Source organism: Labrys methylaminiphilus subsp. lupini (genome assembly GCF_051161885.1).
Lineage (GTDB): Bacteria > Pseudomonadota > Alphaproteobacteria > Rhizobiales > Labraceae > Labrys.
On the sequence record NZ_JBMDIH010000001.1, the window covers coordinates 1297873 to 1355543 of the forward strand.

Annotated in this window: 38 protein-coding genes (2 of these 38 only partly in view); 23 read left to right on the forward strand and 15 right to left on the reverse strand. The window is 61.1% G+C overall.

The window, feature by feature from the left end:
- From ACN6KF_RS06045 to ACN6KF_RS06060, 4 genes are all read left to right on the forward strand, one after another.
- Positions 1-1782, forward strand: partial view of an FUSC family protein gene (locus ACN6KF_RS06045; protein ID WP_434955971.1) — the 3' portion only. It extends 327 nt beyond the left edge of the window; only the last 1782 of its 2109 coding nucleotides appear in the window; its start codon lies beyond the left edge, outside the window; the stop codon is at positions 1780-1782.
- Entirely contained in the window at positions 1779-1988 is a 210-nt protein-coding gene (locus ACN6KF_RS06050; protein ID WP_149251222.1) for a DUF1656 domain-containing protein, read from the forward strand. The genes ACN6KF_RS06045 and ACN6KF_RS06050 overlap by 4 nt, the downstream gene beginning before the upstream one ends.
- Positions 1985-2899 (forward strand): efflux RND transporter periplasmic adaptor subunit, encoded by a 915-nt coding sequence (locus ACN6KF_RS06055; protein WP_434955972.1) that lies wholly within the window; start codon positions 1985-1987, stop codon positions 2897-2899. Before ACN6KF_RS06050 ends, ACN6KF_RS06055 begins: the two co-directional genes overlap by 4 nt.
- A gap of 144 nt (positions 2900-3043) precedes the next feature.
- The gene (locus ACN6KF_RS06060; protein WP_434955973.1) at positions 3044-3637 is read left to right on the forward strand and encodes a hypothetical protein; all 594 of its coding nucleotides are present in this window, start codon (positions 3044-3046) and stop codon (positions 3635-3637) included.
- A 64-nt stretch (positions 3638-3701) separates the two neighbouring features.
- Here the strand turns inward: ACN6KF_RS06060 and ACN6KF_RS06065 are convergent, their stop codons facing one another.
- From ACN6KF_RS06065 to ACN6KF_RS06075, 3 genes are all read right to left on the reverse strand, one after another.
- Positions 3702-4610 (reverse strand): homocysteine S-methyltransferase family protein, encoded by a 909-nt coding sequence (locus ACN6KF_RS06065; protein ID WP_434959623.1) that lies wholly within the window; start codon positions 4608-4610, stop codon positions 3702-3704.
- Between the two features lie 176 nt (positions 4611-4786).
- Entirely contained in the window at positions 4787-5461 is a 675-nt protein-coding gene (locus ACN6KF_RS06070; protein ID WP_434955974.1) for a LuxR C-terminal-related transcriptional regulator, read from the reverse strand.
- A gap of 876 nt (positions 5462-6337) precedes the next feature.
- Positions 6338-6505 (reverse strand): hypothetical protein, encoded by a 168-nt coding sequence (locus ACN6KF_RS06075; protein WP_434955975.1) that lies wholly within the window; start codon positions 6503-6505, stop codon positions 6338-6340.
- A gap of 346 nt (positions 6506-6851) precedes the next feature.
- Here ACN6KF_RS06075 and ACN6KF_RS06080 point away from each other — a divergent pair, with 346 nt between their 5' ends.
- Together ACN6KF_RS06080 and ACN6KF_RS06085 are read left to right on the forward strand one after the other, a co-directional pair.
- Positions 6852-7586 (forward strand): LuxR family transcriptional regulator, encoded by a 735-nt coding sequence (locus ACN6KF_RS06080; protein WP_434955976.1) that lies wholly within the window; start codon positions 6852-6854, stop codon positions 7584-7586.
- Between the two features lie 76 nt (positions 7587-7662).
- Entirely contained in the window at positions 7663-8301 is a 639-nt protein-coding gene (locus tag ACN6KF_RS06085) for an acyl-homoserine-lactone synthase (RefSeq protein WP_434955977.1), read from the forward strand.
- Between the two features lie 241 nt (positions 8302-8542).
- Here the strand turns inward: ACN6KF_RS06085 and ACN6KF_RS06090 are convergent, their stop codons facing one another.
- Positions 8543-9253 (reverse strand): 4'-phosphopantetheinyl transferase family protein, encoded by a 711-nt coding sequence (locus tag ACN6KF_RS06090; RefSeq protein WP_434955978.1) that lies wholly within the window; start codon positions 9251-9253, stop codon positions 8543-8545.
- An 808-nt stretch (positions 9254-10061) separates the two neighbouring features.
- Between ACN6KF_RS06090 and ACN6KF_RS06095 the strand changes: the two genes are divergently transcribed.
- The 5 genes from ACN6KF_RS06095 (at position 10062) to ACN6KF_RS06115 (ending at position 25167) form a co-directional block, all read left to right on the forward strand.
- Complete coding sequence (locus ACN6KF_RS06095) at positions 10062-11960, forward strand: amino acid adenylation domain-containing protein (protein ID WP_434955979.1); 1899 nt, start codon at positions 10062-10064, stop codon at positions 11958-11960.
- A complete protein-coding gene (locus ACN6KF_RS06100) occupies positions 11957-20017 on the forward strand; it encodes an amino acid adenylation domain-containing protein (protein WP_434955980.1) in 8061 nt (2686 codons plus the stop codon). Before ACN6KF_RS06095 ends, ACN6KF_RS06100 begins: the two co-directional genes overlap by 4 nt.
- A 5-nt stretch (positions 20018-20022) precedes the next feature.
- Positions 20023-22479, forward strand: coding sequence for a condensation domain-containing protein (locus ACN6KF_RS06105; protein ID WP_434955981.1), 2457 nt, complete (start codon positions 20023-20025; stop codon positions 22477-22479).
- A gap of 62 nt (positions 22480-22541) precedes the next feature.
- A complete protein-coding gene (locus ACN6KF_RS06110; protein ID WP_434955982.1) occupies positions 22542-23588 on the forward strand; it encodes an alpha/beta hydrolase in 1047 nt (348 codons plus the stop codon).
- 874 nt (positions 23589-24462) lie between these two features.
- Positions 24463-25167 (forward strand): LuxR C-terminal-related transcriptional regulator, encoded by a 705-nt coding sequence (locus ACN6KF_RS06115; protein ID WP_434955983.1) that lies wholly within the window; start codon positions 24463-24465, stop codon positions 25165-25167.
- Positions 25168-25542: 375 nt separating this feature from the next.
- On the opposite strand, the gene ACN6KF_RS06120 is transcribed toward ACN6KF_RS06115, so the two are convergent.
- On the reverse strand, positions 25543-27768 hold the full coding sequence (locus tag ACN6KF_RS06120) for an EAL domain-containing protein (RefSeq protein WP_434955984.1): 2226 nt from the start codon (positions 27766-27768) through the stop codon (positions 25543-25545).
- A gap of 229 nt (positions 27769-27997) precedes the next feature.
- Positions 27998-28789, reverse strand: a complete 792-nt coding sequence (locus tag ACN6KF_RS06125; protein ID WP_434955985.1) for a LuxR C-terminal-related transcriptional regulator — start codon at positions 28787-28789, stop codon at positions 27998-28000.
- A gap of 596 nt (positions 28790-29385) precedes the next feature.
- Here ACN6KF_RS06125 and ACN6KF_RS06130 point away from each other — a divergent pair.
- A complete protein-coding gene (locus ACN6KF_RS06130; protein WP_434955986.1) occupies positions 29386-30543 on the forward strand; it encodes a helix-turn-helix domain-containing protein in 1158 nt (385 codons plus the stop codon).
- 168 nt (positions 30544-30711) lie between these two features.
- Here ACN6KF_RS06130 and ACN6KF_RS06135 read toward each other — a convergent pair whose 3' ends face one another.
- Positions 30712-31389: a hypothetical protein gene (locus ACN6KF_RS06135; protein WP_434955987.1), complete on the reverse strand. Its 678-nt coding sequence runs from the start codon at positions 31387-31389 to the stop codon at positions 30712-30714.
- On the opposite strand from ACN6KF_RS06135, the gene ACN6KF_RS06140 reads away from it, so the two are divergent.
- Positions 31333-35898: a PAS domain S-box protein gene (locus tag ACN6KF_RS06140; protein ID WP_434955988.1), complete on the forward strand. Its 4566-nt coding sequence runs from the start codon at positions 31333-31335 to the stop codon at positions 35896-35898. The genes ACN6KF_RS06135 and ACN6KF_RS06140 overlap by 57 nt on opposite strands.
- Positions 35895-36869, forward strand: a complete 975-nt coding sequence (locus ACN6KF_RS06145; protein ID WP_434955989.1) for a diguanylate cyclase domain-containing protein — start codon at positions 35895-35897, stop codon at positions 36867-36869. Before ACN6KF_RS06140 ends, ACN6KF_RS06145 begins: the two co-directional genes overlap by 4 nt.
- Positions 36870-36937: 68 nt before the next feature.
- Here the strand turns inward: ACN6KF_RS06145 and ACN6KF_RS06150 are convergent, their stop codons facing one another.
- The 4 genes from ACN6KF_RS06150 to ACN6KF_RS06165 form a co-directional block, all read right to left on the reverse strand.
- Positions 36938-37735, reverse strand: coding sequence for a LuxR C-terminal-related transcriptional regulator (locus ACN6KF_RS06150; protein ID WP_434955990.1), 798 nt, complete (start codon positions 37733-37735; stop codon positions 36938-36940).
- Positions 37736-38336: 601 nt separating this feature from the next.
- On the reverse strand, positions 38337-40031 hold the full coding sequence (locus ACN6KF_RS06155) for a CpsD/CapB family tyrosine-protein kinase (RefSeq protein ID WP_434955991.1): 1695 nt from the start codon (positions 40029-40031) through the stop codon (positions 38337-38339).
- A 276-nt stretch (positions 40032-40307) separates the two neighbouring features.
- Positions 40308-41465, reverse strand: a complete 1158-nt coding sequence (locus ACN6KF_RS06160) for a glycosyltransferase family 4 protein (protein ID WP_434955992.1) — start codon at positions 41463-41465, stop codon at positions 40308-40310.
- A 163-nt stretch (positions 41466-41628) separates the two neighbouring features.
- The gene (locus tag ACN6KF_RS06165; RefSeq protein WP_434955993.1) at positions 41629-42342 is read right to left on the reverse strand and encodes a sugar transferase; all 714 of its coding nucleotides are present in this window, start codon (positions 42340-42342) and stop codon (positions 41629-41631) included.
- A gap of 842 nt (positions 42343-43184) precedes the next feature.
- Here ACN6KF_RS06165 and ACN6KF_RS06170 point away from each other — a divergent pair.
- Together ACN6KF_RS06170 and ACN6KF_RS06175 are read left to right on the forward strand one after the other, a co-directional pair.
- Entirely contained in the window at positions 43185-44288 is a 1104-nt protein-coding gene (locus ACN6KF_RS06170; RefSeq protein ID WP_434959624.1) for a glycosyltransferase, read from the forward strand.
- A gap of 167 nt (positions 44289-44455) precedes the next feature.
- Positions 44456-45724: a polysaccharide biosynthesis/export family protein gene (locus ACN6KF_RS06175; protein WP_434955994.1), complete on the forward strand. Its 1269-nt coding sequence runs from the start codon at positions 44456-44458 to the stop codon at positions 45722-45724.
- Positions 45725-45770: 46 nt separating this feature from the next.
- On the opposite strand, the gene ACN6KF_RS06180 is transcribed toward ACN6KF_RS06175, so the two are convergent.
- Both ACN6KF_RS06180 and ACN6KF_RS06185 read right to left on the reverse strand, forming a co-directional pair.
- Complete coding sequence (locus ACN6KF_RS06180) at positions 45771-46526, reverse strand: 2OG-Fe(II) oxygenase (protein ID WP_434955995.1); 756 nt, start codon at positions 46524-46526, stop codon at positions 45771-45773.
- Positions 46527-46700: 174 nt separating this feature from the next.
- Positions 46701-47207, reverse strand: coding sequence for a hypothetical protein (locus ACN6KF_RS06185; RefSeq protein WP_434955996.1), 507 nt, complete (start codon positions 47205-47207; stop codon positions 46701-46703).
- Between the two features lie 318 nt (positions 47208-47525).
- Between ACN6KF_RS06185 and ACN6KF_RS06190 the strand changes: the two genes are divergently transcribed.
- On the forward strand, positions 47526-48362 hold the full coding sequence (locus tag ACN6KF_RS06190) for an aldo/keto reductase (protein WP_434955997.1): 837 nt from the start codon (positions 47526-47528) through the stop codon (positions 48360-48362).
- Between the two features lie 78 nt (positions 48363-48440).
- On the opposite strand, the gene ACN6KF_RS06195 is transcribed toward ACN6KF_RS06190, so the two are convergent.
- Together ACN6KF_RS06195 and ACN6KF_RS06200 are read right to left on the reverse strand one after the other, a co-directional pair.
- Complete coding sequence (locus ACN6KF_RS06195; protein ID WP_434955998.1) at positions 48441-49358, reverse strand: carbon-nitrogen hydrolase family protein; 918 nt, start codon at positions 49356-49358, stop codon at positions 48441-48443.
- Between the two features lie 21 nt (positions 49359-49379).
- Complete coding sequence (locus ACN6KF_RS06200) at positions 49380-49937, reverse strand: Lrp/AsnC family transcriptional regulator (protein ID WP_434955999.1); 558 nt, start codon at positions 49935-49937, stop codon at positions 49380-49382.
- Positions 49938-50198: 261 nt separating this feature from the next.
- On the opposite strand from ACN6KF_RS06200, the gene ACN6KF_RS06205 reads away from it, so the two are divergent.
- From ACN6KF_RS06205 to ACN6KF_RS06230, 6 genes are all read left to right on the forward strand, one after another.
- Positions 50199-51695 (forward strand): APC family permease, encoded by a 1497-nt coding sequence (locus ACN6KF_RS06205; protein WP_434956000.1) that lies wholly within the window; start codon positions 50199-50201, stop codon positions 51693-51695.
- Positions 51692-52573 carry a universal stress protein gene (locus tag ACN6KF_RS06210; RefSeq protein WP_434956001.1) on the forward strand — a complete coding sequence of 294 codons (882 nt, stop codon included), beginning with the start codon at positions 51692-51694 and terminating at the stop codon, positions 52571-52573. Before ACN6KF_RS06205 ends, ACN6KF_RS06210 begins: the two co-directional genes overlap by 4 nt.
- Before the next feature lie 105 nt (positions 52574-52678).
- Positions 52679-53632 (forward strand): agmatinase, encoded by a 954-nt coding sequence (gene speB / locus ACN6KF_RS06215; RefSeq protein ID WP_434956002.1) that lies wholly within the window; start codon positions 52679-52681, stop codon positions 53630-53632.
- 21 nt (positions 53633-53653) lie between these two features.
- A complete protein-coding gene (locus ACN6KF_RS06220; protein ID WP_434956003.1) occupies positions 53654-55276 on the forward strand; it encodes a 5-guanidino-2-oxopentanoate decarboxylase in 1623 nt (540 codons plus the stop codon).
- 8 nt (positions 55277-55284) lie between these two features.
- On the forward strand, positions 55285-56730 hold the full coding sequence (locus ACN6KF_RS06225) for an aldehyde dehydrogenase family protein (RefSeq protein WP_434956004.1): 1446 nt from the start codon (positions 55285-55287) through the stop codon (positions 56728-56730).
- A gap of 193 nt (positions 56731-56923) precedes the next feature.
- Positions 56924-57671, forward strand: partial view of a biotin carboxylase gene (locus ACN6KF_RS06230; RefSeq protein WP_434956005.1) — the 5' portion only. It continues 707 nt past the right edge of the window; the window shows 748 of its 1455 coding nt (coding positions 1-748); it begins with the start codon at positions 56924-56926; the stop codon falls past the right edge of the window.

A 57671-nucleotide genomic window follows, 5' to 3' on the forward strand; every position in this document is an offset into this window, starting at 1 on the left:
CGCAGCTATGTCTTCATGCTGGCGGGCTACACGCTCCCCCTTATTGCATTGCCCACCGTCAATGCGCCGGACACGATCTTTGACGTCGCCATTTCGCGCGCCGAAGAGATCACGCTCGGCATCGTCTGCGCCGCCTTGGTGAACTCCCTGTTCTTTCCGGCCCGGATCGGCCCCGTGCTTGCGCAGCAGATCAAGGGCTGGCTGCGTGATGCGGGAGCCTGGGCGAGCGCCGTGCTCACGGATGGTGCCGGAACAGGCGCCACACCCGAACGCCAGCGCCTGGCCAGCGACATCCGGGCGATGGACATGTTGATCAGCCAGCTCAGCTACGACACGGCGAACCAGGCGACCGTGCGCGTCGCCAACGAGCTGAGAGGGCGCATGGCCTTGCTCCTGCCGCTGCTGTCGTCCCTGGACGACCGTCTCGCCGCCTTGCATGAGACGAGCGGGGAGGTCGCCGGAATAGAAGCCCTGCGTGCGCGCCTGCTTGATTGGATGCGCTCGGGAGAGGGCAATGAGCGCGGCGCGGCCGACCGGCTGCTTGCCGATATTTCCGCGTTGGAGCCCAAAAGCGATCCAGGCAGCGACCAGCAGGCGCAATGGCCTGCCTTGGTACTTTCGAGCACCTTGGAACGCATGAAGGAACTGGTCGATCTGTGGGAGGATTGCCGCCAACTGCAGCGGCAGATCGAACTCGGCGACCGCATCAGCCGCTGGCGACCGACCTTCCGCATGCGCCGGACCGTCGGCAAGGTTAGCCACTACGACTATGCGCTTCTGACCTTCCAGGTCGGCTCGGTAGTGCTCGCCACCATCCTGTCCGGCCTGATGTGGATATGGACCGGCTGGAGCGAGGGATCGGGCTGTGTGATCATGACGGCGGTCGGCTGCTCCTTCTTTGCCGCCATCGACAACCCGGTCAACCAGATCCGCAGCTTCACGATGTGGATGACCATCAGCGTCGGCTTGTCGGCGGTGTATCTCTTCGCCCTTCTGCCGCTTGCCCATGACTATGTCGGGCTGGTGGTGATGTTCGCCGTACCGTTCATTCTCGTCGGGACGCTGGTGTCGCGCCCGCAGTTCAACATGATCGCCATGCTGCTGGCGGTGAACACGGCGTCCTTCGTCGGGTTGCAGGCCAATTACAGCGCCGAATTCGCGGCCTTCATGAACTCGTCAGTTGCCTCGATCCTCGGCGGTGGCTTTGCCCTGGTCTGGACCCTGGCCACCAGGCCCTTCGGTGCAGCCTTGGTCGCCAAGCGCCTGGTCAGGGCCGGCTGGGCGGATATTGCCGCAACCTCTCGCGGCGGGCGCAACGCAGACGCCAATGCTTTCGCCGGTCGTGTCTTCGATCGGCTCGGCCAGTTGGTGCCGCGGCTGGCCCAAGGCGTCAGCGAGGATGTGGCAGCGGCCGATCTCCTGGTGGAACTGCGGGTCGGCATCAACGTGCTCGATCTGCAGAGGCTGCGAAGCAAGTTGTCGTCCACACAGCGCCGGCGCTTGCAGCATTTGCTCGATGCCATCGCCCGATTCTACGGCACGCGGGCGGCGACGGGCAGGGCGGTCGATCCTCCGGCTTCGCTGCTGGGCGCCATCGATGAGGCTCTGTCGGATTTTGCGCAAGGCGTGGAGCCGAGCGTGCGCCGGAATGCCGTACAGGCGCTCGTCGGCTTGCGGCGCGCCCTCTTTCCCGCTTCGCCGGCACCCGTGAGCCTGGCCACACCCGCAGCCATGCCCGCCCTTGCCGAAATGGGGCTCGCCAAAATGGAGCTGGCATCGTGAACGCCGACATCGATATCTTTGGCGTCTATGTGCCGAGCCTGATGATCCTCGCGCTCGTCGCCATCATCGCCAATCTCCTGATCCGCTCTGTATTGGCCAGGGCTGGCGTCTATCGCCTGGTCTGGCATCGCTCCCTGTTCGATCTCGCATTGTTCGTCATCGTGCTGAGCGGCTTGTTTTCCATCTTTCAACGGTTCGTATCGTGAAACGCTTTTTTGCCTCGCTGGGGCGAGTCCTCATTACCCTCATCGTCGTCGTCATCGCTGCCGGTTTCGGCTGGCGGCTGTGGGACTATTATATGAACGACCCATGGACCCGGGATGGCCATGTTCGGGCCGATATCGTCGGCATCACGCCGGACGTGTCCGGGCTGGTCAGCGAGGTGCTGGTCCGCGACAACCAGGAAGTCCATCGCGGCGACGTTCTCATCCGCATCGATCCCAAGCGCTTCGAGCTCGCCTTGCAGCAGTCCGATGCGGCCGTCTCCGGCACCAAGGCCACGCTCGAGCAGGCGCGGCGCGACTATGTGCGCTACAGCGAACTGGGCAAGGACGTGGCATCCGCCCAGAAGATCGAGCAATCCTTGGCAAGCCAGGACGTTGCGAGCGCCAATTACCAGCAGGCCCTCGCCAACCAGGCGGTGGCCAGGCTCAATCTCGAACGCTCCGAGATCAAGGCGCCGGTCAATGGGGTGATCACCAACTTCCACCTCAATCCCGGCGACTATGTCGCGGCGGGCAAGGCGGTGACCGCGCTCATCGATACCGACTCCCTGCGCGTCGAGGGCTATTTCGAGGAAACCAAGCTGCCTCGGATCGCGGTGGGAGACCCCGTCGACATCCATCTGATGGGTCAGCCGGCCGTCATCAGCGGCCATGTCGAAAGCATCGCCGGTGGCATCGAGGATCGCGAGCGCAGCGACGGCTCGAATCTCCTGGCCAACATCAACCCGACCTTCTCCTGGGTGCGTCTGGCCCAGCGCGTGCCGATCCGCGTGGCGCTCGACAAGCTGCCGGAGGGCTTCCGCCTGGTGGCGGGCCAGACGGCGACAGTCACCGTCAAGTCGAAGCCGCCACAGGTCGGCACCGGTGGTTCGGGGGGGACGAGTAAATCCTGAGAAGAATATCGAGGCGCGTCTGCGGGCGTGCGGTGTCGCCTCGATCTTTCGAGCTCCCAAAGTTGGAGCAGATGAGCGTTCAATCGTGAACGCGCTTGGCTCCCGGTCTATAGAGTAGCGTTCCTTTGCCGCTGAGGACTCTTCATGACCGCGCTGATGACCGCCGAACTTGCCTGGTACGCCACCGGACGCTTCTACCGTGCCAATGACGGCTCGTTGGCGGATTACGGCTACTTCCTGCATTTGCCGTTCCCGGACGCGCTGCTGTTCGACGGCACTCCTGCCGAAACCAGCGCTCACTTCACCTTTGCCGCCACGCCGTTCAAGGCGGATGGGATCGACAATGGCGCATTGTCGCTTGGGCTCGACCCGGTCGGTGAATTCTCCCTGTATCTGCAGCGGCGGCCAGGGGCGACCTTTGCCGATCCGGCCTCCTTTGCACAGGGCGAATGTATCGCCACCTTTCGCCGCACCAGCCTGGTGGTCGGCACCACGGTTGCAGCTTCGCTCACTGCGGCGAGCGTGGCCATCGTGGGTACCAATGTGTTCTCGGCCCGTCTGACCGCGAGTAATCCGTTCGACTTCGGTGGAAGGCGCTACGATTTCGCACAGGCCGTCGGGGCGGGTATCACTCAATTTGGTACCGCGGCAACCACGCCGATCGCGCCGCCGCCGACAGGTTACGATCTCGTCTTGCCTTTCACCGGATCGGCCATTGCCCTGGGCAGAGCCGGCTAGGGCGATTATGGCGCCGGAGACTCTCTACCTGGGGTGGGCGTGCGGCGCCGATCCGAGGCAGTCTTCAGCGCCTCAAGGCCGTCGCGAGATCATGAATGTGCCGGGCACCGATGCCGCAGCATCCGCCGATCAGGGTGGCGCCCGCAACGGCCCATTCGCAGGCAAAGCGCGAATAGGTGGTAGCCGTCAGGTCCTCGCGCGTGCCATGCAGGGTCTCGTTGGCGGCGCCATCTCCTTCCTGTTCTTCGAAGGCATTGGCATAGACACCGATTTCGAGGTCGGATCGCCGTTCGTCCAGTAAATGGCGGGCCACGCGTACGGCCTTGCCCATCACCTCGGGGCGGCTGCAATTGAAGAGCAGCGCTCCAGCCCCCGACCCGGCCGCCCAGGCGGCGGCATCGGCCACGCTTTCGCCGGAGCGCAGCCGTGGCTTGTCGTCCTCGGCCCCCATCTCGTCGGCCAGGGTGAAGGAGACCCAGAAGGGCTTGCCGGTGGCGGCGACGGCCTGACGCACGGCCTCGCCCTCGGCAATCAGGCTGAGGGTTTCACCAAGCCAGACATCGACATGAGGCGCGAGGCCGGCGACCAGAACGCTGAGATATTCCTGGGCACGGGAGGGATCGAAGCGCTGCGGTTCATAGGAGCCGAAGATCGGCGGCAGCGATCCCGCGACTAATACCTTGCGGCCGGAACTGTTGTCGGCGGCCTGCCTTGCGAGCCGGCCGGCGAGATCGATCAGGGCAGGCCCTTGCTCGCGGAAGCGCTGCTCACCGATGTGGAAGGGGACCAGGGCATAGCTGTTGGTGGTGATCACCTCGGCGCCGGCTTCGATAAACTCGGCATGAACTCGGCGGACGGTATCGGGGGTTTCCATCAAGGCGAGGGCCGACCATTCGGGCTGGCGCAATTCTGCTCCGAGGCGAAGCAGTTCCCGGCTCATGCCGCCATCGAGAATCCGGATCGTTCCAGGCATGTAGCGCACCCCATTCATGATGCAAAAGCCACTAGCTGTCCTCACGTCGGAGAACAAGGTGTTGCTGGAGGAGGCAAGGGCAGAAGAGGTGCGCTCGCGATGCCGGGTGGCGGGCATGACCGCGAACCGGCCTCCGCCATATAGTCCATTGTACATCGTCGATGAGGGCGCGCGCCTCAGTCGTTCGAGGTTTCGCTGGGAAGTAGCAGCTCATTGGTCAGGAACGCAACCTCGGTGCGGTTCTTGGCCTTGATCTTGCGCATGATGTTGCGAATGTGAACCTTGACCGTGCTTTCGGTCATATTGAGCTTATGGGCGATGATCTTGTTCGGTTCGCCCTTGCGGACGCAGGCGATGATCGCCAATTGGCGCTCGGTGAAATGGGGGCGCCCTTCAATGGCCGGCAACTGGCCGTTGGTCGGTGCCGCGAAGCCCTGGCGTGCGGACAACAGGCCGCTGGCCGGAACGAAGGTACCGCCGACATTCACGATACGGATTGCTTCGATGGCCACTTCCAGGCTCAGGCTCATGGTCACGAAGCCGCGTGCTCCACGCTCCAAGGAGGAGACCATCGTAGACGGATTGTCGATATCGGATAGGATGACCACGCGTGCGCCCGGTACGCTGGAGAGGATACGATCCAGCCCGGACTGAATGGCGCGGGCCGTACCTTCCTCACCGGTGGCACATAGCAGGATGATCGATGAAGGGGCGTGCGTGGAGGCTGTCAGCCAATCGTCGATGGTGTCATAGCCGACGGCAGCAAGATTTGCAGAAGAGGCCGTCAAGCACATCGTCAGACAATCGCGCCAGAAGGCACGCTTGTCGATTACACAAACGGGGATCTTCAAGTAACGCTCTCCCTCGTGTGTGAGGCCACTCTCACCGATCGATCTCACCTGCTTCCCCTCCCTCAGTTGCGAAATAGGCAAGGACTTTCAGCGAAATGTCAAACTTCCATGTTATCGCAATCCAGGAAGAAAATAGTTTCCTTTTTGGGGAAATATTGAACGTGCGGTGACCGTGGGCCGAGAACTTGGCCCAGCGTAGCCTGGATTCGACGTCTTCCTTGATAACGCCTGTGGATGCCACCCTTGAGGTGAGAAACACCATGGCGCGGGACTGCGATGTGCGATTTTGCACAACGCGGTCTGGCCGTGCCGGCCAAGTGACGATCGGCAAGACGGCACCAGTCAAGGAGGGAAGCGGCGGGCATCTCCGAGAGCCAGGCCATTTCTTAGGCAGTGCGAGCATGCTGCTGCCATATCGCAATGCGGATGCCATGAGGCTTTATCACCTCTGCTCACAGAACCGTGCCCCGCGCAAATATGTGACAATGGCGGGGCGGGCACGATCGGAGAGGCGCGGATCTGGACTCAGTGCCCGGTTCCAAGATGGGATAGGACACAGCGCAAAGGCGATATGATCGGATAGCGGCCATTGATATGTCGCCGCGGGGTGGTGGCAGCTTTCACGCGCCCGCGCAGGTGATCTTGCCATATGATCTGGCCATGTGATGTGGCTTGGGGCTGAAGAAGATGGAGCGCACGGAGCGTGCGTCATCGCGGCGGCTGGAAAATGGCCATGCAAATGAGGCCCGTGGCGGCATAACCACCCGGGCTTCATGTCATTCAGCGGATCTGGATCCGCCCGAGAACCAAGTGTCCGGCAACGATCGTCCAGTCCAGCGATCGTCAGCTCCCTTGAATGTCAGGCTCGCTTCTGTGTCAGGCCCGCTTGGGGAACTCGTTGCCGAAACTCGTCCAGTGAGCCGTATTCAAGATACTACGACCCTCGACTTCGATATCGCCATCGGCCGTCATCACGATTCGCACCGGTCCATAAGCCACCAGATCGATGGTGATCGTGCCGGTGTCGTCATCGATGGTGACCATCGATTGACCTTGTTGAACTTCAGGCATTACGTCGTGACCCTTATTAATCATCGGTTCGACCCCACCGTTCGTGAGAATGGCGAAACATCGTCATATCGGAGGTTCAATCGATTGCCGTTTCTTGACGAATATTCAACCGATCAACCTTTGTTGGTTAGCTACTAACTGGCATCAGACTGGAATGAACTCAGACTTCCGCCATTTTTCTTTCGAGGTCTAAAGAGACATTGAAGTATATAATTCAAGTCTTCATCCCATCCCAGCAAGCGCCTGCGAAGTAATCTAGGAACTAGCATCCCGCTAGGTTTTGCATTATCATACCGCCCCGTGGTTTAGGGGGCGGCATATGAGAGCGCTCGACAAGATATATTATGATATTGTCGATGAAATTGGCAGTGTACCGACGTCCCGAGACGTAAAAGGGATGTTGAATCGAGTTGTTCAGAGTTACGGGCTGCGTACGGCTGCCTATTTTGCTGTAAATATTCCAAGCTCTACCAGCGATGATCCCTATCTAGCCGTTACCTACTCCGATGACTGGGTTGAGCACTATAAGAGCGAAAACTACGTTAGAATAGATCCCGTTCTAAGGGAGGGGTTCTCGGCTGTCCTGCCCATTGACTGGCGCAAATTCGACCTGAAAGGGTCAAAGCTCCGTGCCTTTTTCGGCGAAGCTGCCGAATTTGGGCTGGGGCGCCAAGGCCTGACTTTTCCAATCCGCGGTCGCCATGGCGAGCGCGCTCTCTTCACCATCACCAGCGACGTCCCCGATCAGGAATGGGATCAGACGTTGGGGGCTTTCCAGCGCGACTTCCAGGTTTTGGCCTACCACATCCACAATGCCATCCTGCGAACAGAGGCGGTTGAAGAAGAGGAAGTCCATCTCTCTCCGCGTGAGATCGAATGCCTGAAGTGGGTTGCCCGCGGCAAGACGGTCTCGGAAACTGCGACGATACTCTCCCTTTCGGATCGAACGGTGCGGTTTTACCTCGACCTGGCTCGAGCAAAACTGAATGCAACCAATGTTACTCATGCCGTCGCCAAGGCAATGAATATGAGCATTTTTTTCGGAACGAGGTAACCCGTCAAATACGCCGTATTTCTAAGGGAATAAGTGACTAATAAATTCGAGCAGATTCCGACGGAGGGTCTGTTCGATGATTGAAGTCATTCAAAGTTACGAGCGTCATTTACATACTGAAACCCTTGATGCACTTTACGAGATGCGTGCGAGGGTCTTTAAAGACAGGCTGGATTGGGACGTTAATGTTTCCAATGGCCGCGAAATTGATTATTTCGACGATTGCGACCCTGTTTACTTGATATCACGAAATCAATACACGGGGCGTGTGGAAGGTGGTCTGCGCCTGTTGCCGACGACTGGCCCGAATATGCTGCGCGATGTGTTCTCTGTACTGTTGCCGGACGGCGAAATTGTAGAAAGCCCGCTCATCTGGGAAAGCTCCCGGTTTGCGATCGATCCCGATCTTGCCACTGACGGCAACCGTCGCCTGCATTCGGTGACGACGGAGCTGCTGTGCGGCATTGTCGAGGTTGGTATGCTGGCCGGTATCGATTTCGTGGTGTCAGTCTACGATGCACGCATGGCCCGCATCTTCAAACTCGCCAATTGTCCGGCAGACGTGATCGGTGTGCCCACCAGAATCGGCCGCGTGATGACATATGCTGGTCTTTTCGAGATCAGCGAGGAGATGCGTGCCGGGATTGCCGCTGCTGGCCAGATCACCGGTTCGGTTCTGCGTTCCGAGACGCAAGTCCACGCCGTTGCGGCTTAAGCCGCAACAACGGTTGGACATTCGTTCAATCAGCCACTGCGCGGAAGGCTGTGGTGGCATCAATCCATGAGCCCGAGACCGGTTAAGGTCCCGGGTTCATCTTGATCGTCTCCGTAGGTGCGGGCCGGAAGCCGTCGCCAGGATCCGGTATCGCCCTCTGAGGCGTTACATAGGCGCCAGGGTTCGGAGAACTCTGTGCGTTGTCTGTTGCGCGTATCGGCAGCGCGGCCGATGCTGTCCGTCAGTTCATTTCGACGATCGACCAATCGAGGCGCCGTGCCGCCACCGAGCCGGCGCGGTTCAATTCGGATCGCAGAGCGCGAATGCGCCAACATTTCGCTTCTTCGGAGTCGCCGCCGACGAAGCGAGGTGCCGTGTCGCCTCCAATGGTAAGATCGAATTCGAAATGAGTTGGCGGGTGAGCAAAGCCGGTGCCGAGCGCCTTCAGGCAGGCCTCTTTACGGGCCCAACTCTCGAAGAAAGCGCTTTGCTGCGCCCCGGACGGCAATGCGTCGAATTGCGCGCGTTCGCCAGGTGAGAACACCTGCAGTGCGACGCCGTCTTCAATCGGGCGGATATGCTCGATGTCGATGCCGATTTCAAAACCGTTCGCGACGGCAAGTGCCGCCGCGTTCTCGCTATGGCTCAGATTGAAGCAGATCCGCCATCCCACAGGCTGGGTCGTGCAGAAGGGCTTGCCTTCGGCGCCATAGCCGAATCCGACCGCTTGTGGCGCTGTCGCGAGATAATTGCCGAGAATCCGCCTGAGTTCTCCCCGCGCTGCCACGAAGCGGCGCCGATGCCGTTCAAAGCGGAATTTGTCAGCGCGACCGCGCTCCTCCCCCGATAGGACTTCCCAGCTCCGATCGAAGCCGCCCTCGCTGGCGTCGAGATCCCATTGCCAGACATGAACGTCCTGAGGGGCGGGCGGTGTGGGCGGAGGAAGGGGCATCGAAAGCTTGGCTTCAACTGGCGTGGTGATTGACTGATTCTACAGGATCAGCATCGAGGCCGGCGCGCAAGCTCTCCCGGGGCGATCCGCGGTGGCGGGGCTTTGACCGGTACCTCCACTTTTAATCTCGCGTCGTAAGGCTATCGGAGTATGGGCGCGAGGCTCCGGGGGCGATGAAACCTACTCCTTTTGGTCCAACTTTGCCTATCGGGTGGGGGGAGGGCATTCAATTTCCCGAATTGAGACTGTGATCTTCGAACTCTACAATAATCGCAGTGTTTCGTTGGATGGGTTCTTTGAGTCTGCATCGAGCTTCGCCGGTTTTCTTGATTGCCGCAAAGGTCATTTTGTTTTGCTGGAGCCATGAAAGCGAAAGAAGCCTACCACTCTAATAATTCCTTCGTCGAATGTAATGTACCTCGTAAGTTTTTAGGTTTTCTTGCGAAGATTTTGCCATTTCACGGTAAATTCACGCATGGTTTCGAAACATAAGATCGCGTCGATATTAAAGTATTGCTCACGCATATCTGGAGTGAGGAAGGCAAAAGCTAGTCTGGGAATGTTCGACACGATTGTGGGGTTTGTTTGCCGGGAGTGTGTGAAAGCGCACACGAGGCATCCGAGAGCCGGGGTACTCCGGCTTGCGGTCAGCCGTGAGTTCAGCACCTCTCGCCGCCCCGATGGGTCGAAGGAAAGCAATGGGTATTACATCGGTGCTGGAGGGCGTCGGCAACGGCGGCTCGGCGGCACGGCCTGCGGCAGAACGATCTTCCGGGGCGACTATCACACGATTTTGCATGGGGGCTGCGTGAGCACGTTTCAAACCAACTTGTCTGTCCATCAACTGATCAGCGAGCAGGCCGCGCTTCGCCCCGACAGCCTTGCCGTAACCTGCGACGGCGTTTCGATCACCTTCGGCGAATTGAACGCCCGCGCCAACCAGCTCGCCCATCGCCTGCTCAAGATGGGCGTGAAGCCCAATACATTGGTCGCCATCGGCCTGGAGCGATCGATCGATATGGTCGTGGGCATGCTGGGCATCATGAAATCGGGCGCCGCCTATCTGCCGCTCGATCCGAGCTATCCGCGCGAGCGACTGACCTTCACACTGGAGGATGCCCGGCCTCTGGCATTCGTGACCACGACCAGTGGCCGCCCGACGCTGCCGCCGAGCGATCTGCCGATGATTTTGCTGGATCAGGACGCCAATAGCCTTAGCGCCGAACCGGTCACGAATCCGGATATTGCCATCGATCCGCAGTCGCTCATTTATGTCATCTATACCTCTGGTTCCACTGGCCGGCCGAAGGGATGCAAGCTGTCGCACCACAATGTCGTGCGGCTGTTCCACGCAACCGATCACTGGTTCGGTTTCGGGCCTGAGGATGTTTGGACCTTCTTCCATTCGCACGCCTTCGACTTCTCCGTGTGGGAGATCTGGGGAGCACTGGTCTATGGGGGCCGCGTGGTGGTGGTGCCTCATCGCATCAGCCGTTCGCCCGAGGATTTCCTGGACCTGCTCGTCCATGAAAAAGTGACCGTGCTCAACCAGACACCGTCCGCTTTCCGCACCTTGATCGAGGTCGACAGGCGCCGTGCGGAGGCTTCTGCCCTGGCCCTGCGCTACGTGATCCTAGGTGGCGAAGCCCTCGAGTTCCAGATGCTGCGGCCCTGGTTCAATCGTTATGGCGATGCCAAGCCACGCATCATCAATATGTACGGCATCACCGAAACCACCGTCTTCGTGACCTATCGCCCCGTGTCTGCGGCCGAACTCGACGGCAACCGGGCAAGCCTGATCGGCGTGCCCATCCCCGATCTGACCATCCATGTGCTCGACGAGAACCGCAAGCCTGTCCCGGTGGGCGAGGAAGGTGAAATCTATGTCGGCGGGGAGGGGGTCTGCCTCGGCTATCTGAACCGTCCCGAGCTGACGGCGGAGCGTTTCATCGACTGGCAGCCCTCGGAAGATCAGGTTGCCGAGAAGCTGTACAAGACCGGCGACCTCGTCCGGCGTACGGCGGATGGCGATCTCGAATATCTTGGGCGCAGCGATCACCAGGTGAAGATCCGCGGCTTCCGCATCGAGACGGGAGAAATCGAAAACCAGCTTATGCGCCATCCGGCCGTCACGGCTTGCGCCGTGATTGCTCGCACGGACGGGCCCGGTGAAGCGAAGCTGGTCGCCTACATCGTGCCTTCGGCAACTCCGGCCGATGCCGCCAACCTGAAGACGCATCTGTCGCAGACCCTGCCGGACTACATGCTTCCCTTCGCCTTCGTCGATCTGAGCGAATTGCCGATGACGGAGAACGGCAAGCTCGACCGCAAGGCGCTGCCGATCCCGACTTTCACCGCCAGCCCGATCGTGCCGGAGGCGCGCGATGAGCTCGAACAGAAGATCGCGGCCATCTGGGCGCGTGTTCTGTCCGTGCCCGACGTCAGTACCAAGATCAATTTCTTCGATCAGGGCGGGAGTTCGCTGCAGATTCTCACCGTTCTCGGTGAAATCCAGGAAAGCATCCATCCTCAGCTTCGCCTGAGCGACGTGTTCGAGCGCCCCACCATCACGGCGCTGGCCAATTTCATCCGTTCGAGCGCCGCACCTGTTACGGCGCCCGCCGCTCGGCCCGAGAATCTCCGGGCCCGCCAGCAGGCCGAGGCGCTCCAGCGCCTGCGTCAGCGCCAGATGGGAGCGGGCAGGTGAGCTCCATCTCCGACCTTCCGCTCAACGCCATCGCGGTGATCGGCATGGCGGGCCGCTTTCCCGGCGCCCGCTCTGTCGGCGAGTTCTGGCAGAACCTGCGCAATGGCGTTGAATCGATCACGCGTTTCGAGGACAGCGAGCTCGAAGATACGTTTGGCCCCGAAGTCCGGCGCGCGCCCAATTTCGTACGGGCCCGGCCGATTCTGCCCGATGTCGAGTTTTTCGATGCTGAGTTCTTCGGCATGTATCCGCGCGAGGCGGAACTGACCGACCCGCAGCATCGCATCTTTCTCGAATGTGCCTGGGAAGCCCTGGAAGACGGTGGCTATGATCCGGCCACGTTCCCAGGCAGCATCGGCGTCATCGCCGGCTGTAGCATGAACACCTATTTCCTCCACCACGTCGTCGGCAATCGTAACGTGTCGGAGGATTTCACCAATGCCTTCCAGGTCGCACAATACCCGATGCTGCTCGGCGCCAGCCGCGAATTCCTGGCGACGCGGGTGTCCTACAAGTTCAACCTGACCGGGCCGAGCTTCAGCGTGAACACGGCCTGCTCGACCTCGTTGATGGCGATCGCGCAGGCCTGCCAGCAATTGCTGCTGTTCCAATGCGACATGGTCGTTGCTGGCGGCGTTTCCATCACTTTCCCGCAGAAGCGAGGCTATCTGACCCAGGAAGGCGGCATGGTATCGGAGGATGGGCACTGCCGCAGCTTCGACGCCGATGCCAAGGGCACCGTGTTCGGTAGCGGCGCTGGTGCCGTGCTGCTGAAGCGACTGGAAGACGCGCTCGCCGACGGCGATCATATCTATGCCGTGGTTCGGGGTAGCGGCGTCAACAATGACGGTGCGGCCAAGGTCGGCTATACCGCGCCGAGCTCCGATGGCCAGGCGGCCGCCATCATGATGGCGCATGCCAATGCCGGCATCGATCCTACGTCGATCAGCTATGTCGAATGCCACGGCACCGCGACGCCGCTCGGCGACCCGATCGAGCTCGCGGGCCTGACCAAGGCATTCCGGGCGACCGGAGATGAGGGCCGCCAATATTGCGCCATCGGCTCGGTAAAGAGCAATGTCGGCCATCTCGATGCGGCGGCCGGCGTGGTCGGCTTCATCAAGACGGCGCTCAGCCTCGAGAACCGCCAACTGCCGGCGACGCTGCACTTCAAGAAACCCAATCCGCGTCTCGACATCGAGAACAGCCCGTTCTTCGTCAATGCGGCGCTGACGGAATGGCAGGAGGGGCCTGAGCCGCGCCGTGCGGGCGTCAGCGCCTTCGGCGTCGGTGGCACCAACGTGCATGTCGTGCTCGAAGAGGCCCCCTCGCTGGAGCCGCGCGCGGCCGGCAGGACTGTCGAAATCCTCACGCTGTCGGCGCGGAGCGAGACAGCTCTGGCCAAGGCTCGTGCCGCCCTGGCCGGCCGGTTGAGTGCCAATCCGACGCTGGAGCTTGCGGATGTCGCCCATACGCTGCAGGTGGGGCGCAAGGCATTCGACCATCGCTGGTCGGCGGCCTGCAATGATATCCCGGCCGCTGTCGCAGCCCTGAACGATCCGGCGGCACGCGCCTTCAAGGCCGCCGGTGATCCGGGCGTCGTGTTCATGTTCCCGGGGCAGGGGTCGCAATATCCCGACATGGGGCGCGGCCTCTATGAAGCCGAGGCAGGTTTCCGGGCCGACATCGACCGTTGCGCGGCGATCCTGCGCCCTCATCTGGAGCGCGATCTCAAGGAACTGCTTTATCCGGCCAAGCGCGAGGCCGATGATCACAAGCGCTTGGCCGCCACCTGCTATGCCCAGCCCGCGATCTTTGCGGTCGAATATGCATTGGCCCGATTGTGGATCAGCCGGGGAATCGTGCCACGCGCGATGATCGGGCATAGCGTTGGCGAATTCGTCGCAGCCTGCCTTGCCGGGGTCTTTACGCTCGAAGAGGTGTTGCCGCTCGTAGCCGCCCGCGGCCGCCTGATGCAGAACCTTCCGTCGGGGGGCATGCTGGCGGTAAGGCTTCCCGAGGCGGAGCTTGCGCCTTTGCTCGGCGCTAATCTTGCCATCGCAGCGATCAATGGTCCTGCACTGTGTGTCGCGTCCGGGCCGGACGCCGCCATCGATGCGCTGGAAGCGCAGTTGAAGGCGCGTGGCGTCGTCAGCCGCCGGCTTCACACCTCGCACGCCTTCCACTCCCCCATGATGGATCCAATCATCGCGCCCTTTACCGAGGAAGTGCGTAGGATCGGCCTGAAGCCGCCGACCATTCCCTACGTCTCCGGCGTCACGGGTCAATGGATCACGGGTGAAGCTGCGACATCGCCCGACTACTGGGCCCGCCATTTCCGTGAGCCGGTTCGCTTTGCCGACGGCTTGGGCCTCCTGCTCGGCGATGCGGCGACGGTCCTGCTCGAAGTCGGCGCCGGCAACACACTGACCACGCTGTCACTGCAAGGCGCAGCGAGGGGCAGGGCCGTGGTTTCCTGCCTGCCCGACGCCGCGCGCGAGCGGCCCGACCAGGACACCATGGCCGAGGCCATGGGTCGCTTGTGGACTGCCGGCGTGGCCGTCGACTGGGCGTTGCAGCCGACCGAGGCGACGCGTCGCAGGGTGCCTTTGCCGACCTATCCTTTCGAACGCACGCGCCACTGGGTCGAGTCACCCATGCGGCAGAGCACTCCCGTGGCTGCGGCCAACCCGCACGCCGCCCCACGATCCGAACCGGCATCTGCGGAAATTGCACCGCCTGCCGAAATCCTCGCAATGCCGCTCCTCGAGCAAACCGTGATGTCCGACATGACCGCCCGCACAGATACCATCAAGGCCGCCATCATCTCGATCTTCGCCGACCTTTCCGGCGAGGACGTGGCTTCCGCCGAACCCGGCACGACCTTCCTGGAGATGGGCTTCGACTCCCTGTTCCTGACCCAGGCTGCTCAGGAGCTCCTGAACAAGTTCGGCCTCAAGATCACCTTCCGTGCGCTCCTGGGAGATCTCGGCAGCATCGAGGCCCTGACGGAGCATGTCGCAGCGGCGTTGCCGCCCGAAAAATTCGCACCTGCTCCAGCCGAACCAACGCCGGTCCCGATGGCCGCGGTATCTGCCGTCGCGACGGCTCCGGGGGGCGTTTCGACGATCAGCCAGCCCGCGCCGCTTCTTTCGGCGGTGTTGCCGCTTGCCGGCACAAGGGCCGGCGTCGAGGGCTTGATGCGTGACCAGTTGCAGGTCATGGGCCAGTTGATGCAGCAGCAGCTCGAGGTGCTGCGCGGCGGGGCGGTATTGCAGGCTCCTGCCGTCCAGGCCGTGATGGCTGCCCCTCCCGCCGTGCCGGCTACATCGCAGGGCCAGGCTCCCGTCGCCTCACAGCCTGCCGCGGCTGCCCCGGCCGATGGCGCGCCGGTGAGGGAATTGCCGTCGCGCTTCGCCGTCTCCAAGAACACCCAGAAGTCGCAGGATCAGGGGCTCGATGCCCGCCAGCGTGGTCATATCGAAGCGCTCGTGGCGCGTTGGAATGCCCATAGCCCCGGCTCCAAGCAGTTGACGCAGGATTATCGCAACGTCCTGGCCGATCCGCGCGCTGCCTCGGGCTTCAATCCCGATTGGAAGGAGATGGTCTATCCCGTGATCGCGGCCCGCTCGAAGGGCTCGCGCATTTGGGACGTCGACGGCAATGAATATATCGACCTAGTCAACGGCTACGGTCAGACCATGTTCGGCCATGCGCCTGATTTCGTGGTCGAGGCGGTCGACAGGCAGTTGCACGAAGGTTTCGCCATCGGCCCGCAATCTGCCAGGGCGGGCAAGGTTGCGGCTCTCTTCTGCGAGATGACCGGTAATGAGCGCGCCACCTTCTGCAACACCGGCTCGGAAGCCGTGATGGCGGCCATGCGAGTGGCGCGTACGGTCACCGGGCGCAAGCGCGTCGTCACCTTCGCCGGCGACTATCACGGCCAGTTCGACGAGGTGTTGGTCAAGGGGCAGGTCCGGCAGGGTGAGCATCGCACACTGCCGGTGGCGCCGGGAATTCCGCCGCAGTCGGTTGAGAACGTCACCGTGCTTGAGTATGGCTCGGACGACGCGCTCGCTTGGATTCGCGAGCATGCCGGTGAGCTTGCCGCCGTCGTGGTCGAGCCTGTACAGAGCCGGCGCCCGGACCTGCGTCCCGTCGAGTTTCTCAAGCAGGTTCGCGCTGTTACCGAAACCTCCGGCACCGCGCTGGTGTTCGACGAAGTGGTGACCGGCTTCCGCATGCATCCCGGGGGCATGCAGCATCTGTTCGACATCAAGGCGGATCTGGCCTGCTACGGCAAGGTGGTTGGCGGTGGGCTGCCGGTGGGAGTTCTTGCCGGCAAGGCCAGCTTCATGGATGCACTTGACGGCGGCGACTGGCGTTATGGCGACGATTCCTACCCGGAGGTCGGTGTTACCTTTTTTGCCGGCACCTTCGTTCGCCATCCGCTGGTCCTGGCCGCGCTCGAGGCCGTGCTCGAGCATCTGAAATCCAGGGGGCCGGCCTTGCAGGAGGAGGTCTCGGCCCGCATGGCGCGCCTGGTCGAGCAGTTGTCGGCCTGTTTCGCCGAATGTGGCTTGTCACTGCCGGTCCCGACCTATGGCAGCCTGTTCTATATCAATCCGAGCCACGACTACCGCTTTGGCAGCCTGCTTTACTATCATCTGCGTGCCCGCGGCATCTATGTGCATGAGGGCTTCCCCTGCTTCCTGACCACGGAGCATACGGACGAGGACGTCACCCGCATCGTTCAGGCTTTCCGCGACAGCATCGAGGCGATGCAGGCCGACGGCATGCTGCCCGGTGGTCCTCCGGTTGCGGGCGGTGACAGCAAGACCGGGGCGGCGCCGAAAGCGGCCACTCCGACGGGGCCGATTGCGCCGACTGCCTCCCAGACCGAAGTTTGGCTTTCCGCGCAGCTTGGCGACGAGGCTTCCTGTGCCTTCAACGAGTCCATCAGCCTGAGTTTTGATGGCGCTCTCAATGCGGCGGCCCTGCGCGATTCCCTCAACGACGTGATCGCGCGTCACGATGCGCTGCGCATCCACTTCGACACGACCGGGACCCGCATGAGCTTCGCACCCGAGCTCCGCCTGGACCTGCCACTCGTGGATGTTTCAGGAGAAGCCTCGCCGCAACGGGCTCTGAAGGCGCGGATCGAGCTGGATGCCAGGACTGCCTTCGATCTCGTGGGTGGCCCGTTGGTGCGCGGCGAACTAGTCCGGCTGGCGCCGGATCGGCACGTCCTCGTCTTTACCGCTCATCACATCGTCTGCGACGGCTGGTCGGTCAATGTGCTGATTGGCGAACTCTCGGAGTTCTATCGGGCCAGGGTTGAGAACAGCAAGCCCGTGCTGGCCGATCCGCTCCCCTTCAGCCGCTATGCGCAGACCTTGCGGGAAGTGGCTGATGACGAAACCTATTGGGTCGGCCAGTTCCGTACAGCGCCACCGCCTCTCGAGCTGCCCTGCGACCGCGCGCGGCCGCCGATCAAGACTTTCAACGGCGGTTCGACCCAGTTTGCCATCGAAAGGCCGCTCTATGAAGCGGTCCGCAAGGCCGGGGCCAAACGCGGCAGCACCTTGTTCGCCACGCTGCTCGCTGCCTTCGAGATCCTGATGGGCCGCCTTGCTGGCCAGAACGAAGTGGTGGTCGGTATTCCAGCCGCCGGTCAATCCCTGGTCGAGGACGACAGGGCTCTGGTCGGCCATTGCGTCAACCTGCTGCCGCTGCATGCGTCCTGGCAGGACGGCATGAGCTTTGCTGATTTTCTGGCCGCCACCAAGCAGAGCGTGCTGGAGGCCTATGACCATCGCAGCTGCACGCTCGGCACCATCCTGCGCAAGCTGACTCTCCCGCGCGATGCCAGCCGGCTGCCGCTTGCCGAAGTCCAGTTCAATCTGGAGCGCCTGGGTGGGGATCTGGCCTTTCCCGGGCTGACGACCGAAGTCGTCCCCAACCCGAAGAGCTTCTCGACCTTCGATCTCTTTGCGAATGTGACGGAATCCGCCAACGGCTTGCGCATCGATTGCGACTATAATGCCGATCTCTTCGACGAGGAGACGATCCGCCGTTGGCTGGGGCATTACCGCACCTTGCTGCAGGCGATCGCCGACGACATCACGACGCCGATCGAGCGTTTGCCGTTACTGGCTGCCGGTGATTTGACTGCCACTCTGGCCGGACCGTCCATGCCCGCGCCTTCCGACCCGAGCCTGCTCACCATTCACGGACTGATCGAGGCCCAGGCCTCTGCCAATCCGCAGGCCGTGGCTGCACTCTTCGAGGATCAACAGCTCACCTACGGCGAGCTCGACCGTCGAGCTGGCCAGCTTGCAGCGCATTTGCGCGATCGGGGCCTCGGCAAGGGCGCGCGTGTTGCCGTGCTGGTCGATCGTTCGCTCGACATGCTCGTTTCCCTGCTGGCCGTGCTGAAGGCGGGCTGTGCCTATGTTCCTCTTGCCACCAATCACCCGGCATCCCGGCTCAATGGCATTCTGGCGGAGGCCGAGGTCGCGGCCGTGTTGAGCCAGGCGGCCTATGACGACATTGCTTCGGCTGCCGCCGTGACGATCCTGGTCGATCGCGACCGCGACGCGATCGCCGCATGTCAGCCCTTGCCGACGCCGGGCATCAAGGCGAGCAGCGAGGATCTTGCTTATGTCATCTTCACCTCTGGCTCGACGGGCAAGCCCAAAGGGGTCGAAGTGACCCATGGCTGCGTCGCCAATTTCCTCGCATCGATGCGTCAGGTACCGGGCTTCACCGCCGAGGACCGGCTGCTGGCTGTCACCACGATCTCCTTCGACATTGCGGCGCTCGAACTCTATCTGCCGCTGGCTTGTGGGGGCAGCGTGGTCATCGCGCCCCAAAGCGAGACGGCGGATGGCCATGCCTTGCTCAAGCGTCTGGAGAACTGCGGTGCCACCGTCATGCAGGCGACCCCGATCACCTGGGTGATCCTGCTCGAATCCGGTTTCAAGCCATCGCCGAAGCTGAAGATGCTCTGCGGCGGGGAAGCACTGCCGCGCAGCCTTGCGGATCAATTGGTCCAGAATGGCGGGCAGCTTTGGAACATGTATGGCCCGACCGAGACCACGATCTGGTCGTCGGTCGCCCATATCCGTCCAGGGCCGGAGCCGATCACGGTCGGCCACCCCATCGCCAATACCCAGTTCCACGTGCTCGACAAGTTCGATCGCGTGCAGCCGCTCGGCGTGGTGGGCGAGCTCCATATCGGTGGCGATGGCGTCGCCCGCGGTTATTTCCGCCGCCCGGATCTGACGGCCGAGAAGTTCATTGCGGACAGTGTTTCCGGCACGCCCGGTGCGCGGCTCTATCGTACGGGTGATCTTGCCCGCCTCATGCCGGGTGGCCGTCTCCAGCTCCTTGGGCGCAATGATCACCAGGTGAAGCTGCGTGGCTTCCGCATCGAGCTCGGCGAGATCGAGGCCGCGATCGCCAAGGCGGGCCTCGACGTCAATGCAGTGATCCTGCGCGAGGACATTCCGGGTGATCCCAGGCTCGTGGCCTATTACGAAGCTCCCGCTTCCACCGCGCCGAGCATAGAGGCTCTTCGCAATGCCCTCGGCCGGGACCTGCCCGACTATATGATACCCGGCCAGTGGGTCCGCTTGGACGCCATGCCGCGCGGTTCGAGCGGCAAGCTCGACCGCCGCTCCCTGCCCAAGCCGAGCGAGTCGGCCGCCAACGAGCTGTCGGCCACCTATGTCGCGCCGGGAAACCAGGCCGAGACGGTCCTGGCTGAAATCTGCGCCGAGGTTCTCGGCCAGCCGAGGATCAGCGTGGCGGACGACCTGCTCACGCTCGGTGCGGACTCGATCCATATCTTCCAGATCGTGGCACGGGCAAACCAGGCGGGGCTGAGCCTGTCGGCCAAAACCCTGCTGCAGCAACGCAGCATCACCAAGGCGGCGGCCACGCTTGCTGGGGTGGCACCCGTCACGGAACCTTCCGAGCTCCCGCAACTCGTTCGCGTTGCCAGGAGCAGCCGTCGAGTCGCCGCCAGCGCCCTGCAATCTCCGGAACGGTGAAGTCGATGGCTGGCTCTGAAACAGACAACGATGTCGGCATCGGCTCGCAAGAAGCCGATACGGACCTTTATGCCTTTCCCTGTTCATTGGCCCAGGCCCGCTTCTGGATCCTGGACCAGATCACGCCGGAAGACCCCGCGCTGAACGTTGCGGTGCGGTGGCGCCTGCGCGGTCGGCTCGATGCCGGTGTGCTCCAGCAAGCGCTGAACGCGGTGATCGACCGTCACGAGATCCTGCGCACCAGCTATCGCGACGTCGATGGCGAGCCCGAGCAACTCGTTCATCCCGCGGCGCCGATCCAGCTCCCGGTCATCGACCTGACATTGCTGCCGGAAGCGGGGCGCCATGAGGAAAGGGACCGCATCAGCCAGATCGAGGCTCGCAAGCCTTTCGACCTGACGCAGGTGCCCAATCTCCGCGCGACCCTGCTCAAAGTCGAGGCCGAAGAGCACATCGTCCTGGTCACTGTTCACCACATCGCCAGCGACGGTTGGTCGATGGGGATCATCGCGCGTGACATGATGGAATTCTACCAGGCCCGGCTGCGCGCCCGGACGCCGAAACTGGCCGACCTTCCTTTGCAATATGCCGACTTTGCGGTGTGGCAGAGCGAATGGATGAAGGCGGACGCGCTGAAGAACGAACGGGTTTACTGGACTTCGCAATTGGCCGGGTTCAAGCGCTTCGATCTTCCTGCAGACAAGGTGCTTGAGGGGACTGGCACCGCGCCGGCCTTCATCCTGGGGCGTCAGTTGCCCCGTACCTTGACTGATGCTGTGTCGGCGCTGGCCACGGCGGAAGGCTGCACCTTCTTCATGGTCGGAGCCGCGGCGCTGATGTGTCTCCTGCATCGCCGCAGCGGATGTGAGGATATTACGGTCGGTACGCAGATCGCCGGGCGGGATCGCGTCGAACTCAACGACATCGTCGGTCCCTTCATCAATACCGTGCCGTTGCGCGCCAGGATCACAGGCAATCCGAGCTTCCGGCAATTGCTAGCCCAGATGCATGACGTCATCGAGGGGGCGTTGCTCAATCAGCGTATGCCGATCGAGGACATCATCGCTATCGCCAAGCCTGTGCGCGAGCCCGGCCGCAATCCGCTGTTCTCCGTCAATCTGATCTGCCAGCGCTCGTTCATCTCCACCGATGAACGCCCGGAGCTCAGCCTGATCGACATGCCGTCCGTCTCGCCGGGGGCGCTCTACGACCTGAACTTTTTCTTCGTCGAGCGTCCCGACGGCTGGCGCATATCCTGCGAATACGACACCTCGCTCTACAACAAGGCGACGGTGGAAGGATATCTGGCGCAGCTGCAGGACTTGCTTGGCGGCTTCGTTGCCGATCTGGATCGACCGGTCGGTGAGGTCGGCAGCCACGCACCGCTTCCCGCACCTGCGCAGCAGTCCCCATCCGTGCGTGCATCCGAAGCCCTCGACAGTCGTGTTCGGGTGGAGGCCGAGCTTGCGGAGATCTGGGTCAATATCCTCAAGGTGCCGATCCTGAGCGTGAAGGACAATTTCTTCGCGCTCGGTGGGCATTCTCTCTCGGCGTTCCGGATGCTCTCACGCCTTGAGAAAGTCTTCGGCAAGCGCATTTCCTTTGACGATCTGCAGAGCCATCCTACTATCGGCGAGTTGGCAAAACTCCTGGGCGGACCGGTGGCCCCCGAGGCGAAGGCCGCGGTGGTCATGCAGCCGCACGGCGCGAGCACACCCATCTTCGCCTTGCACGACACCTTCATCTTTCAGGAGTTGGTCAATCATTTAGGGCAGGAACAGCCCTTCATTTCGGTCCCGTTGCCGACCTTCGTCGAGGGAGAGGCGGAAATCAGCCAGGCGGAGATGGTGGAGCACTGCGTGCGCATCATCGAGGAAGAGCGCCCGAACGGGCCCTACATCCTGCTCGGCTTTTGTGCTGCGGCCCGGCTCAATGTCGCGATCGCACGCCGTCTTATCGAGAGGGGACGCGCAATCGAGCTGTTCGTGACGCTCGATGCCTGGGCTCCCGGTTACTCGAAGCGTCAGTCACGGCTGAAGGGGAGGCTGGGACGATTCTCCTATCAAATTCAATCGGGGCTCTATTATGCCCGCTGTCTTCTCGGCGGCGCGGAACAGCGCCGACATGCCCTCAGGCGCATCCGTCTCTTCCTGCAGGCCGTATTCGGCCGCACGTCGTTCGGAGGGGGACCGGACGAGGATGCGCGGATAGGTCATTGGGTGTCCGAAGCTGGTCGGAATGAAGACGGCAGGCCCTTGCCCATGCCAATCCTCACCTTCCACAACGAGAACATGCCGCTCGGCTACTTCCTCGACAGAACCATGGGCTGGAGCGCCCTTACCTCGAAGGGCGTCACTATGGTTTCAGTGGCCGCGACCCATGAGGAACTCATCCGCCGTAATGCCTCCAGGATGATCGGTGACGTCATCAGGGCAACACTTAAACAGCAATCCGGCCATTGAGGATCTTCATGTCAGCCTCTCAGATCCGATCGCCGATGTGGTCGAGCAAAAAAAAGGGGCTCATGGGGGTGCTTTGCCTGGGAGCCGCATTGCTGGGGGCGGGTCTCGGTGTCGCCGGCCTGGCGCGGGCTGGAGATCCCGAGGTTGCAGTTACGGCTGTGCCGCTATCAGGGCTGTGTGGCGACAATTCCGCCACGCTGCCGCGCGATGTCGCTGGGCGCCTTGCGGTCAAGGCCTGGTATACCAAGCAGGCGGATGGCGTCGGCGCCTTGGCTCGGTCGCCCGTCATATTCTTCAATGCCGGCTGGGGCGGCAGCGTCGAAGGCCATATGAACCAGATCGATGCCCTGGTTCAGCGCGGCTATGTGGTGATCGGAATCGATCAGAAAGGTCCCGATGCCTACAGGGAGTTCGTCGATTTCTCGGGCGAGGCGGCGTTCGCGCGTACCCGGGCGGCCGTCGACCTCAAGGCAGGCGAGTTTGCCAAGGACAATATCGCTGTCTTCGATCTCCTACGGGCAGCCGTTCCCTGCGCTGACGATCGCGATGTTGCCTCAGTGCTGAAAAGGCTCGATTTCGAGCGGGTCGGAATCGTGGGTTATTCATTTGGTGGTGCGGTCGCCGCCGAAACCAGTAGGCAGGACCCACGTTTCAAGGCCGCCGTCAACCTCGATGGCTGGTTGTTCGGAGACGTCGGCAGGCTTGGCTTGAAACGCCCATTTCTTGAGATCAGCGACGATAGCGAGCTGCCGACGACGGCCGACCTCAATTCGAACGACACAGTACATCGCCTGACGTCCAGATTGACGGACGGAGATTACAAGCAGGTTCTGGTCAATATGGACCGATATGGCGGATATTTCCTAGTCATGGTCGGGAGCCGGCATCAGAGCTTCGTTGATGTCTCCCAACGATCGCTCCTGGCGCGGATGGCCTCCCTGTTGCCAAGCAGCAGACGCACGATCGAGGCGGTGAACATCTATGCCGGCGCTTTTCTCGACCGATATGTTGCTGGCGGAAGTTCCGATCTCAGTAAGCTCATCGCTTCGCCCGATGATGGCGTCAGGGTGGTATTCGCCAAGTCGCCTTCGATGGAGGCGACTCAATGAGAGAGAGCTTCACCGCGGGTTGCAGGGTTCACGATCGACGCGCGAACGTGATTCGCCATCAGTGTTCGGAAGTCACGAAATCGCCACGAAGCGACATGTTCCAATTCGAGAGCATCTTCTTTGTCGATGTCAAGCTCGCCGACGGCTGGGATGGAGGGCAAGCTTCTTCCAAAGATCTCCGGCCAATGTGTGCAATTAAACGAGCAAAGAAGGGAAGCTGTCGCAGCGCTTTCACGCGATGTTCTTTCTAAACTGTTGAAATGAAAGGGTGTTTCTCGAGAATTGGTGAGGCCGGCCTGTAACTTCAGGTTGTTCCGGTAGGAGTTCATATGCCTCGGATAAGTAAGAATCTTTTGTGACCGATGCGTGCAGCTTCATCCGTTCGATAGGTAACACAGTGCTTCCCCAACGGCATAAAGCGAGCTAATACGTCGGCGCCGTACTTTGGACCGATTGACCGCCTAAAAGTATCACGTCGGTGTCACGGGGGCTGGGGTCTAACGTAACGCATCATACAAAACTCCATGTGCTACTTCATATTCTTATGGAGTTTACAAAGAGGCTGATACGTAGTAGTAAAGTAGCTTGATAAATTATGCTTGGCTGTTGCTGCATTGAGATGCGGTATATGGTTATTATAACCCAAGCATAGAATAAAAATGCTCGGAATTGAGCATGTTGGTTGCCAGAATTTTGACTGCCACGGAGCTGCTGTCCCAAGCACGCGTGTGGTATTTGTCGGACGACTTGTTTGGAGATTGAGACTGTGACTGATTATTCCGCGAGTAGCCAAGCTTTGATGCCATTTGCGGTAGGTTCAGTGCTGCCGCTGAAGTCATCTTCCTCTGTCGTTGAGCTTAAGCGGGAGCGCCGTATGGATGACAGTCCTCAAGATGACCCCACTTCTGGCAAGCTCGACCAGGATTTGCAGACACGGATCGTCATCGTCGATGAGAATGCTCTTTCGCGTAGCTGCCTGATGCGTTGTCTTGCTGCGAGTGAAGGAAATTTCGTTGCGGAGGGCTATTCGCGTATCGCCGATTGGGAGGCCGCTGGGCCGACTACGACGATGCCTATCGTGCTTTTGTGTGCGACAGGGCGGAAGGCGACGGAAACCGCGATACGACGCGATTTGGATCTTGTTATCCAGGCGGCGCCGGACGCGAGGGTTATCCTCGTCTCCGATAATGAGGAGCCGGCGGAGATCGTTGCAGCTTTGGAACGGGGGGCAAGAGGCTACATCGCCATGAGCTCCAATCTCGACGTCGCGATTGCCGCTATTCGCCTAGTGCGTGCCGGCGGCACTTTTGTGCCAGCCAGTGGCCTGCTTTCGTCGCGTTCTCAAGGCGCCCAGGCGATCGAGGAAGGTGAAACCAACGGCAGGTCCCGGCAGACCGTCTTTACGCAGAGGCAGCTCGAGGTGATCGACCGCTTGCGGCAGGGCGAGTCGAACAAGCTCATCGCCTACAAGCTCAATATGGGCGAATGCACCGTCAAGGTGCATGTCCGTAACATTATGCGCAAGATCAAGGCGCGGAACCGCACCGAGATCGCTTTCCTGACCAATGAGCTGTTCTGAGACGCTACACCTAGCCGTCGGCGCCGATCCACCGCCCCGATACCACCTGGTATTGGGGCGGTTTTGTTTTAGCGGGCAGGTTGCCGGTTGTAATGGAACTATGAGCACGGGGCCCTACGGCGCCAAGCCCAATTCCAACATCAGGTCCGGTGCTCTGGAGCAAAACGCTTTCATGACTGAACGCTTGTTTGCTCTAAGTCCTTGTTTCGACGCGTCTTTGCGATTCTAAGTGACTCCGTCAAATCGCAAAACGCTCTCGCGATGATTGGGGGCGGAAGTTGCACATGACCGGGCGGCGGCCATCCCATCTGGATGCCCGCGTGCGCTGCTGGCTTTTCGTCGACTTGAAATTCCACCTCCCGGAGCGGAGATGGGTCAGGCAGTCAAAATCTCTGCCTTCATCTTTCGAGAAGCAGGCGAGCGGTTACCATCTTGCCTCTCCCGTAGCCAAAGTTCGAGATCGGCTGCATTCAAGGGGCGGCTCAGCAGATATCCCTGCACGATCTCGCAGCCCAGTTCCCGCAGCATTTGTTGCTGCGTTTCGGTTTCCACACCTTCAGCGATGACCGCGATGTTGAGGCTCTGACCGATGCTGTTGATTGCCGTCACCACGGCAAGCGCGCTGGGGTCGGTTACCATCCCCTCGATGAAGCTGCGATCGATCTTCAGCTCCGAGAAAGGAACATGGGTCAGGCGGCTCAAGCTCGAATAGCCGGTGCCGAAATCATCCATGGACAGTCCGACGCCGAGAGCCTGGATGGCGGCGATGGTGGCTAAGGTGGTCGGATGATCGTCCATCATCACGCCTTCGGTGATCTCCAGCATCAAGGTGTGCTTGGGAATGTCGTATTGGCGCAGCAGATGAGCCACGACATCGGGCAGATTGCGGTTACGGAAATGCAGGGGTGAAAGATTCACTGAAATCGCCGGAATGTGCTTGCCAGCCGCTCGCCAGACGGCCATCTGGCGGCAGGCCTCGCTGAGCGCCCAGATGCCGATTTCATCGATCAGGCCGATCTGCTCGGCGATCATGATGAAGCGGCTGGTGGAAATATCGCCCAAAACGGGATGAGCCCAACGGATGAGGGCCTCGACACCGTGCAGGGTACCATCCGCGAGGTTGACTTGCGGCTGATAGAGCAATCGCAACTGCCCCTGCGAGACGGCTTCACGCAGGGCTGCGCCCAAGATCACCCGCTCCTGCGCGCCGTCGACAACCTCATGTTCATACAGGCAAACGGCTTCCTGTCCTGCTGCCTTGGCTTTGCAGGCGGCGGAATCGGCCCGTTTCAACAGGGTTTCGACATCGGTGCCATTATCTGGATAAAGGCTGATGCCGATGCTGATCGAGATCGGCAGCAACAGATCCGCGATCGCAAAAGGTTTGGCGACCGCGTCCACCAGCTTTCTGGCAACCATGCTGGCATAGGCACTGTCGGCCTCCGGCAGCATGATCACGAAGACATCGCCGCCGAAGCGCCCGACAATGTCGATGGGTCGAAGCTGGTTCTGCAAGCGGGTGGCGACCTGGCCGAGGATCTGATCGGCTGTGGAATGGCCGAATGTATCGTTGATGTCCTTGAAGCGTTTGACGTCGAGGCGCAGCAGCGCCATCGTGCCTTGCTTCTCACTGGCTTCCACGATCGCCTGGCCGGCCTTTTGATAAATCTGGCGGCGATTGGGCAGGCCGGTCAGCATATCGAAATAGGCAAGTCGGTTGATATGCTCCTTGGCCTCGTGCTGCTCGATCGCCAGGGCGCACAGATGAACGCAGGCTGTGACGATTTCCTCATGCAGATAGCTGGGGCCACGTTTTTCGCGGAAATAGAAGGCGAAGGTGCCGGCAACCCGGCCATCCCGCAGCTTGATGGGGACGGACCAGCAGGCCCGCAGACCCAGCGGCAAGGCCAGCCCCTTGTAAGGAGTCCAAAGCGGATTCGTCTCGATATCGTCGACGAGCACGGGCTCACCGAAATAGGCTGCCGTCCCGCAGGAGCCGACGCTGGGACCGATCGCGATCCCATCCAAGGCGTCCGAATAATATTGCGGCAGGCTTGGGGCGGCGAGGGGGTGGAGCAGGCCGTTGTGGTCTACCCTCAGAATCGTCGAGATGACGTCTCGCGTGATGAACTCGGCCTTCTTGCAGATGAATTCCGATACGCTCTCCAGCGAGGCGCCGGATACCAACTCCTCCAGCACATTGTTCTGGAGCGTCTGAATCATTCGCGCAGGGGTATTGCTATGGATGGTGACAATCGTCTCAGTGACGTTCTCGTCAATGTCACGAATATGATCGGTATAGATCAGCAGCGTGATTTCATTGCCGAATTTGTCGCGGCCATTGATCTCTTCCAGGCCGCCGCGCTTGGCGTTGACGAGACGCTCGAGGCTGAGGCGGGCCGCCGAAGGGGTGGCCTTGCTGATGAGCACCGAAACGAGCGGGCGACCGATCACGTCCTCGGACTGATATCCGAGCATCTTGGTGAAGCTGGGGTTGATCCAGACTATTTCGCGCCGGGCGTTGAGAACCGCAACTGCCTTGTCGCTCTCCTGAACCGAACGGCCGAGGAGCTGAATGCCTCTGTCACGCGTAAGTGGCATGCTTCTTTCCAATGTATCCTTGTCGTGCCTGACGATCATTGGCGCGCCTCGGCGAAGCAGACATCGCAATTGAGATCGCCAACGATGCTACAGCACTCCAGTGGTCTTGTTAAGATTTCATCGGGGTCGACATTGGACGCATCAGAATCCGAGGTCGGAGCAACGTTTGTCAGGCTATTCGATACTTCTCGCACCGGTGGTCATTTGGTTTCAACAGCCTTTTGGTGTGCTATTGTGACTGAAAGAGTTCGCTGGTCATGCAGACGAGTTCGGTTCTGTTGCGAGCCTGAATCTTCTTCATCATGTTTCGCACGTGGACCTTCACGGTGCATTCGCTCATGTTGAGCTTGTGAGCGATGACCTTGTTCGGATCACCCTTGCGAAGATTTTCAAGCACGGTCAACTGCCGTTCAGTCAGCAAGGCGGAAGCGCGCCTCTGCGGCTTGACTTCGGCAGCAGGCGAACTGGCGCCGCGCACGGAAAGCAGGCTGCTGGCAGGAATGAACGTGCCGCCGACATTCACCAGATTGACGGCACCGATGGTCACGTCGAGATCCAGGCTCATCGGCACATAACCCTTGGCGCCGCGCTCCAGCGCGGCGACCATGCCGGCAGGGTCCTCGACGTCGGAGATTACGATGACCCTCGCGTCGGCCGTCGTCTGCAGGATGGCATCCAAACCCTGGTGGAGGGCGGTTTCGGTCGCCTGGCGCCCGGTTGCGCACAGGAGAATGATTGGCATGGCGGACTTCGTTGCCGCATCCTGCCATTCCCGGATGCTTTCATAAGCGCGGATTTCGAACTCGCTGACAGCGTCACCAAGGCAACGGCTCAGGCAGTCACGCGTGAAGGTGTTGTCGTTGATGATGCTGATCGTGGCTTTTTCTGCCACGCTGTCCTTGTCCTTGCGGATGGGCGAGGCCTCATCGCTGGCCTCGTCGAAGGCCCGTCTGTCGCGCTGGTACTGCAAGGGCCGCCGCCTGTCGAGGATGGTGGAAGCGTCTGGGAAGGCGATGTTCATGATCAATCCGCAACGTGTTGGTACTATGCTGACTAAGGGGCAAGTTATGCGAGATTGATGATTTGGTCGTTAGCTTGGAGTCCGCAGACATAGCAATGAGTACAAATTCCGAGGCAATCTGGTCCGGACGTGGTAGCAAAATGTCTCCAAGGGCGTATGGCCTCATACGCCTTGCCCTCGCGGGAGCTGTGCCAGGGGCGGGGATTTGAGCTCTTTTGCCGTATATATTGTTACTGCCTGAGTACGCACGCGTGAGGGGACGGCGGCGAAGGGCGGAATTTGCGATGGAGATATGCCTCTGTATAATTGGTAATAACCTCTACGATATATCCGTTGAACGGTATGATTTTATGAAATATCCCCTTGGGCATGGCGCAACCTTACCGTGCGACACGTTGGTTTGCGCAACAGGCAGGAATCGGCAATCCACTTGTGCATAAGGTAAAGGAGGAGGGGCTGGACGCGTTGAAAAGTCTCTTTTGAAGATTTCCTTTGTTGTTCATAATAACAGGTGCGGTCGCCACCTCGAGGTGCCGTCGGCAAGATATATGAGCTCCCGATTTGCGTGAGCCTGCCGCGAAAGCGAGGAAAACAGAATGGACGATGGCGCGTCCCGCAACGATCAGAAGCCGGTCTCCGGTGCCCCGGCCCAGCGCCCTGGCAAGGAGCGCCGCCGTTGGTCGCGACAATCCGGTTCTCAGCAAAACGACAATCCACCTCCACCTCCAGCTCTGGCGCCTCTGGTTTTTTCGACAGAAACATTCCCGCCGCGCGAGCAGTTCGAGGCCTGGCAAGCGCTCAATGCGCCGCTTGCCGATCTGACGCTTCCCGATGGCGTGACGGCGGAGCAAGGATTTGCAGCGCGTCAGATCGCGTGGAATCTCGGCGGCATGCTGGTCGTGCAGCAGAAGGCGTCTGCCCACAGTTATCATCGTTCCGCCGCTAAGCTTCGCTCCAGTCTCATCGATCATTGGGTGGTCATTCTCGGGCGCGAGGGAAAGGCATGGACAGAGGTTGGCGGACGTGTCGTCGAGAGCCAGCCGGGAACGGTCGAGATCCGCTCTCTCGGCCACGCTTTCCGCGGCAGAATGCTCGAATCGCAGAGCCTGACGCTTTATTTGCCGCGCGATCTCTTTGCCGATTCGACTGCGATTCTCGATGCCGACAACAATCGGATTCTGTCGCGTAACCTTGCCGGCCTGCTGGTCAGCCACGTCGACACCGTGGAGGCACGGTTGAGCGAGTTCAGCAAGGATGATCTACCCGGTGTGGTCAATGCCACCAGGGATATGGTCCTGGCCTGTGTGGCTTCCACCGAAGAGCGGGTGGTGGCGGCCAGCAAGCACGGAACGGTGGCACCCATGGAACGTGCCCGGCGCTTCATCCGCAATAATCTACAAACAACCGCCATTACGCCCGACCTGTTATGCCGGGAACTCGGCATATCGCGGACTCATCTCTACCAGTTGTTCGAGCCGAGCGGCGGTGTGGTTCACTACATCCAGAAACAACGGCTGCTCGCCGCTCACGCCGCGCTCAGCGATCCGTCGGACCGCCGCTTGATCGCCGATATTGCCGAGAGTTTCGGCTTCGCATCGGCGGCTGATTTCAGCCGCGCTTTCAGCCGGGAGTTCGGCTACAGTCCACGGCAGGCGCGCAGCGCCCCCGCGCCGAGCCGTCTGGTGAAAGACAGCGCTCAGGATGCGGATGGCCTGCCCTCGTTCGAGCGCTGGCTCAGGGCTTTGGGAAGCTAAAGTGTTTTTGCGATTTGAAGGAGTGGCCTAGAATCGCAAGGGCCCTTTCCAGACAAGAAGCTAGAGCAAAGCGCGTTCAGGCTTGAACGCGCTTTGCTCTAGGTGACGATGGCACGGTGTCATGATCGCTTGGCAATGATACCGTTCCCGCGTGATGGGCAGCTTTCTCTACGCCGTGCGTTTCAGAGGGAAGCAGGCATGTCTTCGAATGTGCGAAGTGGCGGTCAGCAAGAGGATGGCGCGGGCAACATCAAGCCCGTCATTCCCGCCGCTGTGCTCGATGGATGGGCCGCTGCGGCCGATACCTTGGCAGGGCTTTTGGAGAATGCAGTCGCACTTGTCACGCGAGGAGTTGGCCAAGACGGTGAGATCGTCGTCGTCAGCCAAGGGGCGGTCAATGCCTATCGTCCCGGCCCAATGCCAGGCCAGACCACCCTGCAGCACTTCAGCGAGGCGGTTATACGCGATGCCGGCAAACAAGCGCTCAGCATCTCCGGCGAGGGAGATCGGCAAGCAGGCATCACTATCGACACCGCGGCGGGGCAGGTCCTCCTCGGGACGCCGATCTATGGATCGAAGGGTGAAATCTTCGGCGTGCTGATGGTTCAAAAGGAGGGTGGGGCCGAGTTCTCGCCTGCCTACCAGAGCTTGGTCATCCGTTTTCGGAACGAGATCGAGCATGATGTGAGGCTGCTGTTCCTGAGTGGCAGCGACGTGCAGCGCGACGGCAAACGGATCGAAACCGAAAAGCGACTTGGCGACAATCGTTTCAGCTTGCTCCTGGAACATGTGGCCGACGATTTCTTCGTCCATGACGATCAGGGCAGATTCCTGGACGTCAACCATCACGTGACCCTCAGCACCGGGTTCACAAGGGAAGAACTCCTGCAGATGTCGGTGCCCGACATCGTCGAGGATTTCGACCTGGAATGGGCCAAGCAGGTGTGGGCGGCGGCCGAACCCGGCGTTACGAAGACGCTCTACGCCAAGCATCGCCGCAAGGATGGCTCGATCTTTCCGGTCGAGGTCCGCCTCTCCTGTCATCTCTATCAGGCCAGGAAGACGTTCTTTGCCACCGTGCGCAACATCAGCGAGCGCGTGGAGGCCGAGAATGCCATTCGCCGGCTCAACGCCGGGCTCGAGATCAGGGTCGCCGAGCGCACGGCCGAACTGCGCAAGACCACCAATTTGCTGCAGACGGTTTTCGATGGCACCACGGATGCCATTTTTCTGAAGGACCTCGACGGCCGCTTCGTAATGCTCAATCAGGCGACGGCCCGGTTCCTGGGCCGGCCCGCGCCCGAGATTCTGGATCGGGATCTAACGGCAGTGGTCGATCCGGAAAATGCGGCCCGAATCCTGCGGGCGGATCGGGAGATCATGGCGGGCGGCAAAGCCGTGACCATGGAGGAGACCTTCATCGTCAATGGCACCAGGCGCTATTTCTTCGTCACCAAGGTTCCAAGGCGCGATGAAAATGGCGACGTGATCGGCCTGATCGGCGTTTCACGCGACGTGACGGAGATCCGCGCCACGGAGGCAGCCTTGCGTCACAGCGAGGCGCGTTGGGAATTTGCGCTCAATGGCGCGGGCGATGGATTGTGGGACTGGGACCTGCGCACCGGGCATGTCTTCTACTCCCGGCAGTGGAAGGCGATGCTGGGGCATGCCGAGAACGAGATTGGGCCGACACTCCAAGAGTTCGTCGATCGCATCCATCCGGACGACCTGCAGGCGGGTTGGGAGGCGGTGGAACGGCATATACGTGGCGAGGCTCCGGATTTCGTCATTGAGCTGCGCATGCGGGCCAAGGACGGATCCTGGCGCATGATTCTCGATCGCGGTAAAGCCATCGAGCGCGATGAGGATGGTTCGCCCCTGCGCGTCATCGGAACCCATACTGACATCACCGCGCGCAAGCAGATCGAAATGGAATTGTCGGCGCGCGTTCGGTGGTTGTCCGAAATGATGGAAAACCTGCCGATTGGTGCGGTTTTCGTGACGGACGATGGCATCCTGGTCAACCGGGCAGCCGAGGAACTCACCGGCTACGGGCGGGAGGAGTTGTCGAAGCCCGATGCATGGTCCAGGCATTTTGGCGGCGATCTGTTTGACGCTCTCACCTCGGGTTCGTCCGGCGCTCAGGTGGATAGGACCTATCGCACTGGACAGCATAGTTTCTTTCGCAGGGACGGGGCGTTACGCCTCGCCGAAGTGGCTGCAGCCCAAGTCGGAGATCACGCAATCTGGCTCATGCGTGACATCACCGAGAACAAGGAACTGGAAGCCCAACTCAGCTCGCTTGTCGACAACCTGCCCCATGGCGCTGTCTATCGCCTGGTGCAGACGCCGGACGGCAAATTGTCGTTGCCCTATGTGAGTGCCGGCATCCTGGCTCTGACCGGCGTACCAGCCAGCGAGATCATGGAACGGCGAGAGGCCTTCATTCAGACGATCCATGAAGACGATTTGCCCGGCTACAACGCGATGCTCGAAGATTCGCTCTCGCGTGGCAGCGTATTCGATTGCCAGTTCAGATCCCGCATGCGCGATGGCCGCATTCTCTGGCTCCATTGCCGCTCCGCTCCCCGCTATCAGGGCGATGGGACGGTGATCTGGGATGGTGTCATGCAGGATATCACCGCCCGCAAACAGGCGGAGGATCTCATCGTCGCCCTCAAGGAGCGCATGGAGCTTGCGATCAAAGTCGGTGGCGTCGGCATATGGGACATGAATGCTCGGGAGCAGAAATATATCTGGGACGAGCAGATGTATGCCCTCTACGGGTTGGAGCACGATGCTTTCGACGGCAGCCTCGAGCGCTGGCTTTCCTTGCTTCATCCCGACGACGTCGACCGCGTGCTGAAGCAATGGCAGGAAGCCATCGGCAAGACGGGGACATTCGAAAGCGAATTCAGAATTGTGCATCCTGATGGCGCTATCCGGCACATTCGAGGTCAGGCCGAAGTTTTTCGTGCCGAGAATGGGTCGGTCTTGCGCGCCCTGGGCATCAACCAGGACGTCACCGAGGAAAGGCGTACGGCCCAGGCCCTGATCCAGGCGCGCAAGGCCGCGGAAGCCGCGCAAGCAGCCAAGGGCGAATTCCTGGCCGTGATGAGTCATGAGATCCGCACGCCGATGAACACGGTACTCGGCATGACCCGGCTGGCGCTTCAGGCGGAGCGAAATCCCAGGCAGCGCAATTATCTCGACAAGATCAGTGCATCGGCACAGACGCTGACCTCCATCCTCAATGACATTCTCGACTATTCCAAGATCGAGGCCGGCAAGCTGGAAATGGAGGAAAGCGAATTCAGGCTGGAGGCGGTCCTGGAATCGGTCTCCGCCGTGACGGCCATGAAGGCCGAGGAGAAGGGTATCGAGATCATCTATGCCGTGGCGCCGCATGTGCCCTCGCGCCTCGTCGGCGACTCGCTCCGCCTCGGACAGGTGCTGATCAATCTGGTGAATAATGCCGTCAAGTTCACCCATAAGGGCGAGATCGTGGTGTCGGTCGACGCCAAGCAGGTCGGAGTTTCCAATGCCGTCCGGCTGCAGTTCGCCGTGCAGGATACGGGGATCGGCCTCGATGCCGATCAGGTCGCCGGCCTGTTCCAAGCCTTCGCCCAGGCCGAGAAGCATGTCTCGCGCAAATATGGCGGCACAGGCCTCGGTCTGGCCATCTGCAAACGACTCGTCGAGGGCATGAATGGGCAGATCTGGGTTTCGAGCACGCTGGGCAAGGGCAGCACCTTCTATTTCACCGTCGAACTCAGGTCACCCCAGCGCTCCGCTTCGCATGATGGAGCTCTGCGCAGCGGGGAGTTGAAGGGAAAAAGGGTCCTGATCGTCGATGACAATGCCAGCGCGCGTGAGACATTGGCGGGGATGGTGCGGGATTTCGGTATGGAGAGCCATGCCGTCGGTTCCGGCAAGGCTGCGCTGGTGGCACTGAATCAGGCCTGCGAGCAGGAGCGGCCCTTCGAAGTCGTTCTGATGGACTGGCGCATGCCCGGAATGGACGGCCTGGAAACCGCTGGGCGGATCAGAACGGATGCGAAGCTGAAGAGCACGCCGGCCGTGCTGATGGTGACGGCCTACGGCCGCGAGGAAGTGCTCCGGCGTGCGGAGCAGCTCGGTCTGCATGGCGTGCTCATCAAGCCAGTCACCGTGTCGGTGATGTTCAACACCATCGTCGGGGTCTTTCATGACGCGGCAAGCACGGCCTCTGCCGCAACGAGCGGGGGAACGCCCGAGATCGCGCTCCCCCAGGCCCAGGACGAGATCTTGGCAACACTCTCCGGCCGGCACATTCTGGTGGTTGATGACAATGCTTTAAATCGGGAAGTCGTTGGCGATTTCCTGCAGTTGGCAGGTATGCAGGTGGACACGGCAGTGAATGGCAGCGATGCCCTGGCCAAGCTGGAAACAGCCACCTACGACGCCGTCTTGATGGATGTCCACATGCCGGAGATGGACGGCCTGACCGCGACGCGCAGGATACGCGCGCAAGAGCGCTGGGCGTCGCTGCCCCTGATTGCGCTGACGGCACAGGCCCTTACCAAGGATCGCGAGGCCAGCCTTGCGGCGGGCATGAACGCGCATTTGACCAAGCCGATCGATGAGATCGCCCTGTATCAGACGTTGATGGAATTGCTCTCACCCGCATCCATAGCGCAAGGGGTTGACGAGGGGACGCCGACCAGGATTGCGGAGGGGGGCGATATAGAGGACGTTTTCGCTGGGTTGAGTGGTGTGGATCTATCCGCAGCCCAGAAACGTCTCGGTGGTAGCCGTGAGCGGTTGCAACGCCTCCTTCAGGGTTTCGTTCGCGACTTCAGACAAGCACCCGCACAGCTTGATCAATACATGTCGCGGCGGGACGCCGGAGCCATCGCGGCGCTCGCCCACGCCGTCAGAGGCGCGGCCTCTTATCTGGACGCTCATGATTTATGTGCGGCCGCAGCCGACATCGAGGAGATTTCCCGTCGCGGTGACCTCGACGAACTCCAGGTTCTCTTACCCCCGTTTCGTGACGGCTTGGCAATGCTGCTTAGTCAGCTCGACCGTCCTGCCGTAATATCCGTGGAGCAGAGGGGAGAGACGGGACGCGACGATCTGCATAAGGTTCTGGAACTCATCGCGGCAACCGAACCCCTGTTGCAAAGCGGCGACTATGCCGCTTATGCCATATTGGATCAGATCATCGCCGAGCTCTCCGGAACTGTCGAAGTCGAAAGAGCAAGAGCGATCCTGAGCCATTTCGAGGAACTTGAGCTGGCCGAAGCAACAACCCTATTGCAGCAGTTGAACGCCGATTTGGATCAACGGGTGTTTGAAAGATCTCCAGAGTGAGTGATGCTCTTCTGCAGACGGTGCTGATCGTCGACGATGACCGGATCAATCGGAGCGTGCTGGCTGAGCTGCTGCAACGAGAATGCAGGATTCTCCTGGCGAAGGATGGGGAAACTGCCCTCCAGCGTGCACGGGATGAAAGAAGCATCGACTTAATTCTGCTCGATGTCTCGATGCCGGGCATGGACGGCTACGAAGTGCTGCGTCGGCTTCGCTCCGACCCCCAGACTGCAAATATCGCCGTGATCTTCATCACCTCTCTCACGGATGAACAGGACGAGGAGCGTGGGCTGTCGCTGGGTGCTGCCGACTATGTCTTCAAGCCGATCAGCCCCGCGATCGTGAGGGCGCGCGTGCGCAACCATCTCAAATTGGTGGCGCAACGCAATGAGCTGGAGCGCCTGTCCGAAAGGGATGGCCTGACAGGAATCGCGAACCGGCGTTATTTCGACAAGGCATTCGAGCTGGCCTGGCGGCATGCCATTCGCTCCGGCGATCCGCTTAGCGTCGCCATGATCGATGTCGACCACTTCAAGGAATACAACGATCATTACGGTCATGGCGCTGGCGACGAGGCCCTGCGGCAAGTCGCCCAGGCCCTCACACTTGGGGCCGGGCGCCCCTACGATGTTTCAGCTCGTTATGGCGGCGAGGAATTCGTCCTGCTGTTGCCGGGCCTGTACGAGCTGGAGCCGCTGCTGGAGAGATTGAGGTTGGCCGTGCTCGACCTTAATCTACCGCACGCCCGTTCACGCACCGCCGAGGCGGTGACCATCAGCTGCGGCGGGGTGGTGGCTTTCATATCGCAGACGGATAAGCCTTCTGCCTTGCTGGGCTGGGCCGATAAATTGCTGTACCGGGCCAAGCAGCAGGGACGAAACCGGGTGCTGGTTTGGCAGGGGCAAAAGGAGGGACTGTTCCTTCCTGTCGGGCAGAACGGAGCCGGCAAGCCGCCGGTAAAGCCGGCGTGATCGCCGGGCTCGGCGAACGAAGCCACCTGTAAGACAGCCGGGAATGAAAGGGGGCAAGTACCTTCTTGTCAGGAGGTCCTGGCGATATCCAATGTGAGGCGCTGCATATCCGAGGCGCTATGAAGCTCATAGCCCTCGGCGCGCAGGATGTCGCGGGACTTATGGGCAATTGCCGTCCGGCTTTTCACCTTCAGTTTCTTCATGATGTTGCGAATATGGACCTTCACCGTGCTCTCGCGCAGGTTGAGTTCCGTCGCAATGGCGGCATTGGACTTGCCGCGGCTGACGGCCGCGATGATCGACAATTGTCGGGGAGAAATGCGCGGATAGTGTCGGTCAGGCTGCTCCTGGCGGCCAAGGGAAGGCTCGGCCGTGGCCCGGATCAAACTGGCAGCAGGCACAAAGACACCCCCGGCAATGACAAGCCGCGTCGCCTCGATTGCCACCTCGGCGCCGAGCGTGCTGGGAATATAGCCTTTCACGCCGAGGTCGAGAGCTCTGAAAATGCTGGCTGGATCCTCGGAGTCCGACAGGATGATGACCGCTGCGGAGGGGGTATGTGCGGCCGCCGCGGCCAGAGAGGTCAAATCACTCGGATCCTCGCCTTCACAGATGATGACGAGCGAAACATCCTCATGCACATCGGCGGCAGCATTCCATTCCTCCAGTCGAGCGAATGGCAAGATTTTTCGATCAGGAAACTCTACTTCCAGGACACGGCCGATGCAGTCTCTCTGTAATGTCCTGGGATTGACGAGGGCGATTTGTCCTGATGGACTGTTTACTACCATGGTGGTGCCATATGATTGACCAAGCTGCCTCAAGGGCATCGAGGAGGATATATCTGCAGGATTCAATTCAAACACTTCACATAACGTTAAACGGACAAGGTAAGACTGAATTCTGGTCAAGAGACAAACAGCTACTCTTGCGCGTGACAGAATGAACAATCTGTCCCCTGGATCATGAATTCGACCGATGTCCGTTGGTCATGCCTGGCAAGAGTAGGATGTTCCGCGAAGGAAAGACTTGTGAATTGCCGCCACCTCGACGATTCAGTCTGGTATTTCCTTGGTCTAGAGCACTGCAATGCCATCATGAGCCCCTGCAGAATGTTGCAAGGCCTGCTCTAATTCAATCTAGCAATGTTGATAGGAAGCAAGCGGAAGCCGGAACCGATTTAGGTACTATCTAACTCAAAGGCGGTACCCTAAATTGGACGAGAGAGAACGTTGGGTAGACGGAATGCCAATTGGCCTCGTTACGTGGCCAAACGGCACTACCGACGGCATCCGCGGGCTTTGCCCGGAGGTCGGCTACAGTCTTCACCAACCTCGTCGGACCGGGCACGGATTCCCTCCAAGGGGTAATTCGGCCCGAATCGAGGGAGGCACCGAGGCACGCGGCCGGGCTCTGCGGAAGGTGCAATGTTGAAGGGGGTGGCGCCGATAAGCGATGCGTGCCGGCTTAGTGGCGAGGGCGGCGCAGAAGTACCGGCCAGTCACGCCGGGGTACTTTGTTGAGCACGGCACCCATGACCTTGCCATTGGCTTGCTGCAAGGTATCGAGCGCCTCGGTCACATCGTCACTGGTGGTTCGGCCTGCTTCGATGACAAAGATCATCGTATCGAGGAGTGGTGCCACCGCCTTGACATCGGAGGACAGGCTCATCGCTGGCAGATCGACGATGACGCAATCATAGGCGTTCAGCGCGTTGAATTGTTCTTGCATGGTGGACGAGCCGATGAAGAGATCGATATCGGCCGAACTCCCAGCCCTGTTCGCAGGAATGAAATCGAGACGAGGAGCCAGGTTGATCGCGGAAGCGGTGATCTGCTTGCCGCGCTGTTGCAGGACCTCGCTCAGGCCGTAACGGGCGTCCGGGGCGTAGTGACGGCTTAGCGCGTCGTCGCGCAGGTCGCAGTCGATCAACATGGTGTGGTGGCCGCTCGCGGCAAACAGATGGGCCAGATTGGCGGCGATGGTGGACTTGCCTTCATGGGGCAGGCACGATGCGATGCCGATGACGCGCGCGCCGGAATTCTGTTCCTTGCCCATGATTGCCGTACGCACGGCCCTCAGGCTTTCGGCGAAGGGCGAGAGCATGCCCGCTTGAGAGGTGCTGTAGGCGAAGTAGCTCTCGCCCGACTTGGCTTGGCGCCGCTTGAACAGCCGTAGCGATTTGATCGCTTCCATCAGCGTTTTCGGCAGCTTGACCAGATCCCTGCGGAGATCGGCGAGGTTGTGTGGCAGGCCGGAGCCGCGCTCGTCGGTCGCAAAGGGGATGATGCCGATGCAATTGAGACCGAGCTCACGCTGCACATGCCGCTTGGCGCGCAGCGTGCGGTTGAGCGTGTGAAAAATACTGACTGCACCAAGGCCAGTCAGCAGGGAGAAGGAAGCAGCCAGCAGCAGAATCAGTTTCGTTTGCGGATAGCTTTTCGAAAGCGGCTCCGTCGCGGAACTGATGATGCGGGCGTCGGAGGCGGAGAACTGGCGGTCAGGCAGGACACCCCTGCGTACCGCGTCCTCAATGGCCAGCTGCTGCCCCTTGATTTCGTCGATACGCCCTTGCAGCCATTCGTTGTTGCGCTGCATGGACAGCGATCTGGCATCGATCTGGTCGCGGATGAAGGCGGCGGTGACCGAGTTGGCAATCGAGGCGGCCTTGGTAGCGGATTTCGAGCGATAGCCGATCTCCAGCACCAGGGATTGCCCGATTCGGCGTACCGAGACGCGGTCGCTGAAGGTGGTGAAAGCGGCTGCGTCATGGCGTTTGACCAGGTCCGGCGTCACATTCTGCGAGGGCAGCGGGCCAACGAATTCGGGATCGTTCTGCAGATTCAGCGTCTGGAACACCAAGCGCAGAACCCGCTCCGACTTCACGATCTGAATCTGACTCTCGATCTGCGAATTATCGAGATTGGTCTGCAGAAGGCCAGGGTCTACCCCCTGGGAACTCGAGAACGAACTTCTGGGCTCCAGAATTACGAAGGAGGCCGCATAATATTCCGGCGGTGTGCTGACGATATAGATGATCGCGGCGACGACGCAGAGGATGAACCACAGCACCAGGCCGCGGGCATAGCGCATGATCTCGACAAGAATGTCGCGCAAGCCGAAACTCGTGGGCTGATCATTCAGCGGCCTGAGATAAAGCATGTCAGCGGCCTCGAACCTTCAACAAAATCCATGAACAGGGCGACATTGGAAAGCCAGGAGACAAGGCGCTGCCACGCGGCCTGTTCCGCCCAGGCAATGCAGAATTCAGATCGAATATCGGGCTTATAGAGTTAGGGAAGGCAAGTCGCAATGCTTGGCTCGCAATACTATTGGCAATAATGGCGGAAGGTTTGGCTTATGTCGGTTCGCGACGCGCCAAGCTCAAATCAGGGGCTGAAAACAGGTTACGATGAAGGCATGACTTCCAAGAACGCGTCATGCATTTCCGGCGTGCCTCTCGCGAATGATGTCGAGATAGCCTTGGGCCGATTTCCGCCATGAATAGGCTCCGACGCGCTTGCGCCCTCGTTCGGCGAAGGTGGCGCGCAATGCGTCCGATGCAGCCAGGCTCTCGATATGGCGGAGCCAGAGGGTAGGCTGGTCGGGTGGGGCCAGCATCGCCGCATCGCCGCATACTTCCGGCATGCTGGCCTGATCGGACGAGATCACGGGACAGCCAAGTGCCATCGCCTCGATGATCGGCAGGCCGAAGCCTTCGGTGAGGGAAGGAAACAGCAGGCACAACGCGCCTTGCAGCAGGGCTGCCAGGTCGTCATCGTCGACAAAGCCCATGAAGCGCACGTTCGGGGCGGGCGTCCCGTGTTCTTCCGCGGTAAAAATGCTGGATTGCCCCCCGGTGACGACAATGTCGATGCCGCGTTCGTCCAGGGCCTTGGCGAGACCGAGCACCATGGCGACGTTCTTATGGCGGGCGCGGCTGCCGATAATGAAGACGTAAGGCCGTTCCAAGCGGTGCTTGGCGCGAATCGAGGAGCGGGACGCATTCCAGCGAAAGACGTGTTCATGACCGTTGGGCAGAACGACGATGTCTTCGCGGGCGATCGGCAAATGGCGGGCAAGCTCTCCCGCCGAGAAATGCGAGACGGTGGTGATCGCGGCGGCGCGTCGGACCAGCAGGGGAATGAGCGTTCCGTAAACGGCGCGAAAGGCGAGGCCGTAACTCGCCGGCATATTGGCGACATTGGCATCATGGATGCAGACGATCTGCCTGCTTCGGGCAACCGGTCCCAGATTGCACAGATTCAAGAGGAAGCGCCGATCGAGGGTGGGCAGCGTCATCTGCTCCCAAAGATGCCCGCGCAGGCGTTGGGACCGCCTGGTCTGAATGGCGCGATATGCCGGAACGTCGCTGCTATCAGGCAAATAGAGGCTGGCCTGGCCTCCTTGCTCGTGCAGAAGCTCGTCGAGATGGGCGGTGATCTCCCGTGCGTAGCGCTGCACGCCGGTGACTGGTTGAGTGAAGAAGCGCCCATTGATCGCAAAGGAAAGCGGCTCGGTCATCGTAGACGAAGGGGCTTGTGGGGCAGGAGCCAGGGCAATCGCGCTCGATTGCGGCAATGTGTCGACGTTCATCGCAGGCGTTCCCTTTCGATGCAAGCGACCTGAGGGCCGGCGCGCGCGGTTCGCTGAGACAAGCCACCGCGGTCAAAAAAGAGCGCCCGAAGTCGGTGGTACTTCGGGCGCAAGGCTGACATTTGCTCGATCGCTTGAACTGCGACCGACTCTTGAACCGAACTCAATAAGACCCAGAGGGACGCAGCACAGCGGGGATCGTCTTCAGGATGATGACGATATCGCTCCACAGGCTCCATTCACGCACATAGCGGACATCGAGACTGACACGGTGCTGATAGGATACGTCGCTGCGGCCGCTGACCTGCCACAACCCGGTGAGACCGGGCCGCACCTTGAGATAGTCATCGATATGGGCGCCGTAGCGCACCATTTCGTCGCGGACGATCGGCCGGGGCCCGACGAGGCTCATGTCGCCGCGGATCACGTTGAGGAGTTGGGGCAGTTCATCGACGCTGGACTTGCGCAGGAATTGGCCGAGCGGCGTGATGCGCGGGTCGTTCTTGAGCTTGTGAGTTTCTTCCCATTCCTCACGAGCGACATTGTTGCTGGCCAGGTGCTCACGCAGCACCTCGTCCGAGTTCGTCACCATCGAGCGGAACTTCAGGCAGGGGAAGAGCGCGCCGCCACGTCCGACGCGGTTGTGCCGGATGAAGATCGGTCGGCCCTGAAGGACGAGCAGCGCGCCCAGCAGCAGCAGGAAAAGTGGGAGCAGGAAAACGAGTGCGGCCGAAGCCGTGACGATATCCAGCACGCGCTTGCTCCCCCTTGCCAATTCTAGGGACAAGCCGCTTCTTTGCTTATTCGATTTGAACAAGGAAGCATCGTCCTTGCCGGATATACGGCTAAGACTGTTCGAGCTAGCCAAGTTTTCCATCTCTCGCCTCGGTCAGAGTGCTATGTTACGTTATGTCATTCATCTCGGGTGGAGCTGCCGTCCAGCATGTTGCGCTGCAGCAGCCAAAACAAACTCGGACTTGGTGCGGCGTTTGGAAGTTTTTGCCGACGTTCGTAAACACAAGCCGATACGTGTTTTGATTTGGATGAACTTATTGACCCTGAATTGCTGAATTTTGTGTTGGAAATCAAGGATTAGAGCTATTGGAATTTGGGGGGGTTGGTACCTACCGTTGCGTCGAGTTGGAGGCATACCCCTATCCAAAAAGGATAGAATTTGGATGGTTGCATACCGTTTAGGAGGTAGGGATGGGGTGCGCTGCATCATAGAAAGGCGTTGGATCTATCTCTTTGGAAGGCTGGATGAGGTAATGCTCTGCATCTTCGCCATATTTTCCCCTATCCCGGAGGGGGGCATCGATACTCTAACCTAGACTCTCGAATAGGAACGCCATGCTTTCGGCATCGCCGGGAGGCTGCCAATTAGCCCGTGGTGCGTCTTCAAAGGGAGGGAAGGGATAGTACCGAAAGCGGAATCTTGGCGGGACTCACTAGGAATTTGGCGGGTTTCAGGCCAAAAATGGCCGAATACCCCACCCTGGGGGGATGTGTGCTAGAACGCACATCGTGGCCAGCCGGCACCTGCTAATCTGCGAGGCTTGCGGTCATCCCGTCGCAGTTTGCCGGCGTTTCGTGCATTGGTGGGATGGGGCGAATTACCCCCTTCGTCGTACGCCCGAATGCTTCGGCGCGGGTGGCGAAAACTGTATGTGTGCTTTGAATTGGGCGATCGACTTGGGGCCCGCAGGAAGAATTGGTGCAATGCGAGTTGCAATCGTACATTACTGGTTCGTCGGCATGCGTGGCGGCGAAAAGGTTATCGAGGCGCTCTGCGAGCTTTTTCCGCAGGCCGACATCTTTACCCATGTCTATCGGGCCGACGCCGTGTCCCCGGTGATCCGCCGGCATAAGGTGTCGACCTCCTTCATCGACCGGCTGCCCGCCGCCCATCGTTTCTACAAGTCCTATTTGCCCTTGATGCCGATGGCCCTCGAGAACCTCGACCTTCGCGGTTACGACTTGGTGATCAGCAGCGAGTCCGGACCGGCCAAGGGAATCGTGCCACCCGCGGATGCGACCCATATCTGCTATTGCCACTCGCCGATGCGCTACATCTGGAACATGTTCCATGATTATCGGGAGCGTAGCGGCTTCGTGACTCGCATGATGATGCCCCCGATTGCGCATTATATTCGCAATTGGGATGCGGCCTCTGCGTCACGCGTCGATCATTTCGTGTCGAACTCAAAGACGGTGGCCCGACGCGTCCAGTCTTATTATCGACGCGATTCAGATGTCATATTCCCGCCCGTCGATACAACAGCATTTCGTCCTGTAGAGGCGTCCGAACTCGAGGATTACTATCTGATGGTGGGAGAGCTGGTCCGCTACAAGCGGCCAGATCTGGCGGTGGAGGCCTTCAACCGAACCGGCAAGAAACTCGTCATCATTGGCGGCGGAGAGATGTTCGCCAAAGTCAAAGCCATGGCTGGGCCGACCGTTTCGGTCCTGGGACCGCAACCTTTCAGCGTGTTGCAGCACAATTATGCCCGCTGCCGCGCTTTGGTGTTCCCTGGAGAGGAGGATTTCGGCATCGTACCGGTGGAAGCGATGGCCAGCGGACGTCCCGTGATCGCCTATGGGCGGGGAGGGGCAACGGAAACCGTGGTCGCTGACAGGACCGGGGTGTTCTTCCAGACCCAGAGCGTGGAAGCCATCATCGATGCTATCGAGCGTCTGGAGAAGATGGAGATCGACCCGTCGGCCATCTCGGCCCATGCGGCGGGCTTCGGCAAGGAAGTCTTCACCGAGAAAATGCGTGCCTATGTCGAACGGCGCGTGCATGAAAAGAGCGCTCAGGCATAGTCGATGAAGCGGCAGCGCTACGTTATTTCAAGCAGACCGGATCCGGCCTTCACGCAAGGCCCGTTCATTGAAGGACGGTATTGAGCCTCATGAGTTTCGAAGCATTTCACAGGGCCCCATTTTCCCGCAAACCACGGCGCGCAGGCCTTCGTCGCTTGATGACAGGCTTGCTGACCGCGGTTGTTGCCACGATGGGTGTTGCGACGACGGCGCTGGCCGAGCCCTACCTGCTCGGTCCGGAGGACAAGCTCAAGATCAGGGTCTATGACTGGCGTGCTTCCTCGAGCGAGGTGCATGAATGGGGTGCGCTGACCGGCGAATTCGTGGTGGGTGCATCCGGCAACGTATCCCTGCCGCTCATTGGCGAGGTGCCGGCGGCAGGCAGGAGCACGGGCGACCTGTCGGTCCTGATCGGCGAGAAGCTGCAGGCCAGCATCGGCCTTTCCAATCGGCCCGATGCCTCGGTGGAAGTGTCGACCTACCGGCCTTTCTATATATTGGGCATGGTGACCACGCCCGGCCAGTATCCCTACAAGCCCGGCCTTACCGTGCTCCAGGCCGTCAGTACAGCGGGCGGCGTGCTGAGGGTGTCCGATTTCGGGCTTCTCAGCTTCCAGCGCGAGAGCCTGGTCAATCGCGGCGATCTGCGGACCCTGGGGGTGGAACGGCTGGGGCTGTTGGCGCGCGAGGCACGCCTCGACGCCGAGTTGCAGGGCAACGACACCATTACCTTCCCCAAGGAGCTGATGAGCCAGGCTGACACGCCGCAGATCGCTCAGATGATGAAGGAGGAGCAACTCCTGTTCGAAGCGCGCAAGCAGGCATTGCGCTCGCAGGAGGATGCGATCAACCAGACCAAGAAGCTGCTTGGCTCGGAAATCGAATCCCTCAAGGCCAAGAGCCAATCCCTGCAGCGCCAGCTCGAATTGGCCAAGCAGGAATTGGACAATGTCAACAGCCTGGTATCCAAGGGGCTAGCCGTCGCCTCGCGCAAGTTGGCGCTTGACCAGAACGTCTCGCAGTTCGAAAGCAACCGCCTGGATATCGATCTGCTGAGCTTGCGTGCCCAACAGGATGTCTCCAAGGCGGAACGCGATATCGTTGACCTGCACAACAAGCGCCGCAACGACATTCTGACCGAGATCTCGGATGTCCGGGGCAAGATCTCCATGAATGCCGAGAAGACGACCACGACGCAGGGCCTCATCTACAACGCCGAAGTGCAGGCGCCGCAGGCGGTCGTCTCCCAGATCGGCAATATCAACAGCAAGCTCACCTTTGCCATTATCCGGCGGGTCGGTGACAAGACGCAGACCATCGAGGCGGCGGAAGCCGACCCGGTCTATCCCGGCGATGTCGTGAGAGTGGATCGAGTCGGGGCATCACCCAACGGCCAGGAAATCGTGCCGCGCTCTTCTGCTTCGGCACAGCCCTGACGGCGGTCTGCCGGAAGGCGTAGCAGTCCGCCTTTCCTTTGGTGCCCTATCGGGCGTCGTGGAAGATGAGACCCAATGTGTGCCTCTGTCCCGAGCGGACCCGGCTGACGCCGTGGCGCAGATTGACGCGATAGGATCCTCTGCTGCCCTGGACCGGCCGGTTGTGCACGGCGAAGGCGACGGCATCGCCCTGGCGCAGGGGCACGACCTCCACGCGGCTCTGCATGCGGGGCCGCTGTTCGGTAAGGACGAACTCGCCGCCGGCGAAATCGCGGCCAGGCTGCGAGAGGAGAATGGCCACCTGGATCGGAAAGGCCAGGTCGCCATAGAGATCCTGGTGGAGACAGTTGAAATCTCCCGGCCCATATTGCAACAGCAACGGGGTCGGCCGGTTCTGGCCGGCTGAGTGGCATGCCTTTAGAAAATCGACATGGTTGGCCGGATAAGCCGCCTCGATTCCCATGCGCTGGTTCCAGGCATTGGCAGTGGCGGCAAGGCGGGGATAGAGCGCCGTTCTGAGATCGCCGATCAGCGCTGGCAGGGGATAGGCGAAGTAGCGATATTCACCGCGGCCGAAGCCGTGTCTCGCCATATGGATATGACTGCGGAAATGCCGTTCCTGGCCGTAGAGATCGGCAATGCCCCGGCATTCGTCCGGCGAGAGCAGGCCCTCCAATACGGCACAGCCATGATCATCGAGTTCCTGCGTCAGCCCTTGCCAGGGATAGGCGGCGATCCGGTCCGCGCCGGAAGAGGCGGGAACAGGCAAGGAAACAGGTTGGGGGCGCGGCTGGCCGGGCATGGGCTCGTCCTTTCGTCATCATGATTGGCTCACGATGAGTCTAGGCCCGCTCGGCCCTCCCGGCATTCCGATCTCTGCTGCCTGTCCTGCAGCACAGTCACGGATCACCAAACATGACAACACCGCGGGCGAGGCGCGCGCGGTGCGTTCAGAGACGGATCTGCAATACTGCGATCAGTGCTTCGTCTGGGTCTTGGCGAAGCGGCACTCGGCGGCCATGGCGGCTGCATCCAGACGCACCATGGCATCGGTGATGATCCGGCGGGCCTCGATCGGAATCTTGCCGCGCATGGCCAGGAAATCGCCGGCGCGGCGATGATCGGAATCGGGCAGGGCTTCAAGTTGCAGCAGGGCGTCGGCCCAGCGAAGGCAGGCCTGGACCTTCGCCGGGGATCGGCTGTCCCTGAGATTGGCTATCGCGTCATGCGTCGCGAACTCATATTCGAGTGCCGCTGCGATGGCCGGGTCTTTCGGCTCTTTCATGGATGCCTGACTCACTGGGGTCGTTCGAATGGAAGACAGTTTGTTCCCAGACAACTTAATGAAATCGATCTCAAAATGCAGACCGGCAAATTTGCGGGGTATTTTTGGGGTGGTGCGGCAAAAACGGTTTCCGCCTCGGCCGAAAGTAGCAATGCATTCCGCCATGCGGATAAAGGCGGCACCTGTCATGCCGCTCATACACTCTCGGATGACGTAAGGAGAGGCATTGAGCGGTCTGGATGCTGCCGGCACCCGTCGGCTCCGGTTGCCGACATGGCCTTTCCTTAGACCTTTTTTCCTCCTCATCTACCGCAAAGAGGTAGGGGGAAAACAAGGCGAGAGCCGGAATTTGTCGCGTATTGCAGGGTAACCACCACGTTTCGCCTCGATTTCCTGTCTCCAGACTGTTGGCAGCCTGTGATCTGCGGGCAAGGGTCGAACTTGGGCGAGACGGGCGATAGGATTGTTACAGCGTGCGGGCTTTGCTTTCCCTAACGCCGATTCGAGGGGTAGGCCATGACGACGATTTCCACCACCACGCTGCCTGATGGCTCGTCCATGCCCGTATTCGGGCTCGGCACCTGGGGAATGGGGGAGGCGAGGCAGGAGGCCGGAGCAGAGGTCGCCGCCTTGCGTACCGGACTCGATCTTGGCATCCGCTTGATCGATACGGCCGAGATGTATGGTAGCGGCGGTGCCGAACAGGTGGTCGGGCAGGCGATCTCGGGGCGGCGCGATCAGGTCTATCTCGTATCCAAGGTGCTGCCTTCGAATGCCGGCCGCCGTCAGGCAATGCGCTCCTGCGAAGAAAGCCTCAAGCGGTTGGGCACCGATCGCCTCGATCTCTATCTCCTGCATTGGCGAAGCTCGGTACCGCTCGAAGAGACGATTGCGGCCTTCGACGAACTAAAACGGGCCGGCAAGATCCTACGCTGGGGCGTTTCCAATTTCGACGTGGACGACATGGAGGAGGTCGAGGCGATCAGTCCCGACTGCCAAGCCAACCAGGTGCTCTATAATTTGACGCGCCGCGGGATCGAATACGATCTGGTCGGCCATTGTCGCGAACATTCCATGCCGATCATGGCCTATTCCCCCATCGAACAGGGCGCGCTGGCCAGGAACCGGGTGCTGGACGCGATGGCGCGGGACCATCGGGCGACGCCCGCGCAGATTGCGCTCGCCTGGGTCCTCGACAAGCCCGGCATCGTCGCCATTCCCAAGAGCCGCCATCCCGAACGCGTGAAGGAGAATCTGGGCTCGCTGGCGATCAGGCTCACCGATGCCGATCGTGCCGGCCTCGACGCCGCCTTCCAGCCGCCACGTCGCAAACAGGCTCTCGAGATGCTCTGAACGAGGGCGGGGAGCGCGGCTCTTGGAGCGTGCCGTGCCTGCTGCCCGGCGGATGCCAGCCTCGACCGTCGGCCGCGATCAGTACCAGTCGCGCTTGTGCATCGGAACCAGCGGACCAAGGCTGTCGAGATAGGCCGAGCCGCCATTATCGGCATAGGTAGACAGCACGACATTCTTGTCGCGGAACGATTTCAGGACCTGTCCGAGGCCGTTTGCTCCTTCGGTACGGACCTGCCTGACCAGGCCGAGATCGATGTTGATCGGGAAGATCTCGGTGGCCTGGCCGCATTGATGCAGCACCACGCCGGTCGGATCGACGACGAGCGAACGGCCGACGCCGCCGCCGTCCAGGCCGTTCACGTCGAAAACATAGCAGGAGAACATCACCGCAGTGGCCTGGACGATGGCAAGCTCGGCCTGGCGATCGGTGGTGCCTGTGAGCACCGGGTGGATCAGCACCTCGACGCCCGCCGAGGTCAGGGTCCGGGTGGTTTCCGGGAACCAGATATCGTAGCAGATCGACAGGCCGAAACGACCGACCTCCGGCACGTCGAAGATCAGGAACTCGCTGCCCCCCGTGACGCCCGCCTCGAACGGCATGAAGGGGAACATCTTGTCGTAGCGTCCGACGATTTCGCCGGCGGGATTGATCACCACGGCGTGGTTGTAGGTCTTGCCGTCGCGCTCGACGAAGACGCTGCCCGGAATGATCCAGATGCGATGCTTGGCCGCCAAGGCCTGGAAGACGGCCTCGTCGGCCGAGGGATCGGGGGAAGCGCAGGCGTGCAGCGGGCCGTGCGCGGCCAGTTCGCTGAACACCACCATGTCGACGCCGGGATAGAGCGCGACCGCTTTTTCCAACTGCGCCGCCATCGCCGCGATGTTCTGGCCGGTGACCGGCACGGGCATCTGGATACCGGCAATCAGGAAGCGGGAATTGTCCCGCCGTGGAGGCGGGGCCGATGTGTCGTTCACCTCGGGGTGAATGCCTGACATGTTTTTCCAGTTCTCACGGACTCACTCCACTTGCCGGGTAGCGGTTTTCGCGGTGGAATCCAAGCGGAGCATGGAGCGAGGTTGTGGAGCGACGAGATCGTCGAGGGCCACGCCTTTGAAAGGCTTGGTCGACTTCAACACGATATAGCTCGACAGGTTGCCGATCTTGGGGCCGAGCTTCAGCAACTCGTCGGACAGCATCTGGTAGGAACCGATATCGGGGCAGACGAAGCGCACCAGATAGTCGATCGGGCCGCTCACCTTGGTGCACTCCACCACATAGCGCATGCCCATCACCATCTTCTCGAAAGTGAGGAAATCGTCGAGACCGTGGCTGTTCAAGGTCACCGCGGCGATGACGTCGACATGTCGGCAGACCTTGGCGATGTCGATACTGGCATGATAGCTCGAAATCACGCCGGCCTTCTCGAGACGTTTGACGCGCTGCAGGCAGGGGCTGGGCGACAGGCCCACGGCGTCGGCAAGTTCCTGGTTGGTGGCCCGGGCATCGGACTGCAGGCGTGCCAGGATACGCAGATCGACCTGATCGAGCCGGATCGAGCCATCATCGTCTTTCATTCGCTTCGCTCCCTGCCGCTCGACCTCCCGCTGCGACTCCAGTGGGGCCAGCCTTTTCAAGGCGGCATGAGGATACCTTGCGCGTGTTCTCGTCAAGACGGAGCCGCAATGGCCCGCGGCACAAACTTGCGTGCAGCCATGTTCCGGCAGCAGCAAGTGTTGGAATGTGACGGAAATTTGGCAGCACTTTTGCTAGGCCCGACGCTACACTGGCGCACAATAAGAAGGCACCCGAAAGGGCAATCCAGGGGAAGTGAAACCATGGCGTCATCCCTCATCGAGCGGCTCACCCGCAAGAAGCCGGTCAATCGACTGGTTGCCGATACCGCCGATAGTGGTGATGGCCACGGCCATCTTGGTCGCTCCATCACCTTGTTCCAGCTCACCATGTTCGGCGTTGGCGCCACCATCGGTACCGGTATCTTCTTCGTGCTCAGCGAGCAGGTGCCCGTGGCCGGCCCGGCCGTGGTGATCTCCTTCATCATCGCCGCCGTTGCGGCGGGGCTGGCGGCGCTATGCTACGCCGAGATGAGCTCGATGATCCCGGTCTCCGGCTCCTCCTATTCCTACGCCTACGCCACCCTGGGCGAGGGCGTCGCCTTCTTCGTGGCGGCCTGCCTGGTGCTTGAATATGGCATCTCCGCCGCCGCGGTGGCGGTCGGCTGGGCCGAATATGTCGAGAAACTCCTGAGCAACATGACGGGCATCGTGCTGCCCAGCTGGATGATCAAGGGACCGATTACGCTTCCCGATAGCGACAACCCTTTTGCCATGGCCTTCTTCGCGGAGGGCTCCGGCCTGATCAACCTGCCGGCCGTGATCCTGGTGGCGCTGTGCTGCATGCTGCTGCTGCGCGGTTCCAAGGAATCGGCACGCACCAATGCCATCATGGTGCTGATCAAGCTGGCGGTGCTGACGCTGTTCATCGTGATTGCCGGCAGTGCCTTCAACGCCACTAATTTCACGCCCTTCTTCGGCGAGAAGGGGTTCAACGGCGTGCAGGCGGCGGCCGCCTCGATCTTCTTCACCTTCGTCGGCCTCGATGCGGTGTCGACGGCGGGTGAGGAAGTGGTCAATCCCAAGCGCAATCTGCCGCTCGCCATCATTTCAGCCCTGATTATCGTCACCACCTTCTATGTACTGGTGGCCATCGCCGCCCTTGGCGTCCAGCCTGCCAACCAGTTCAACGGGCAGGAAGCGGGCCTCGCCACCATCCTGCAGAACATCACCGGTGCCGCCTGGCCCGCCAATCTCCTGGCCGCCGGCGCGGTGATCTCGATCTTCTCGGTGACTCTGATCGTGCTCTACGGCCAGTCGCGCATCCTGTTCGCGGTTTCCCGTGACGGCATGCTGCCGGCTATCTTCCACGACGTGAACCCGCGTACGATGACCCCGGTCGCCTGCACCATCATCGTTTCGGTCTTCGTGGCTGTCATCGCTGCCTTCGTGCCATCAGGCCTGCTGTGGGATCTCACCAGCATGGGCACGCTGGTGGCCTTTACCGTGGTCTCGGCCGGCGTGCTCATTCTGCGCTACACCCAGCCCGACATGGTGCGTGGCTATCGCGTCCCGTTCGGCCCGGTTCTGCCGGTGCTCTCCATTATCGCCTGCATCTATCTCATCCTGCGGCTGAGCGGCATCGTTTTCGCCATCACCGGCGTGTGGATCGCCATCGCGGCTCTGCTCTACTTCAGCTATTCTGCTCGCCATTCGCGGCTGGAAACCCCCGACAACGCTGTTGGCGAGGCGGCCCAATGAAATATCTCGTTGGTCTTTCCGCCGATCAAGGCGGGCGCGAGGCTCTCGCCCTTGGCGCGGTGCTGTCGCGCTCCTGCAACGCCTCGCTCGTGGTCTGTACCGTCACGCCCGATACCTGGGGCCCGCCGTCGCCAGCCCGTGTCGACGGTGAATATGGTGATTTCCTGCGCCAGCATGCCATGAAGGCGCAGGAGAAAGCCAAGGCGAGCCTGCCTCCCGACGTCCAGGCCGAGTTCGTCATCGTCTCCGCCTCGTCCGCGCGTGAAGGGCTGTTGCAGGTTGCTTCCGATATCGGCGCCGATTGCCTGGTGCTGGGGTCGACCCGTGCCGCCCCGCTCGGGCGCTTCGGGGAGGGGCACGTCACCACGGATGTGCTGCGCTCGGCCCATCTGCCTGTCGCCGTGGCGCCGAGGGGCTATTCGGCCGATGCGAGGACGCAGGTGCGGCGGCTGAGCTGCGCCTTTGCCGGCAGCGCCACTTCGCCGGGGCTGGCCCGGCGCAGTGCTGATCTTGCCCAGTTGCTCGGTGTGCCGCTTCGGCTGGTGACACTGGTGGTGCGCGACAAGCAGATGTATCCGACCGGGGCGGGCTACGATGCCGAGAACATCGTCTCCAACACTTTGCGCGAACAGGCGAGCGCCGCACAGGCCGCCGTCCTCGATCATTGGGACGGGCCGGTCGCGATCTCGGCGGAGATCGGCGACGGCAAGAACTGGAAGGCCGCCTTCGATTCGCTGCTGTGGGCGAATGCCGAATTGCTGGTGGTGGGATCGAGCAGTCTTGGACCGCTGATGCGGGTGTTCCTCGGCTCCAATTCCAGCAAGATCGCGCATAATTCGCCGGTGCCCTGCCTCATCCTGCCGCGCGTGGACGAGTAGGGCATTACCGGCTACCAGAAACTGGGGCCTCGGGCTCCAGTTACTCGAAGTTCAGGAAGCGGGCGATCGCAGGAGTGGCGGCCGCCGGCTCCATCGGAGGAAGTCATGACAGCCAGATCCTTCAACCAGCCGCTCGGTGGAAACGAGATGCCGCGTTTCGGCGGCCCCGCCACCATGATGCGGCTGCCGACGCAGCCGACCACGGATGGGCTGGACGCCTGTTTCGTCGGCATTCCCATGGATATCGGCACCTCGAATCGGCCGGGCACGCGTTTCGGGCCGCGGCAGATCCGCACCGAATCCTGCATGATCCGCCCCTACAACATGGCGACCCGTGCCGCCCCGTTCGACAGCCTGCAGGTCGCCGATATCGGCGACGTCGCCATCGACACCTTCAACCTGCCCAAATGCGTCGACATCATCACCAACGCCTATCGCGAGATCATCAAGAATGGCTGCCGTCCGCTGACGCTGGGCGGTGACCATACGCTGAGCTACCCGATCCTGCGGGCCATGGCCGAGAAATACGGCCCCGTCGGCCTGATTCATATCGATGCCCATGCCGACATCAACGAGCACATGTTCGGCGAGCCCATCGCCCACGGCACGCCCTTCCGCCGCGCTGTGGAAGCAGGTGTGCTCGATACCAAGCGCTGTGTGCAGATCGGCGTGCGCGGAACCGGCTATGCTGCCGACGACTTCGACTGGCCGCGCGAACAGGGTTTCCGTGTGGTGCAGGCCGAGGAGTGCTGGCACAAGTCGCTGACGCCGTTGATGGAGGAAGTCCGCGCCCAGGTCGGAAACGGGCCTGTTTATCTGACCTACGATATCGACAGCCTCGATCCCAGCATCGCCCCCGGCACCGGCACGCCGGAAATCGGCGGGCTCACCACCATCCAGGCGCTCGAAATCATCCGTGGCTGCTGGGGACTGAACCTGGTCGGCTGCGATCTCGTCGAAGTGTCGCCGCCCTATGATCCGGCCGGCAATACCGCGATCACGGCGGCCAATCTCCTGTTCGAAATGCTCTGCGTGCTTCCCGGCGTGCAGAGGCGATAATCCCAACAATCGGTGCATCACATGTCAGGCACGTCCCTCACCACCGGCGAATATCTTGTCAGGCTGCTGGAGTCCTATGGCGTCGATCTGATCTTCGGCATACCCGGCGTGCATACGGTGGAGCTCTATCGCGGCCTGCCGGCCACGAAGATCCGCCATGTCACCCCGCGCCACGAACAGGGCGCCGGCTTCATGGCGGATGGTTATGCCCGGGTGACGGGCAAGCCTGGCGTGTGTTTCATCGTGACAGGTCCTGGCATGACCAATATCGCCACCGCCATGGGCCAGGCCTATGCGGATTCGGTGCCGATGCTGGTCATCTCCGCGGTGAACGCCCGGGATCAGTTGGCAATGGGGCAGGGGCGGCTGCATGAGCTGCCCTCCCAACGCAATCTGGTAGCCGGCGTAAGCGCCTTCAGCCATACGCTACTCGATCCCAACCAGCTTCCTGAGGTGATGGCGCGCGCCTTCACCGTGTTCAACTCGCAGCGTCCCCGGCCCGTGCATATCGAGATCCCTCTCGACATCATCGTCGCGCCGGCCGACCATCTGTCGACGCAGGCTTGGCCCTTGCCGGCCAAGGCCTCCGCCGGTGTGGCTGATATCGAGAAGGCCGCAGCAATTCTCAAGGGCGCCAGGCGTCCGCTCATCGTGGCAGGCGGCGGCGCCGCCGATGCGGCGGCTGAGATCACCGCCATAGCCGGCAAGCTCGATGCGCCTGTTTTTACCACCATCAATGGCCGGGGTATTCTCGAGCCCGGTCATCCGCTCGCCCTCAACGGCAATCTCGGCATGGCACCCCTGCTGGCGGAACTGGCGGCGAGCGATGCGATCCTCGCTATCGGTACCGAGTTCGGCGAGACGGAAATGTATCCCGAACCCCAGACGCTCAAATTCGGCGGGCCGCTGATCCGGATCGACATCGATCCGCTCCAGCTAGCGGCCGGCCTGCGCTGCGACCTGCCGATCGCCGCCGATGCCAAATTGGCCGCCGCAGCGCTTTTGGCAGCTCTTGGCGAAGGACGCCCGATAGGCGATGGCGAGGCGCGCGCCAAAGCGGTGCGCGCCAAGGTCGAGGAAGGACTGTGGCCGGCCTGTCGTACGCATGCCAGGCTGATGGAGATCGTAACCAAGGCGCTGCCGGAGGCGGTGGTCGCCGGCGATCAGACTGAACCGGTCTATGCCGTCAACCAGTTCTACCAGGCGCCCCAGCCCCGGTCCTATTTCAATTCCTCCACCGGATACGGCACGCTTGGCTATGGCCTTCCGGCGGCCTTCGGGGCCAAGCTGGGTGCACCCAACCGGCCCTCCGTCTGCCTGATCGGCGATGGCGGCCTGCAATTCTCCCTGCAGGAACTGGCCAGCGCGGTCGAAGCCAAGATCGCGGCGGTGGTGATCATCTGGAACAATACCTCCTATGGTGAGATCAAGGCCTTCATGGCCGAACGCGACATTCCGCAGATCGGCGTCGACATCTTCACACCGGATTTCGTTGGCCTGTCGCGCGCGCTGGGATGCACGGCGGCGTTGCCCGCCTCCATCGAGGAGCTGACGCAGGAACTTGCTGCCTCCACGACACGCGACGTGCCCACCGTGATCGAGATCCGGGCGGGCTCGGCGCTGGCTTCGGCACTGGCGCAGTGAGGCTGGGCATGCAGCACCAGCTCTTCATCGACGGTCGCTGGCAGGATCCGGTCGAGCCCGGGCAGATCCCGGTCTTCGATCCCTATCGGGGCATTGCCTATCATCAGGTCGCGGCGGCCGGTCCGGCCGACGTCGCCAAGGCCGTCGAGGCGGCCAAGGCGGCTTTCCCGGCCTGGCGCGCCGCCGGCGGGCGCGAGCGCGGGCGCCATCTCAAGGCCATCGCCGACAGACTGACCGAGCGGGCGGAAGAACTGGCCCGCATCTCCTCGCGCAATAATGGCAAGCCGCTCGGTGAGGCGCGCATCGATATGGCGGATGCGGCCGCGTCCTTTGCCTATTATGCCGAGCTGGCCGCCGACCTCGAAGCCAATCAGAACCGCAACGTCCCCGTGCCGGATGCGACCTTCGGCGCGCGCCTGCGCCGCGAGCCTGCTGGGATCGCCAGCCTGATCGTGCCCTGGAATTTCCCGCTGGTGACGACCTCCTGGAAGGTGGCGCCCGCGCTGGCCGCCGGCTGTACCGTAGTGCTGAAGCCGTCCGAGATCACGCCGGTGGTCGAGCTTGAGCTGGGCCTGATCGCCGGCGAAATCGGCCTGCCGCCCGGCGTGCTCAACATCGTCACCGGCACCGGCGAGCGGGTGGGCGCGCCGATGACGGTGCATCCCGATGTTGCGAAGATTTCTTTCACCGGTTCCAACGCCGTGGGTGCCCGGGTGATGGCAGCCGGGGCGCCCGGTACCAAATCGGTCAGCCTGGAACTCGGCGGCAAGTCGCCGATCGTCGTCTTCGACGATGCCGATTTCGACCAGGCGGTGGAATGCGTGCTGGGCGGTATCTTCTTCAATGCCGGCCAGATGTGCTCGGCGACCTCGCGCCTTCTGGTCGAACGCTCGATCGCCCCCAGGCTGATCGAAGCAGTCGTGGCGGCCGCGCGTGCTCTCAAGCCCGGCGATCCGCTCGACGAGGGAACTGAGATAGGCCCGATCACCATGAAGGCCCAGCACGACAAGGTGCTGTCCTATATCGAGCGCGGCAGGGCGGACGGATTGAAGCTGTTGACCGGCGGCGGCAAGCCGGCAGGATTGGATCAGGGCTGGTTCGTCGAGCCGACCATCTTTGGCGACGTTCCCGTCGACAGCCCGCTCTGGCGGGAGGAGATCTTCGGCCCGGTCTTGTGCATGCGCAGCTTCGACAGCGAGGTCGAAGCCGTGCAACTCGCCAATGACAGCGATTTTGGCTTGGTGGCCACCGTCGTCAGCTCCGATGAGGACAAGGCCAATCGCGTCGCCGATGCGCTGGAATCAGGCCATGTCTGGATCAACAGCCCGCAGGCGATCTTCGTCCAGACGTCATGGGGCGGCTTCAAGGCCAGCGGCATCGGGCGCGAGCTCGGTCCCTGGGGGATGTCGTCCTATCTGGACGTGAAGCACGTCACGACGCGCTTGACACGCTAGAGCATCGTGCCGAAAAGTGGATGCCGGTTTTCGGGAAAAAACGATGCAACAACAAAGACCTACGGCACCATACCCGATTTCGGAATCGGATATGGTGTTGTAGCGAGCGAGTTTGCTAGGTTCTGACCGTATGCCAAAGAAAAAGCATAAGAAAAAGCACAAGATAAGATCAGGAAAGCATAAGGGGTTCGCAATGAAGACCATTCGTAATGTTGCCGATCTGCGCGTTGTCATGCATCGCAACGAGCAGCCGATCTATTTCATATCGGCGACGAATTTCAACCTGATCGGTATTGATGAATGGGTCAGGAATTTCAAGTTCATCAGCTATATCGATTGCTTTGATGGGCGCCACCCCAACGTCTTCGTTCCCAGCGAGATCCCTCATGCTGAATTCGAGAGCATCGAGGACATCAACAACTATCTTCTCCAGCACAAGGAAGTGATCGACTACATCAAGCGCCGCGGCGGCCGCGCCGTTGCGACCTTCCTGATGTTCGACGAGACGACCGAGGAGATCTGCAACGATCTCGGCATCGAGGTCTGGTTCCCCAAGGCGTCGCTGCGCCAGCGCTGCGACAACAAGATGGAAACGGTGCGCATCGGCAACAAGGCCAATGTGCCTTCCGTGCCGAACACGCTGGCCGGCGCCAAGAGCTATGAAGAATTGCTGGCTGCCGCCAAGAAGGCCGGCATCGGCACCGACCTGGTGATCCAGACCGCCTTCGGCGACAGCGGCCACACCACCTTCTTCATTTCCAATGAGGAAGAATACAACAAGCATGCCAAGGAGATCTCGGCCGAGGACGAGGTCAAGATCATGAAGCGGATCAAGTGCCGTGGCGCGACCATGGAGGCTTGCGCCACCAAGTCTGGCACGCTGGTCGGCCCGCTGCTCACGGAAGTCGTCGGCCAGCCCGAGCTGACGCCCTATAAGGGCG

Bases quoted from the DNA above. Each gene is read 5' to 3' on its own strand.
- ACN6KF_RS06080 (WP_434955976.1), top strand. From the start codon at position 6,852: ATGAGAGCGCTCGACAAGATATATTATGATATTGTCGATGAAATTGGC.
- ACN6KF_RS06085 (WP_434955977.1), top strand. From the start codon at position 7,663: ATGATTGAAGTCATTCAAAGTTACGAGCGTCATTTACATACTGAAACC.
- ACN6KF_RS06060 (WP_434955973.1), top strand. From the start codon at position 3,044: ATGACCGCGCTGATGACCGCCGAACTTGCCTGGTACGCCACCGGACGC.
- ACN6KF_RS06065 (WP_434959623.1), bottom strand. From the start codon at position 4,610: ATGCCTGGAACGATCCGGATTCTCGATGGCGGCATGAGCCGGGAACTG.
- ACN6KF_RS06220 (WP_434956003.1), top strand. From the start codon at position 53,654: ATGTCAGGCACGTCCCTCACCACCGGCGAATATCTTGTCAGGCTGCTG.
- ACN6KF_RS06170 (WP_434959624.1), top strand. From the start codon at position 43,185: ATGCGAGTTGCAATCGTACATTACTGGTTCGTCGGCATGCGTGGCGGC.
- ACN6KF_RS06195 (WP_434955998.1), bottom strand. From the start codon at position 49,358: ATGTCAGGCATTCACCCCGAGGTGAACGACACATCGGCCCCGCCTCCA.
- speB (WP_434956002.1), top strand. From the start codon at position 52,679: ATGACAGCCAGATCCTTCAACCAGCCGCTCGGTGGAAACGAGATGCCG.
- ACN6KF_RS06135 (WP_434955987.1), bottom strand. From the start codon at position 31,389: ATGGTTGACGTCCAGGAATCTGCCCTGATCGTCATGGACGAAGAAATC.
- ACN6KF_RS06160 (WP_434955992.1), bottom strand. From the start codon at position 41,465: ATGAACGTCGACACATTGCCGCAATCGAGCGCGATTGCCCTGGCTCCT.
- ACN6KF_RS06200 (WP_434955999.1), bottom strand. From the start codon at position 49,937: ATGAAAGACGATGATGGCTCGATCCGGCTCGATCAGGTCGATCTGCGT.
- ACN6KF_RS06105 (WP_434955981.1), top strand. From the start codon at position 20,023: ATGGCTGGCTCTGAAACAGACAACGATGTCGGCATCGGCTCGCAAGAA.
- ACN6KF_RS06110 (WP_434955982.1), top strand. From the start codon at position 22,542: ATGGGGGTGCTTTGCCTGGGAGCCGCATTGCTGGGGGCGGGTCTCGGT.
- ACN6KF_RS06185 (WP_434955996.1), bottom strand. From the start codon at position 47,207: ATGAGCGGCATGACAGGTGCCGCCTTTATCCGCATGGCGGAATGCATT.
- ACN6KF_RS06180 (WP_434955995.1), bottom strand. From the start codon at position 46,526: ATGCCCGGCCAGCCGCGCCCCCAACCTGTTTCCTTGCCTGTTCCCGCC.
- ACN6KF_RS06210 (WP_434956001.1), top strand. From the start codon at position 51,692: ATGAAATATCTCGTTGGTCTTTCCGCCGATCAAGGCGGGCGCGAGGCT.
- ACN6KF_RS06120 (WP_434955984.1), bottom strand. From the start codon at position 27,768: ATGCCACTTACGCGTGACAGAGGCATTCAGCTCCTCGGCCGTTCGGTT.
- ACN6KF_RS06165 (WP_434955993.1), bottom strand. From the start codon at position 42,342: ATGGAAAACTTGGCTAGCTCGAACAGTCTTAGCCGTATATCCGGCAAG.
- ACN6KF_RS06225 (WP_434956004.1), top strand. From the start codon at position 55,285: ATGCAGCACCAGCTCTTCATCGACGGTCGCTGGCAGGATCCGGTCGAG.
- ACN6KF_RS06125 (WP_434955985.1), bottom strand. From the start codon at position 28,789: ATGAACATCGCCTTCCCAGACGCTTCCACCATCCTCGACAGGCGGCGG.
- ACN6KF_RS06090 (WP_434955978.1), bottom strand. From the start codon at position 9,253: ATGCCCCTTCCTCCGCCCACACCGCCCGCCCCTCAGGACGTTCATGTC.
- ACN6KF_RS06075 (WP_434955975.1), bottom strand. From the start codon at position 6,505: ATGGTCACCATCGATGACGACACCGGCACGATCACCATCGATCTGGTG.
- ACN6KF_RS06130 (WP_434955986.1), top strand. From the start codon at position 29,386: ATGGACGATGGCGCGTCCCGCAACGATCAGAAGCCGGTCTCCGGTGCC.
- ACN6KF_RS06115 (WP_434955983.1), top strand. From the start codon at position 24,463: ATGGATGACAGTCCTCAAGATGACCCCACTTCTGGCAAGCTCGACCAG.
- ACN6KF_RS06155 (WP_434955991.1), bottom strand. From the start codon at position 40,031: ATGCTTTATCTCAGGCCGCTGAATGATCAGCCCACGAGTTTCGGCTTG.
- ACN6KF_RS06205 (WP_434956000.1), top strand. From the start codon at position 50,199: ATGGCGTCATCCCTCATCGAGCGGCTCACCCGCAAGAAGCCGGTCAAT.
- ACN6KF_RS06190 (WP_434955997.1), top strand. From the start codon at position 47,526: ATGACGACGATTTCCACCACCACGCTGCCTGATGGCTCGTCCATGCCC.